Source organism: Bradyrhizobium agreste, assembly GCF_016031625.1.
Lineage (GTDB): Bacteria > Pseudomonadota > Alphaproteobacteria > Rhizobiales > Xanthobacteraceae > Bradyrhizobium > Bradyrhizobium agreste.
Genome location: NZ_JACCHP010000022.1, coordinates 1 through 57671 on the forward strand (window position 1 = coordinate 1; position 57671 = coordinate 57671).

Consider the following 57671-nt stretch of genomic DNA (forward strand, 5'->3'; position numbering starts at 1 on the left):
TGACGACAGAGTGTGGGGCGAAAGGCGCCTATTTCTTATCCCTGAAATACGGCTCGACCGGGCCGTGCACCTTGATGGTCAGCGGGTTGCCGTAACGGTCCTTGGCGTTGCCGGCGGTGACGCGGACCCAGCCTTCGCTGATGCAGTACTCCTCGACATTGGTCTTCTCGATGCCCTTGAAGCGGATGCCGACGTCGCGCGCCAGGATCTCCGCGTTGTAATAGGGGCTGTTCGGGTCGACCGACAGGCGGTCCGGAAATTCGTCGCTCATGATTGTCTCGCTCACAACAATGTTTCGATTTGATTGCGCAATCCTTCGGGCCGCGCGGTCGGCGCGTAGCGCGCGACCACGCGCCCCTTACGGTCCACCAGGAATTTGGTGAAATTCCATTTGATGGCGGCGCCGAGAAGTCCGGATTGCTGGCGTTTCAGGTACTCATACAACGGATGCGCCTTCGGCCCGTTGACGTCGATCTTCTCGAACAGGGGAAAGGTGACGTCGTACTGGGTCGAGCAGAATTCCTGGATCTCGCTTGCCTGCCCCGGCTCCTGCGCGCCGAACTGGTTGCAGGGAAAGCCGAGCACCGAGAAGCCGCGCGGGGCGAGGTCGCGATAGAGCTCCTCGAGGCCGCGATATTGCGGCGTGAAGCCGCATTTGCTCGCGGTGTTGACGATCAAGAGCACCTGCCCCTCGAAACGCCGCATCGGCACCTCCTCGCCGGCGAGCGAGTTGGCCTTGAAGTCGTAGATATCGGTCATCGCTAGCCCACGGGATCGATCGGCGACGGCGGCACGCCGCCGGCCTCGATCGCTTCGCCCGCGAGCAGGCACAGATCCTCGCGATAGCGGCCCGAGACGATGTGCACGCCGACCGGCGCCTTGCCAACGAGACCGGTGGAGACGACGAGGCCCGGCAGTCCCATGAAGGGAATCGCGATCTGCGGCAGCTGCGCTTCCCAAACGCGCTTGAAGGAGTCCTCGTCCTTGCGGTCGAGATGGTCCGGGAACGGCAATTCGCCGGAGACCGGCGTCAGCAGCACGGCATATTTTTCGAAGAACAGCATCCATTCGCGCGTCAGCGTCGCGCGCCGAGTCAGCGCCTTGGCGTAATTGGCCTGATCCATCGGCGTAACTCGATTGCGGTTGCCGCGCAGGCACGCCAGCGCGCCGGGATCGCCCTCGCGCTCGGCCATCTCAAGTTGCGCCTCATAGCCGTCGCCGAGCCAGAGCTTGATCTGCCACTCGACCGCCTCGCGCATCGGCGGCGTGTCCTCGATCACATCGACGGTCCAGCCGGCGCGCTCCAGCCGCTTGCCGGCATCGCTCACCGCGGCCTTTACCTCCGGCGCGGTGGCAAGGCCGCCCGGATTGAGGCAGAGTGCGGCGCGCTTGTCGCGGGTCGGTCCCTGCAGCGGCACCGGGGCGAACCAGGGATCGCGGATGTCGCGGGCCGACATCGCCTCGAGCGAAATCCTGAGATCGTCGACGGTGCGCGCCAGCGGGCCGGAGACCGCCATGATCTGCGGTCCGATCGGCCGCTCAGGCAGCGCGGGGTTGAAGGCGGGAATGCGGCCGAGCGTCGGGCGCAGGCCGTGCACGCCGCAGGCATAGGCGGGATAGCGGATCGAGCCGGCGATGTCGGTGCCATGGGCGATGTGGCCGATGCCGGCCGCGACCGCCGAGCCGGCGCCGCCGGAGGAGCCGCCCGGCGTCAGCGAAGCGTCGCGGGGGTTCTTGGTGTCGCCGTGGATGAGATTGGTGGTGAACCAGCGATAGGAGAAGGCCGGGCAATTGGTGCGGCCGAGCAGAATGGCGCCGGCTTTGCGGAAATTGGCGACCACCGGATTGTCCTCGCGCGCGATCAGGTCGCGCTGGAGCTTGAGGCCGTTGGTGGTGGCAAAGCCTTCCTGGTCGACATTGGCCTTGATGGTAACGGGCACGCCGGCGAGGACGCCGGGGTCCTCACCCCTGGCAATGGCGGCATCGACGGCATCGGCTTGCTCGAGCACGTCCTCCGGCCGGTGATCGATCACCGCGTTGAGCTGGGGATTGACGGCATCGAGCCGCGCGAGACCGGCCTTGGCGGCCTCCCTGGCGGACACCTTTTTGGACCTGACGAGGGTGGCGAGGTCGGCGGCCGACAGGCGCCAGAGATCTTGCATGGGTTGCTCCGTATGACCGGCGTCTTTTAGCGCCGGGAACGCGGCAAAGCCATGCGGATTTCGCGGGGCAAAATTGTCGCTCGTCATTCCGGGATGGTCCGAAGGACCAGACCCGGAATCTCGAGATTCCGGGTTCGATGCTTCGCATCGCCCCGGAATGACGAAGACAAACTGAGGATGCTAATGCCTCGTCGCGGACTGATCCGGCATATCGAGCAGCGCCTCGGTGAAGGGAAACTCCAGCACGATCTCGCCGTCGGCGTCGGTGACCTCGATGACGGCTTCCAGCAGCGCCGGCTGGGTTCCTTCCGACTTTACGACCTCGAGGATCATCTGGCGCGCAACCTCCCAGGCGCGATCCGGGTTGCGCAGGTCCTCGCCGTCAGGATCCACGATTAGTTCGTCGCCGATGCGGGTGTTGAAGAAATATCTGGGCATGCCTGATCCAATGGGGTCGTCCGATGAGAAGCCGGTCCATACTCACAACTGGTTTATCCCGACAGGGATCACGACCTATCGGCAATTTTGCGGATCTGACCCGCTCGTCTTTGCGGCCGCAATGCGCCATCTTTGCAGCGCAACAATTCCCCCCAGCCTACTACCTAGGTCGGGAAAATTTCACTGGCGAACTTTGCCGCCCGCACTAATTTATCTGCGGACGGACGCGTCCGAATTCGCGAAAATGGAGAGCCAAATGGCCTGGAAAGCCCCGAAGATCGTCGAAGTGCCCTGCGGCATGGAAATCAACATGTATGTGAGCGCCACCCGCAAGTAAGCGGCTGGTGAGATCGCGTTTTGCGCAGGTGGTTCTTTCGGCCACGATAGGTTTCCGGCAGACAGAAACCTCGTCCGAAACTGTCTCGGCCTGAGATCCACCTCGCCAATTCGCCTCCAGGAGACGGATCATGCTTCGCGTCGTCGTCCTGGGCGCCGGGGCCGGCGGCGGAGTTCCGCAGTGGAATTGCGGCTGCGAAGGCTGCCGCGCGGCTCGTGCGAATGGACATGAGCTTCATCGAACCCAGGCCTCGGTCGCCTTCAGCGGCGACGGCGAGCATTGGTTCCTGATCAACGCCTCTCCCGATCTCCGCCAGCAATTGAATGCCACGCCGCAGCTGCACCCCAGGACGGGCGCGCTGCGCCACACGCCGATTGCGGGCGTGATCTTGACCAACAGCGAAGTCGATGCCGTGGCCGGCCTCTTGTCGATGCGCGAAGGCTCGCCCTTCACGGTCTATGCGCACGAGAAGGTGCTGGCGATCCTTGCCAGCAACAGCATCTTCAACGTGCTGAACGAGAAAAACGTGCGACGCCAGCCGATCGCAACCCGCGAGCCGTTCGAGCCGCGGCTGCCGGACGGCACGCGCTCAGGGCTCGAGGTGCTGCCCTTTGCCGTGCCGGGCAAGTCGGCCTGGTATCTCGAAGGCAAGGTGCATCCGGGCGGCGAGAGCGGCGACGGCGATACGCTGGGCCTGAAGATCACCGACAAGGCCACCGGCAAGTTCTTCTATTTCATCGCCGCCTGCGCCGAAGTGACCGACGCGCTCAAGGCCGAGATCGACGGCGCTTCACTGGTGTTCTTCGACGGTACGGTCTGGCGCGACGACGAGATGATCAGGGCCGGCCTCGGCCACAAGACCGGCAAGAGCATGGGCCATGTCGCGATGTCCGGGGAGGACGGCGCCATCGCGCGGCTGGCCGACCTGAATATCGACAGGAAGCTGTTTCTGCATATCAATAACTCGAATCCGGCGCTGCTGCCCGGCTCGCCCGAGCGCAAGATCACTGAGGAGGCGGGCTGGCAGATACCCGCGGATGGAACGGAGATCGTGCTGTGAACGCCGCATCACTGACTGGAATGACCGCACTCTCGATCGGCAGGGACATCCGGCTCAACTCGGCCGAGGAGCTGGAGGCGGCGCTGCGCCACATTGGCGCCACGCGCTATCACAGCCTGCATCCGTTTCATAAGCTGCTGCATGGAGGCAAGCTGAACAAGGGCCAGGTGCAGGCCTGGGCGCTCAATCGCTACTATTACCAGAGCACGATCCCGATCAAGGACGCGGTGGTGATCTCCCGCTTTCGCGACCGCGCCACGCGCCTGGAATGGCGCCATCGCATCGAGGACCATGACGGCGATGTCGGCAGCGAAGGCGGCATCGAGCGCTGGATCAAGCTGACCGAAGGCCTCGGGCTCGACACCGCTTACGTGGAATCCACCGAAGGCATCTTGCCGGCGACGCGCTTCGCCGTCGAAGCTTATGTGCATTACTGCCGCGAAAAAAGCCCGCTGGAGGCGATCGCCTCCTCGCTGACCGAGCTGTTCGCGCCCAACCTGCATGAAGAGCGCATCGCCGGCATGCTGGAGCACTACGACTTCGTCAACCCCGACATCATGAGCTACTTCAAGCGTCGCCTGACCCAGGCGCCGCGCGATGCCAATTTCGCGCTTCAATACGTCAAGACGCACGCCACAACGCCGGAGCAGCGCGCGCAGGTCTGCAATGCGCTGATCTTCAAGACCAACGTGCTATGGGTGCAGCTGGATGCGCTGCAGCACGCCTATGTCGAGGGCCACATTCCGCCGGGCGCGTTCGTGCCCAAAGAAACTAGGAAGGCGAGCTGAAGAGGAAGAGCGATGGCCGGGCCGCGTCACATCAGCGTCAGCGAGGCGAGCCGCCCCGTGCTGCCGCGGCATGCCAAGCTCAAGTATGACGAGACCCGCAAGGTCTGGGTGATCCTGGCGCCGGAGCGCGTGCTGGCGCCGGACGAGATCGCGGTGGAGGTCTTGCAGCTCTGCAATGGCGAGCGCAATATTGGCGAGGTCGCCGATCAGCTCGCCGCCAAATATGCCGCGCCGCGCGAGGCGATCCTGGCCGACGTCATCGCCATGCTGCAGGATCTCGCCGACAAGGGCTTTCTTACCGAGATCAGGGAGAAGACGTCATGAGCGACGTGACCATCCCGCCCAGCGACAGTCTCGCGGTGCTGGAGAAGCAGCGCTCGACGGCCGAGACGTTCGGCATCCCGCTCGCGGTGCTGCTCGAGATCACGCATCGCTGTCCGCTGCAATGTCCCTATTGCTCCAACCCGGTCGAGCTCGACCGTTCGGGCAAGGAGCTGACGACGGACGAGTGGAAGAAGGTGCTGAGCGAGCTCGCCGAGATCGGCGTGCTCCAGGTGCATTTTTCCGGCGGGGAGCCGACGGCGCGGAAAGATCTCGTCGAGCTGGTCAAGCATGCCAGCGACGCCGGGCTCTATACCAATCTCATCACGTCCGCCGTACTGCTGACGCGCGAGAAGCTCAGCGATCTCGCAGATGCCGGGCTCTGCCATGTGCAGATATCCTTCCAGGGCATCGAGGAAGGTCTCGCCGATCGCGTCGCCGGCTACAAGGGCGGCCACCGCAAGAAGCTCGATGTCGCGAAATGGACGCGCGAGCTCGACCTGCCGCTCACCGTGAACGCGGTGATGCACCGGCAGAACCTGCATCAGCTGCCCGAGGTCATCCAGATGGCGCTCGATCTCGACGCCGACCGGCTCGAGGTCGCCAATGTGCAATATTACGGCTGGGCGCTGAAGAACCGCGCCGCCTTGATGCCGACCGTGGCGCAGTTAGAGGAATGCACGGCCATCGTCGAGGAGGCGCGCGAGCGGCTGAAGGGCCGGCTGACGATCGACTATGTCGTGCCTGACTACTACGCGCTGCGGCCGAAGAAATGCATGGGCGGCTGGGGCCGGCAGTTCTTCAACATCTCGCCCGCCGGCAAGGTACTGCCCTGCCATGCCGCCGAGAGCATCACCGGGCTCGATTTCGAATCCGTGCGCTCCAACCATTCGATCGCCTGGATCTGGCAGAACTCGGAGGCCTTCAACCGCTATCGCGGCACCGGCTGGATGAAGGAGCCGTGCAGGACTTGCGAGTTCCGCGAGATCGATTTCGGCGGCTGCCGCTGCCAGGCCTTCGCGCTGACCGGGGACGCCGCCAACACCGACCCGGCCTGCGCGCTGTCGCCGCTGCACGAGACGATCTTCAAGCAGGCCGAAGCCGAGGCCGAGGGCGAGACCAGCCGTTTCGTCTACCGCAACTTCGCCGGCGGCACCCTGGAATCCGAGAATGGGACCTGACGCCGACGCGGCCGCTTCCGTCAAACGCGCCGATCCCTTTGCGCCGCTGACCTCCGACCTGATCGATGTCGGCGACGGCCATGAACTCTATGTCGAGAGTGTCGGCCGCAGCGACGGCATCCCTGCGGTCTATCTGCACGGCGGCCCCGGCAGCGGCTGCCAGCCCGACCATCGCCGGCTGTTCGATCCCGACCGCTTCTGCGCCGTGCTGTTCGACCAGCGCGGCTGCGGCCGCAGCCGGCCCAAGGGATCGCGCGAGCACAACACCATTGCGCACCTGATCGGGGACATGGAAAGGATCCGCGAAATGTTCGGCTTCGAACGCTGGATGGTGGTCGGCGGCTCCTGGGGCGCGACGCTGGCGCTGGCTTACGCCGAGGCGCATCCCGAGCGCGTCTCGGGGATTGCGCTGCGCGCGACGTTTCTCGGCACGCGGGCCGAGGTCGAGACGGCCTTCACCTCGCGCCTGTCGCAATTCCATCCGGCGCTGTACGAGGATTTCCTCAGCGTGCTGCCGCCCGACGAGCGCGAGCGGCCGGTGGACGCCTATTGGCGCCGCATCCTCGATGCCGACCCTGCCGTGCATGGCCCGGCGGCGAAGGCCTGGCACGACACCGAGCGCATCTTGTCCGAGCACAAGCCCGCACGGACGCGGCTCGACCTCGCCGCGCTGAACGTCTGGCGCACGTTGCCGGCAACCCCGTTCATGGAAGCGCATTATTTCATCAACGACAGCTTCATGACCGCCGACCAGCTGCTGCAGAATGCGGGCAGACTCGCCGGCATTCCCGGCATTATCGTGCAGGGTCGCTATGATCTCTTGTGTCCTCCCGCGACATCCCAGGCCCTTGCGAAGGTCTGGCCCGGTTCCGAGCTTCGCATCGTGGAAGAAGCCGGGCATTCGCTCTATGATGGCGGCGTGAGGGACGCGGTCATGAAGTCGATCGCGGACCTCGCGTCGAAGATCGGGCGATGAGAGGACAAGAACAATGCCGCTCGCCGGAAAGGGCATGCTGCTGACGTCGATGAACATCGACGCAGCCGATGAGGCCGATTTCAACCGCTGGTACGATCGCGAGCATCTGGAAGAGCGCGTCGCGATCGACGGGTTTCTCGAAGCGCGGCGCTATGTCGCGCATGCTGCCAATCCCAAATATCTGTGCCTGTATTCGACCGCGGCGCTAGAGGTGCTCGACAGTCCCGCCTACAAGGCGCGCCTCGCGAACCCGACCGACTGGTCGCGGCAGACCATGGCGCGCTTCAAGGACATGCTGCGCGTGGTCGCGCGCATCACCGTCAGCAAGGGCACCGGACGCGGGGCTGCGCTCGGCATGGTGCGGCTGCGGCCGACGCCTGATAATGCCGCGTCCTGGCGTGATGCACTGCAAGAGAAGCTCGTGCCGGAGAGGTGCGATGGCATCATCTCGATGCATCTACTGGAAAGCGAGCCGGAATTGTCGGGCGCGACCGCGGGAATTCCGGCGGCGCGCAACGAGGGTGCGCGCGACTGGTTCGTGCTGATCGACGGCACGCATGTCAATGCGGTCTCCGCCGTCATCGCCGAGCGCTTCACCGGCCCGGCTGCGGCGCCCTTCCCGCTGCCCATCTCCGTCGGCACCTATTGCCTGATGTGGGACCTCGCGAAGAATGACCCGCCCGGCTAGCGCGGTCACGCCGTCATGGCAGCGTCCGGCGCAAATCCGCGCAGCTCCGCGATCTCCTCCAGCGCCGCGCGCTCGGTGACGAGGCTGTTGATCGGTTGCGACGGATCGGCATAGCCGAGCGAGACGCCGCAGAACACGATGAATTCTTCCGGCAGGGAAAGGTGCGCACGCACCGTCCTGTGCATTGCCGCCCATGCCGCCTGCGGACAGGCCGCAAGACCGCGTTCGTGGGCGAGCAGCAGGATCGACTGCAGGAACATCCCGACGTCGGCCCACTGCCCGTGCTCCATGCTGCGGTCGATCGACAGGATCATGCCGACAGGCGCGCCGTAAAAATCGAAGTTACGCGCAAACTGCATCAGCCGCGCCGTCTTGTTCTCGCGGGGAATGCCGATGGTGCCGTAAAGATCCTCGGCGCATTTGATGCGGCGGCGATTGTAGGGATCCTTCAGGTTGGTCGCATAGATCTTGTACTCGGAGCCTTCAGCGGCGGGATTTGCCGCAAGGCTCTGGCGCACTGCACCCCGCAGCGCGTCGAGGTCGGGACCGGCCATCACGGCAAGGCGCCAAGGCTGCATGTTGCTGCTGGAGGCGGTGCGGCGGGCGATGTCGAGAATTTCACGGATCAAGCCGGCGGGGACCGGCCGGCTCAGGAAAGCGCGCGCCGAGCGGCGCTCCAGAATGGCTTGGGTGACGGGCGTCATGTGATGCAGCCTCGAAGATGAGCGACTGCACTGGGTTATTATGTCCGTCGGCGGATGAATATGATATAGTGTCGATATCATAAATCCGCAGGACGCATGAATAGAGCCAGCTTTTCGGAGGCCGAGGCCTTTCTCGCCGTTGTCGACCGCGGCGGCTTCGGCGCAGCGGCGCGCGAGCTCGGCGTCACACAATCCACCATCAGCCGCCGAATCTCCGCGCTGGAAACGCGACTCGGCAAACGCCTGGTCGAGCGTACCACCCGTCGCATCACCCTGACCGAGGCTGGCCTCGCCTTCGCAAGCAACCTGCGCGACGTGCTGACGCGGCTTGCAGACGCTGAGGGTCGCGTGCAGTCCGAAGGCTCCGAGCCGGAAGGCGTGCTGCGTGTCACCATGCCGACAGCCTACGGCCGCACCATGGTGCTGCCGCGGGTCGCAGTGCTGGCACAACGCTATCCGCGTTTGCGCTTCGAGCTCGACCTGTCAGATCGCTATGCGGACATCCTCGAGGAGGGCTTTGACCTCGCCATCCGCAACGCTGAGCCGACGCAGACGGGCCTGGTCTCGCAACGTATCGACCGTTACACGCTGCATGTCTGCGCCGCGCCAGAATATGTGGCGAAGCACAAACCGATCGAGCGGCCTCAGGACCTCGTCGATCACAGCAGCATCGTGCTGCGCACCTATGCGCCGCGCAGCAGATGGCGGTTCGAATGGTCAGGCGATCTGATCGAGATCGAGATCTCGCCGCGCATCATCGCCAGCGACATGATGGCGGTGCGGTCCATGACACTGGAAGGCGCGGGCGTTGCCATCCTGCCCTCCTTTCTGGCGCGCGAGGACATCGCATCCGGCAAGCTCGCCGAGCTGCTCCCGGAATCGGGGCTGCCAGCCATTAACGTCTTTGCTTCGTTTCCGCATCACCGCGCCAATCTGTCCAAGATCAAGGTGCTGATTGCCGAGCTGCAGCGTGTGCCGGCGTAAGCTGCGTTGCACATTGTTGCAGCGCACCCGCATCGCGTGCGGTCATTAATGCTGTCTGCGCGTAGCTCCCATGAAAGCGGGGACTCGCGCAAATTTGCCGTTGTACTTCGGAACGGTTCTAATAAGCTAACCCAATGACGTCATTCAGAAACCAGATCGAAGCGCGTTAAGCGCTCGCCAAGCTCAACGAAAAAGGCCGCGGGGTCTTTGGGCCTGCGCGGACAGGGTAGGAATGAAACCGACCGATATCGCGGCCCCCGACTACTTTCACAAAGTGGTCGATTGCCAATGGGCCTGTCCTGCGCACACTCCGGTTCCCGAATACATCCGACTGATCGCCCAAGGCCGCTACAGCGACGCCTACATGATCAATTGGAAGTCGAACGTGTTTCCCGGAATTTTGGGACGCACGTGCGATCGTCCATGCGAGCCGGCGTGCCGGCGCGGACGGGTCGAGGAAAACCCTGTTGCGATCTGCCGCCTCAAGCGCGTCGCCGCCGACTTCAAGGACGACATCAGGCAGCGGCTGCCGAAGCCCGGTCCGAAGAACGGCAAGCGCGTCGCGCTGGTCGGCGGCGGTCCCGCTTCGCTGACGGTGGCGCGCGATCTCGCGCCGCTTGGCTATCACTGCACCGTGTTCGATGCCGATCCCGAAGCCGGCGGCATGATGCGCACGCAGATCCCGAAATTCCGCCTGCCCAATTCCGTCATCGACGAGGAGACCGGTTACATCCTGAACCTCGGCGTCGAGTTCAAAGGCGGTCACCGCATCGACAGCATGAAGGCGCTGCTCGCCGAGAAATACGACGCGATCTTCGTCGGCTCCGGCGCGCCGCGCGGCCGCGAGCTCGACATTCCCGGCCGGAAAGAGGCAGCTAGCAACATTCATATCGGCATCGAATGGCTGGCCAACGTGTCGTTCGGCCATGTCGACAAGATCGGCAAGCGCGTCATCGTGCTCGGCGGAGGCAACACCGCGATGGACTGCTGCCGCACCGCACGCCGGCTCGGCGGCGAGAAAGTCACGGTGGTCGTGCGTTCCGGCTTCGACGAGATGAAGGCCTCGCCCTGGGAGAAGGAAGACGCGATCCACGAGGACATCCCGATCCTCAACTACATGGTCCCGGTGGCATTCAGGCATGTCGCCGGCAAGCTGATCGGTGTCACCTTCCAGCACGTCAAAGCCGAATACGACGCCAAGGGCCGTCGCAATCTGGTGCCTTCGGGCGATCCCGATCAGACCATTCCCTGCGACGACGTGCTGGTCGCGGTCGGCCAGGAGAACGCCTTCCCCTGGATCGAGCAGGATTGCGGCATCGAGTTCGACAAATGGCACATGCCCAAGGTCGATCCGAAGACCTTCGCCTCGACCAACCCGAAAGTCTTCTTCGGCGGCGACGCCGCGTTCGGCCCGAAGAACATCATCTGGGCGGTCGCGCACGGCCATGACGCCGCGCTGTCGATCCACAAGATGCTCTCGGGCGAGGCGATCGACGAACGGCCGCTGCCGGAGGTGCAAATCTCCTCGCAGAAGATGGGCATCCACGAATGGAGCTACGACAACGACATCTCGCCCGACAAGCGCTACAAGGTGCCGCATCGCGACAAGGTCGTTGCGCTGAAGGACATCCGCGCCGAGGTCGAGCTCGGCTATGACGTCAAGCTCGCGCTCGGCGAAGCCCATCGCTGCCTGAACTGCGACGTGCAGACCGTGTTCTCGACCTCGCTCTGCATCGAGTGCGACGCCTGCGCCGACATCTGTCCGATGGATTGCATCACCTTCACTGATAACGGCGAGGAAAGCGATCTGCGCCAGCGCCTGAAGGCGCCTTCGCTGCATCCGGACCAGGACCTCTACGTCTCCTCGGATCTGAAGACCGGGCGCGTGATGGTAAAGGACGAGGACGTCTGCCTGCATTGCGGGCTGTGCGCCGAGCGCTGTCCCACCGGCGCCTGGGACATGCAGAAATACTTCATCGAGATGACTCACGCGGGTTCGACATGTCCGACAAAAAGCCGATCAGCAGCGTAAACGACTTCGTCGTCCGCTTCGCCAACGTCAACGGCTCGGGCTCGGCCAGCGCCAACGAGATGTTCGCGCGCGCGATCCTGCGCCACGGCGTGCCGGTGTCCCCGCGCAACATCTTCCCCTCCAACATCCAGGGCCTGCCGACCTGGTACGAGGTGCGCGTGACGGAAGCCGGCCATCTCGGCGCCCGCGGCGGCGTCGACATGATGGTGGCGATGAACCCGCAGACCTGGGACAAGGACGTCGCCGGCATCGAGCCGGGTGGCTACCTGTTCTACGATTCCACCAAGCCGATGCCGTCGACCAAATTCCGCGACGACATCACCGTGATCGGCGTGCCGCTGACCGCGATCACCAACTCGACCTATACCGATCCGCGGCAGCGCCAGCTGTTCAAGAACATCATTTATTTGGGCGCGCTCAGCGCACTGCTCGACATGGACCCCAAGCTGATCGAGCAGCTGATCGGCGAGCAGTACAAGGGCAAGGAGAAGCTGCTCTCCTCCAACGTCCATGCGCTGCATCTCGGCCGCGACTGGGCGCTGCAGAACCTGAAATGCCCGATCGGGCTTCGCGTGAAGAAATCCGACAAGGTCGGCGACCGCATCTTCATCGAGGGCAACAGCGCCGCGGCGCTCGGCGCCGTCTATGGCGGTGCCACCGTCTGCGCGTGGTATCCGATCACGCCGTCATCCTCGGTGGCGGAGGCCTTCACCGCCCATTGCAAGAAGTACCGGCACGATCCTGAAACCGGCAAGGCGAAATACGCGATCGTGCAGGGCGAGGACGAGCTCGCCTCGATCGGCATCGTCATCGGCGCCTCCTGGAACGGCGCGCGCGCCTTCACCGCGACATCCGGTCCCGGCATTTCGCTGATGACCGAGTTCATCGGCCTCTCGTACTTTGCCGAGATCCCGGCCGTGATCATGAACATCCAGCGCGCCGGCCCCTCCACGGGCATGCCGACCCGCACCCAGCAATGCGACATCATCGCCTGCGCCTATGCCTCGCATGGCGACACCAAGCATGTGCTGCTGTTCCCGGAGGACCCGGCCGAGGCGTTCGAGTTCGCGGCTGCCGCGTTCGATCTCGCCGAGCGGCTGCAGACCACGATCTTCCTGATGCTCGACCTCGACATCGGCATGAACCACCGGCTCTGCCGCCCGCTGAAGTGGGACGATGCAAGGCAATACGACCGCGGCAAGATCATGACGGCGGAGATGCTGGAGGAAGGCCGCGACTTCGGCCGCTATCTCGACGTCGACGGCGACGGCATTCCCTACCGCACCTATCCCGGCACGCATCCGACCAAGGGCTCCTACTTCACCCGCGGCACGTCGCGCGACCGCTATGCGCGCTACTCCGAGGAGGGCACCGTCTACGCCGACAACATGCAGCGCCTGGTGCGCAAGTTCGAGACTGCGCAGGACCTGGTGCCGCGGCCGCTCCAGGCCAACGCGGAGCGGCCGACCAAATATGGCGTGATCTATTTCGGCTCGACCTCGCCGGCGATGGATGAAGCGATCGGCCTGTTGGAAGCGCGCGGGCATCAGCTCGATCGCCTGCGCATCCGCGCCTTCCCGTTCCACTCCAGTGTCGCGAGCTTCCTCGCCGAGCACGACTTCGTCTACGTGGTCGAGCAGAACCGCGACAGCCAGCTGCGCCAGCTCATCGTCAACGAGAACGGCATCGATCCCGTTCGGCTCGTGCCGATCGTGCATTACGACGGCACCCCGATCACGGCCCGATTCATCGCAAAAGCCATTGGCGACCACCAGGACCACCTGAAGGTGACCCCGCTCCGCAAGGCCGTATCATGACCTACTCGTTGCTCTCTCCGTCGTCATGCCCGGACTTGATCCGGGCATCCACGCCTTTCTTTTTCTCGGCCAAGACGTGGATGGCCGGGTCAAGCCCGGCCATGACGGCCCTGGGATCGCAGGTGCTTTCATGACCTACATCGCAAAGCCGAAATTCCATCATCCCGGGCTGAAGAAGAACGCGCTCGGCTACACGCATCGCGATTACGAGGGCAAGATCTCGACGCTGTGCGCGGGCTGCGGCCACGATTCGATCACGGCCTCGATCATCGAGGCCTGCTACGAGCTCTCGATCGAGCCGCATCGGGTAGCAAAAATCTCCGGCATCGGCTGCTCGTCGAAGACGCCGGACTATTTCCTCGGCAATTCGCACGGCTTCAATTCCGTGCACGGCCGCATGCCATCCGTGCTGACGGGCGCCAATCTCGCCAACCGCGACCTGATCTATCTCGGCGTCTCGGGCGATGGCGATTCCGCCTCGATCGGTTTTGGCCAGTTCGCGCATTCGATCCGGCGCGGCGTCAACATGACCTATATCGTCGAAAACAACGGCGTCTACGGCCTGACCAAGGGTCAGTTTTCGGCCACCGCCGACCGCGGCTCGAAGAGCAAGAAGGGCGTCACCAACACCGACAATGCGATCGACCTCGTCGCCATCGCGCTGCAGCTCGGCGCAACCTTCGTCGCGCGCTCGTTCTCCGGCGACAAAAGCCAGCTGGTGCCGCTGATCGCAGCCGCGATCGGCCACAAGGGCGCCTCCTTCATCGACGTCATCAGCCCCTGCATCGCCTTCAACAACCACGCCGGCTCGACCAAGAGTTTCGACTATGTGCGCGAGCACAACGATGCCGTGAACCGGCTCGACGTGCTGGTCGGGCGCGATCCCATTGCAGTGGACTATGCGCCCGGCACGGTGCAGGTGGTCGAGCAGCACGACGGCAGCAAGATCGCGCTGCGCAAGATCGAAGCGGACTACGATCCGCACGACCGGCTGGGCGCCCAGACCTTCCTCGCAAGGCACGCCGCCAAGGGGCAGATCGTCACCGGGCTTCTGTACGTCGACCCTGATGCCGAAGACCTGCACGAGCACCTCAACACGGTCGAGACGCCGCTCAACGCGCTGGAAGCGGATGCGCTCTGCCCGGGCTCCGCGGTGCTGGACAAGATCAACGCCAGCCTGCGGTGATCATTTACTCCGCGCTGAAGCAAGCGGCTTGACGCGTATTGTGATCTTCTCCGACACGATCGGCGGTACGAACGGATAGTGCTTGGCGTCGCCGAGCACCAGCTGCAGGGTGTGAGTTCCCGGCAGAAGGTCCAGCATGGTTTCGGTCTGCCCGGCGCCGAAATGCAGGTGCGACTTGTCCTGCGGGATCGGCTCCTTGGGATCGATGGGATCGTTGACGTCGACCAGCAGATGGTGATGACCGGCGTTCTGGTAGTCATCGCCGGCATGCGTCACGCCCATGTTGCGCAAGCCGAACCGGACCCAGAATCCACCGCGAACTTTCTGGCCGTCATACGGCGTGATGAAATAGAGCTTGGCGTCCTTGGGCGCGGTCTTGCCCTGTGCGTAGGCCGCGCCCGGGAGCAATGCGATCGCGGCCGCCAGCGCGACACCGGACATGATCTTCATCAAATCTACTCCAGCACTTACGGACTGAGCGCGACACGGAATCCATGCGTGGGGTAACGAACATTGGTGTCGTAACCATCGCGGTTTGACGGCCGGACATATCTTGAATCGTTCTTCCAGGAGCCCGATCGCAGGACATGAGAGCTGCAGTCCGCGCTGCTCCACGCCGAGCCGTCGCTCGGCGCACCCTGATAGGTCCTGTGCCAGCAGTCCTCGACCCACTGATCGATGGCGCCGCCCATGTCGTAGAGCCCGAATGGATTGGGCTTGAAGCTGCCGACCTTGGCCGGCTGCTCGGCCGCAAGATCACCGCAATCCTTGCACCCGGCCATGCCCGGCCGGAGCTTGTCGCCCCACCAGTATTTGGTCTGCGTTCCGCCGCGCGCCGCATATTCCCATTCGGCTTCGCTCGGAAGCCGGTAGGGCTTCTTCGTCGCTTGCGCGAGCCAGGCGACATATTGCTGCGCATCGGTCCAGCTCACATTGCTGACCGGGGCATCGTCCTTGCCGGTGGCCGTGAATCCGCATGCCTTGGCGGCAGCGCATTCGTTCCACTCCTGCACCGTCACCGGATATTTTCCGATCGAGAACGGCTTGATCGTGACCTGGTGGACGGGTCGTTCGGTCGGATCGTCGTTGCTTCCCATCGCGAAGCTGCCGCCGCGAATGGCGACCATTTCGGGCTCGCGCACCGGTGTCGCGGACGGGCTGGGCGCCGGCGCCGGCGATGCAGGCGCCGAAGCCAATGAGGGCGATGGTTGGGGCGCCTGCGTCGCGGCTTCCCGCGGCGGAGATTGCGGGACCGGGGATGGCGCCGGAGAAGCGGCGGGAGCCGCGACCCGCTCATCCACTCTGCCCTGAGGCTGTGCCAGCAAATACCAGAGTGCGCCGGCGGCGATGGCAAGCAGCGTGATGGCCAGGGAAAAGATCAGCGCGTTCTCGCGCCGGCTTCTGGTCCGCCCGACGGCATCTGCATCCGGCAGCACGCGATAGACGCGCACGGGATCGGTGATGTTCTTGACCTTGCGGTCGCCTAGCGACTCATAACCGCACACGATCTTGTGCTTGATCTGCTCGTAGATCGCGCCGGATATATAGACCTGCCCCGGCTCCGCGATGCCCTCGATACGCGTGGCAATGTTGACGCCGTCACCATAGATGTCGTCCGGCTCCACGATGACGTCACCGAGATTGACGCCGATCCGATATTCGAGCCGGGAATGCTTGGGAATCGAGGCATTGCGACCGACGAGATTCTGCTGGATGACGATGCTGCATCGAACGGCTTCCACGGGACTGTCGAAAACGGCGATGAAACCGTCGCCGGTCGTCTTCACCAGACTTCCATGGTGCTCGATAATGCTGGGCTGGATGATGTCGCGCTCGATCCGCTTCACACGGGCGTGCGTGCCTTCCTCGTCGGCCTGCATCAACCGGCTGTAGGAGGCGATGTCACCGACAATGATCGCGGCGAGACGACGAGGCATTCCGCTGTGCGGCGGCGGCTCATCGTGATTTCCGGGTCTGAAGTTGCGAATTTCGCCCATGCGGGGGACTCCACAAACTTGCAAGGCGGCCCCAGCCTACGACAGCCAAAGGCGGTCGTCTGTGAAGGCTACCACATTGACGAACCGAGACAATGTCGCAGCACGCACCGGCGCCGGGTTCCCAGGAATCAAGTCGTCGCATCCATTGAACCTTCTTGATCGCAGTGGTGACTAAGGCCCGGCGTGGCCTCAGCCCGACCTCGCGCGACGTGCGAGGGTTGAACGCGCTCCACTTCGCCTGCGACCAATCGCCAGACCGGCCCGCGCATGGCGGGCCAATGGCCATCAGGCGCTCGGTGCGATCATGAAGCTTGCCCTTGTCCTTCCGCTTGCCCTTCCCCTTGTCCTGGCTGCATTGATCGGCACTGCCCGGGCCGAGGACGGCGATGATATTCGCGAGGCCAGCAAGGCCGAGGCAGAGACCTTCAATACGCGTATGTATGCGGGGACTCCCGGCGACAAGGCCTATGCCTGCTTCGTCCGCCGCTACGATGCCGACCATCTGGCGCGGCATCCGAAGCAGAAGGTTGCCGCGATGAAGCTGCTGATCTCCGCGGAGTTCGACAAGGAGGACAAGCAGCTCCACAACTCCTTCCGCCTCGGCTTCAAATACCGTCACCGCAGCGGCGATTTCGATTCCAGCGGCTCGTGCAATCACGCCGTGTTCACCAGGAGCGGCGACGAGGTGCGCCTCGGCTGCGGCGTCGACTGCGAGGGCGGCGGCATCGGCGTTGCGCTCTCCAGGGACGACAAGTCGGCGATCGTCCGGCTCGAACGCGTCCGCGTTTGGCAGAACAACAAGCCGGACGACGATGCCGAGCATTCGCTGACGGCCGGCGCCGACGACAAGATCTTCCGCCTCGACCGCACCGACGACAGCGAGTGCGCTTCGCTGGTGACCGACCGCAAGGAACTCGCGGCGCTGCGCCACAAGTGATATGCCTTCGGCACATTCGGGGCTTCGTCGAGGAGATCGCCATGAACCGCCGGAACATGTTGTGGAGCGCCGTCTCGGCGCTGGGTGCAGCGCTCGGCGCCTCGCGTGCACAAGCCGCGACCGACGCGCCATCGAACAAGCTCAAGGTGGTCTATCACCTCAGCGATGCCGAGAAGGTCAATTTCGTGCTCGGCAACATCCAGAACCACATCGACGGCGTCGGCGGCCCCGAGCATGTGACGCTCGCGCTGGTGATCCACGGCCCGGCGCTGAAGGCGTTTCACTGGGCCCAGGCCAGCCCCGACGTCAGCAAGCGCGTCGGCGATTTCTCCAAAGGCGGCGTCGAGCTCGCGGCCTGCGGCAACACGATGAAGGCGCAGAACGTGACGCTCGACGAGCTGCTGCCGGGGTTCGTCAGCGCGGAAAGAGGCGGCGTGGTGCGCTTGGCCGAGCTGCAATCGCAGGGGTATTTGTATTTGCGTCCTTAGGAGCTGGCCGCGCGCCAGGTGCGCTCTCTCCCCCGCCTGCGGGGGAGTGTTGGGGAGAGGGTGTCTCGGCAATGGGACAATCTCCCAGAGGAAAGAGCCCTCACCCGGCGCGCGGGACGATCTTCGCATCGCCCGCAGGCGCCGACCTCTCCCGCAAGCTGGAGAGGTTAGAGGAGCCCGCGGCTCCCTCCTCGCCCCTATTTCCATCGGACTTGACTCAACCATAACTCCGAAGTTATGAATTAATCCATAACTTCGCAGTTATGGATCGCGCATGCCCTCCACCCCCGACCTCCTGTTCAGGACCCTCGCCGATCCCACCCGGCGGGCGATCTTCGAGCGGCTGTGCCGCGAGGGGGAGCAGACGGTCGGGGCGCTGACGGCGCGATCCGGCGTGTCCCAGCCGGCGGTGTCGAAGCATCTCGGCGCCTTGAAGCAGGCGGGGCTCGTGCGTGACCGGCATGAAGGACGCCAGACCCATTACAGCGCGCAGCCCGGTGCGCTCAATCCGCTGATCGACTGGACCGGCCAGATGGCCGGGTTCTGGCAGAACAGGCTCGATGCCCTCGACGATCTCCTGAAGAGGATGGACCAATGAACCAACCCGCCGAGACGCGCTCCGTCGTCATCGAGCGCGAATTTGCCTTTCCGACCGAGCGGCTCTGGCGCGCGCTGACGCAGCCGCATCTGATCGAGGAATGGCTGATGAAGAACGACTTCAAGCCGGCCGTCGGCCATCGCTTCAACCTGCGCGGCGAATGGGGCGGCGTGCTGGACTGCGAGGTGCTCACCATCGAACCGCAGAAGACGCTGGCCTACACCTGGAATTTCTCGCACGAGGACGCCGCCTTCGATCTGAAGAGCATCGTCACCTTCACGCTGACGCCGACGAGCGCGGGCACGCATCTGCGCGTCGAGCAGGCGGGCTTCCGCCCGACGCAGAAGCAGGCGTTCGGCGGCGCGCATGCCGGCTGGAAGCAGTTCCTGGCCAAGCTGGACGAGGTGCTGGCGCGAGCCGGCTAGCTCCGCCGGCGTCCATTTCGATCAATCCAACAGGAGGTCCCAATGAGCACGCAGATGTGGATTCGGCAAATTCATCGCTGGCTGTCGATGGCTTTCACGCTCGCCGTCATCGCCAACATCGTGGCGATGACGATGCAGGTCCAGGCGATGTGGATCGGCTTCCTGGCGCTCGTGCCGCTGATTCCGCTGCTCGCGACCGGCCTCTATCTGTTCGCGCTGCCTTATCGCGGCCACAGCAAGGCGTGAACGAGGCCATGATGAAGAAGCCCGTGACGGCAACGAAGAGCAGCGCGAAGGACGCAGGCACCGCCTCGCCATCAAAGCTGATCGACGGCCGGATCAAGCAGCTCGGCGACTGGCGCGGCGAGATGCTCGCGCGCGTGCGCGGCCTGATCAGGGAAGCCGATCCTGACGTCGTCGAGGAATGGAAATGGCGCGGCGTTCCCGTGTGGGAGCATGATGGCATCATCTGCACCGGCGAGACCTACAAGGAGGTGGTGAAGCTGACCTTCGCCAAGGGCGCGGCGCTGGCGGATCCCGCTTGTCTCTTCAACTCCAGCCTGGACGGCAATGTGCGCCGCGCGATCGATATCCGCGAGGGCGAGAGGATCAATGAGAAGGCGTTCAAGGCGCTGATCCGCGCGGCAGTGGAGCTGAATGCGAGCAAGGCGAAGCCGGCCAAAAAGAAAAGCGTGATGAGCTGAAGATCGTGTAGGCGGCAGCGAAGCTCTCTCCGTTCCCTCCCCCCTTGTGGGGGAGGGTCAGGGAGGGGGGTGCCGCACGGGGATTCTTTCCTTCACGCACGCCTCGGTGCACCGTCAATAACGGGCACCTTTTGCTGGGCCACCCCTCTCCCTAGCCCTCCCCCACAAGGGGGGAGGGAACGCACCGCCGCCGATGCGCCACTCGGGGCTCCCAAGTTCAAGCGCTCGACGTGCCCTCCGCCCTCACGCCACCGCGGCGGGAATCGGGCGCGGGCTGACGACGTATTCGCGCAAAACCTTGTCGTTGGCGTCGACCTCGATCAGCGCGACGTCGTAGGTCCAGAGATCGGCGAGGTGCTGCAGCACGCGCTTGGCGTCGGTCTCGTTGAGCTGCGAGCCCTTGATGACGTGGTGATGCAGGATCAGCCGGCGGTCGCCGGAGAGATCGACGTCGACCACCTCGATATTGGCGTCGATGAAGCCGACATCGTGCTGCCGCGCCAGCTCGCGGCGAACGCGGCGGAAGCCGCGCTCGTCGTGGATGGCATCGACGCGGATGCCGGCGCGCTCCTCGGGATCGTCGTGCAGGTGGAACATGCGGAAGTGCCGCATCAATCTGGGGCTCAGGAATTGGCCAATGAAGCTTTCATCGCGGTAATTGGCCCAGACATCGCGCAGCACGCCCATGACGTCGCCCTTGCCGGCGATGTCCGGGAACCACTCGCGGTCCTCGTCTGCCGGATTGGCGACGATGCGCTCGATGTCCTGCATCACCGCGAAGCCCAGGGCATAGGGGTTGAAGCCGGAGAAGCGCGGGTCGTCGAATTCGGGCTGGAACACCACGTTGGTGTGCGACCCCAGAAACTCGAGGAAGTTGCCGTCGCTGATGCGACCCTGCTCGTGCAGCCTGGTCATGATGCGATAATGGACGTAGGTCGCCGTCCCCTCGTTCATGACCTTGGTCTGGCTCTGCGGATAGAAATATTGCGCGATGTGGCGGACGATGCGGAGCAGCTCGCGCTGCCAGGGCGCCAGCCGCGGCGCGCTCTTCTCCAGGAAATAGAGCAAATTCTCCTGCGGCAGGCCGAGCAGCTTGCGGCGGCGCTCGATGCTCAGGGTGGACCGGCTCTTGGCGGCACCCTTCGGCACCGTGCGCCAGAGATCGTTGAAGACCTCCTCCTCGTGCTGGCGGCGGCGCCCTGCCCGCTTCTCCTCGGCGCGCAGGTCGAGCTTCTTCTTGCCGGGGTAACGGTCGATGCCGTGCGACATCAGCGCGTGCGCGGCGTCGAGCGTGCGCTCGACCTCGATGCGGCCGTAGCGCTCCTCGCACTGCATAACGTAATTCTTGGCGAAGTCGAGATAGTCCAGGATGCCGTCGGCATCGGTCCACTGCTTGAACAGATAATTGTTCTTGAAGAAATGGTTGTGGCCGAAGGCGGCGTGCGCGATCACCAGCGTCTGCATCGTCGCCGTGTTCTCCTCCATCAGATAGGAGATGCAGGGCGAGGAGTTGATGACGATCTCGTAGGCGAGCCCCATCAGGCCCTTGCGGTAGGACGCCTCATGGAATGCGAAGTGCTTGCCGAACGACCAGTGCTTGTAGAACAAGGGCATGCCGACCGACGAATAGGCGTCCAGCATCTGCTCGGCGGTGATGACCTCGATCTGGTTCGGATAGACGTCGAGGCCGAGATCCTTCAACGCCACCTCCTCGCAGGCATCGGTGATGCGCTGCAAGGTGTGAAAATCCCAATCGGCGCCTTCGAACAAACGTTCCGTCATGGAGCGGCCTTCTCCTTGGCAGTGTCGCGGCGCTGGAACAGGTCGTGGAATACCGGAAAGATCTCGCTGCGCTCCGAGACCTTGCGCATCGAGAGCGGCGCGCCGCTGCTGCGCAGGCGTTCGTAGAGGCTCCAGAGCGAAGAGTCGGAGAGATCGAAGGCGCTGCCGCCGGCCTCACCGACCTCGAGATAGGCGAAGAACTGGCAGACCGGCAGGATCTTCTCGGTCAGCAGGAGCCCCGTGAGCTCGCCGTCGGAATAGGAATTGTCGCCGTCGGAAGCTTGCGCGGCGTAGATGTTCCAGTCCGACGGGTTGAAGCGCTCGCGCACGATCTCGTGCATCGCCTGCAGCGCGCTGGAGACCAGCGTGCCGCCCGAGGCCGGACCGTAGAAGAAGGTCTGCTCGTCGACCTCCTCGGCGCGATCGGTGTGGCGGATGAAGACGATCTCGACGTGCTTGTAGCGCCGCTTCAGGAAGACGTAGAGCAGCATGTAGAAGCGCTTCGCCAGATCCTTCATGTGCTCGGACATCGAGCCGGAGACGTCCATCAGACAGAACATCACCGCCTGCGCGACGGGCTTCGGCACCGTCTCGAAGCGCCGGTAGCGGATGTCGAGCGGATCGATGAAGGGGATGCGCTTCGACTTCGCCTTCAGGGTTTCGAGCCGGGCCACGAGAGCCGCACGCTCGTCCTCGTCGGTGCATGCTTCGATCGCGGCTTCCAGCTCTTCGATCTCGTCCTTGCGCGGACGCTTGAGCGCGATGCGGCGGGCGAGCGCCAGCTTCACCGTCCGGCTCACCGAGATGTTGGCGGGCGAGCCGGTCATGGTGTAGCCGGCGCGCTGGATGCCTTCGCTCTCGGTCTGCGCGATCTTGCGCTTGGCGAGATCCGGAAGCTCGAGATCGTCGAGGAACAGATCGACGAACTCGTCACGGCTCAGCACGAAGCGGAAGGCGTCCTCGCTGTCGCCTTCGCCGGGGCCGGAATCCTTCGCGCTGCCCTGGCCGGAGCGCTGGAGATAGTCGCCTTCGATGAACTTCTTGTTGCCGGGCAGGACCATGTCGCGCGTGCCGCCTTCACGGCGGAAGCGCGGCTCGTGCATGCCGTCGAGCGGGATCGTGACCTCACCACCCTCCAGGACGTCCTTGATGTCGCGTTCCTGCGAGGTCTTCTTGACGGCGCCCTGCACCAGGGATTTGGCCCGACGCAAGAACCGCTGGCGGTTCTCAAGACTCTTGCCGCCTGGATTCAGGCGCCTGTCAATAATGTGAATGGGCACTTTACCATTCGCCTCCCATCCCGCCTCAACCGGCCTGCTTCACGCGCATGTACCATTCGACGAGCCGGCGAACCTGACGCTCGGTGTAGCCGCGCTCCACCATGCGTGCGACGAACTCGCCGTGCTTCTTCTCCGTCTCGCCGTCCTTCTTCGACCCGAAGGAGATGACCGGAAGCAGGTCCTCGACCTGGGAGAATATCCGCTTTTCGATCACATCGCGAATCTTCTCGTAGGAGGTCCAGGTCGGGTTCTTGCCGCCGTTCTGGGCCCGCGCCCGTAACGAGAATTTGACGACCTCGTTGCGGAAGTCCTTGGGGTTGGCGATGCCCGCCGGCTTCTCGATTTTCGTCAGCTCCTGGTTCAAAAGCTCGCGATCGAGCAGCTGGCCGGTGTCGGGATCCTTGAAGTCCTGGTCCTCGATCCAGGCGTCGGCATAATCGACGTAGCGATCGAACAGGTTCTGGCCATAATCCGAGTAGGATTCCAGATAGGCCTTCTGGATCTCGTTGCCGATGAACTCGGCGTAGCGCGGTGCCAGCTCCGCCTTGATGAATTCGAGATAGCGTTTCTCGGTTTCCTCCGGAAGCTGCTCGCGGCGGATCGCCTGTTCCAGCGCGTACATCAGGTGCACGGCGTCGGCGGCGACCTCCTGCGGATCGTGGTTGAAGGTCGCAGCCAGGACCTTGAAGGCGAAGCGGGTGGAGGCACCGTCCATGCCCTCGTCGACGCCGGCGGCATCGCGATATTCCTGGACGCTGCGCGCCTTCGGATCGGATTCCTTCAGGCTCTCGCCGTCATAGACCCGCATCTTGGCGAACACCGTCGAATTCTCGTGCTTGCGCAGGCGCGACATCACCGAGAACCGCGCCAGCGTCTCCAGCGTCGACGGCGCGCAAGGAGCCGAGGCGAGCTCGGAGCCCTGGATCAGCTTCTCGTAGATCTTCTGCTCCTCGGTGACCCTGAGGCAGTAGGGCACCTTGATGACGCAGATGCGGTCGATGAAGGCTTCGTTGTTCTTGTTGGCCTTGAAGCTCGCCCACTCGGCTTCGTTCGAGTGCGCCAGGATGATGCCGGTGAACGGGATCGCGCCGATGTTCTCGGTGCCGATATAATTGCCTTCCTGGGTTGCGGTCAGCAACGGGTGCAGCATCTTGATCGGCGCCTTGAACATCTCGACGAATTCAAGGATGCCCTGATTGGCGCGATTGAGGCCGCCCGAGTAGCTGTAGGCATCGGGATCGTTCTGCGCGTAGGTCTCGAGCTTGCGGATATCGACCTTGCCGACCAGCGACGAGATGTCCTGGTTGTTCTCGTCACCAGGCTCGGTCTTGGAGACCGCGATCTGGCGCAGTCGCGACGGCTGGATCTTGGCGACACGGAATTGCGAGATGTCGCCACCGAAGGCCTCGAGCCGCTTGTAGCACCACGGGCTCATCAGGCCGGTGAGGCGCCGGCGCGGAATGCCATACTTCTCTTCCAGCATCGGCCCGAGATGATCGGGATCGAACAGGCTGAGCGGGCTCTCGAACACGGGCGAGAGCTCGTCGCCCGCCTTGAGCACGTAGATCGGCTGCACTTCCATCAGCGACTTCAGCCGCTCGGCGAGCGAGGACTTACCGCCGCCGACCGGACCGAGCAGGTAGAGGATCTGCTTGCGTTCTTCGAGACCTTGCGCCGCGTGGCGGAAGAAACCGACGATGCGCTCGATGGTTTCTTCCATGCCGTAGAAGCCGGCGAAGGCCGGATAGGTTCGGATGGTGCGGTTCAAAAAAATACGGCCAAGGCGTGGGTCCTTGGCCGTGTCAATCGTCTGGGGCTCACCGATCGCTGCAAGTAGTCGTTCGGCCGCGTTCGCGTATTTCATGGGATCGCTTCGACACGATTCCAGATATTCCGCCATCGACATGTCGTGCTGGCTTCTCGCCTCGAACGACCGAGCGAAAGCGTTGAATAGAGAATCGTTGTACATGATCCCTCTCCGCGTGAGTTCCGCTACAAGCTGAAACGAAAGCAGTTACCGGACCGTTCCTCAGGCCGTTTCGAATCAGCGTGAGCACATGACGATCATTGGACACCCGGGTGCCAACTCCACGCAACGCACAACGTAGGCACTCCATGAGTTACGAACAGGCACCTGCCTGTAATTTGTGCGAATCTCCGTCTATTTTGGCTCATTTCCAGAAAATGTCACTTGGTCGCCACATCCGGGCGTTCCCGGGGATGGCCCCATCCGGCAATGCAGCATAGCGATCCGGGAGCGGCGATCTTATGACACTCGTACGGCGAAGCCTTGCCGCCCCCGTTCATCTTCCTGCTGCAATGCGGTGTGTGCGCCGGCGGTCGCGTGGAAGTCGCGACAGGCGCGCAGCAATGTCTCAAAATCAGATCGCCAAGCCCTCCGCGCTGATGGCGATATGGCCATCCTGCAGGTGGCGAGCCGGCGCGGGGATGGCGGACAGCTGGCGCTGCAGGGCCGGCGACGGCGTGAGCATGATCGCCTTGCGGCCGCGGCGTTCTTCAGCCGAAATCTCCGCGATCGACTCCCAGAGAAAAAATTTCTTTGCCAATGCGAAGATCGGGGATGCCGTAGAGGGTGACGAGCGCCACCGCTCCTCGTTCGCTGGGAAGCATCCAGATCAGCCAGGCGGTCATCAGGCCAAACACGACGAGGCCGGCATAACGCGGCTGCGTGACGCAGCGGTGGATTTCGAGATCGCACGATGCGTCGATACTCACCGGTATAACCGATGGCTGGCTGTCGGCGACAGCCAGATCCTTATCGACTTGCATGTTCTTCCCCCGGCGCGGCCCTTCACGGTCGAGCCACGATGCAACCGCGCTCGAGCGAAGCCATGCGTCTTAGCAACGTCTGCAACGTCGCCACTTTTACGCAACATAGCACCCCTGCCCGCCTGGATCGCCATGATCGCGACGGAGTTACACTGGAGGGTATGACTCCCACACCCTTGATTGGTTCCCTCCCGGGTGCATGTAAGCTAGAGGATAGCGCGTCAGGACCTTCGCGAAAACCCTCGTCCGCAGGCTTGGAGATAAATAAGCATCATGAATCCCGTCAAAGAACTGGAAAAGCACGGACAGGCGGTCTGGCTCGACTTCCTGGCCCGCGGCTTCATCGCCAAGGGCGACCTGAAGCGGCTGATCGACACCGACGGCGTCAAGGGCGTCACCTCCAACCCGTCGATCTTCGAGAAGGCGATCGGCAGCTCGGACGAATATGACGCCCCGATCGGCAAGGCGCTGAAGCGCGGCGACCGCACCGTGGCCGACCTGTTCGAGGCCGTCGCGATCGAGGACATCCAGAACGCCGCCGACGTGCTGCGCCCGGTCTATGACCGCCTCAAGGGCGGCGACGGCTATGTCAGCCTGGAGGTCTCGCCCTATCTCGCCATGGACACATCAGGCACGATCGCGGAGGCGCGGCGGCTCTGGAAGGACGTCGGTCGCAAGAACCTGATGGTGAAGGTGCCGGCGACGCCGGAGGGCCTGCCGGCGATCGAGCAGCTGATCAGCGAGGGCATCAGCATCAACATCACGCTCCTGTTCTCCAAGGCCGTCTATCTCGAGGTGGCCGAGGCCTACATCGCGGGCCTCGAGACCTACGTCGCGGGCGGCGGCGATCCCTCGCACGTGGCCAGCGTCGCCAGCTTCTTCGTCAGCCGGATCGATTCGGTGGTCGACAAGCAGCTGGACGAGAAGATCGCCCGCGCCAACGATCCGTCCGAGAAGGAGCGGCTCGCCGCGCTCAAGGGCAAGGTCGCGATCGCCAACGCCAAGGTCGCCTATCAGGACTACAAGCGCCTGTTCTCTGGGGCCCGCTGGGACAAGCTCGCCGCCAAGGGCGCCAAGCCGCAGCGCATGCTGTGGGCATCGACCGGCACCAAGAACAAGGACTACAGCGACGTGCTCTATGTCGAGGAGCTGATCGGCCCCGACACCATCAACACCATGCCGCCGGCGACGCTGGACGCGTTCCGCGACCACGGCAAGCTGCGCGACAGCTTGGAAGAGAACGTCGAGGACGCGAGGCGCGTGCTGGAGGAGCTGGAGCGCTCCGGCATCTCGCTCGATGCCATCACCGAGGAGCTGGTCAAGGACGGCGTCAAGCTGTTTGCCGATGCCGCCGACAAGCTCTACGGCGCCGTCGCCCACAAGCGCGCGGTTGTGCTCGGGCCCGCACTCGACCGCCAGCAGCTCTCGCTGGGCGACGGGCTCGGCAAGGCGCTGGCCAAGACCACGGAGGAGTGGCGGGCGTCGGCCACGATCCGCAGGTTGTGGCAGCGTGACAAGTCGGTCTGGACCGGCGCGGACGAGGACAAATGGCTGGGCTGGCTCGACAGCCCGCAACAGGCCGACATTGCCGATTACGAGGACTATGCGGGCCGCGTGAAGGGCCAGAAATTCTCCGACGCCGTCGTGCTCGGCATGGGTGGCTCCAGCCTCGGCCCCGAGGTGCTGGCCGAGACCTTCGGCAAGAAGCCCGGCTTCCCCAAGCTGCACGTGCTCGACTCCACCGACCCGGCGCAGGTGCGGGCGATGGAGGCGAAGATCGACATCGCCAACACCGTCTTCATCGTCTCCAGCAAGTCCGGCGGCACGACCGAGCCGAACGCGATGAAGGACTATTTCCACGAGCAGGTCGCCAAGGCGGTCGGTGCGAAGGTGAAGACCGGCCACCGCTTCATCGCGGTGACCGATCCCGGCTCGTCGCTGGAGAAGGCGGCGAAGAGCCTTCATTACGCCCGCATCTTCCACGGCGAGCCCTCGATCGGCGGACGCTATTCGGTGCTCTCGCCGTTCGGGCTGGTGCCGGCCGCGACCGCGGGCATCGACGTCAAGAGCTTCATCAAGCATGCGCTGGCGATGGCCCGCTCCTGCGGCCCGGATGTGCCGCCGTCCGAAAACCCGGGCGTGCAGCTCGGCCTCGCCATGGGTCTCGCGGGGCTCGAAGGCCGCGACAAGGTGACGATCCTGGCGTCGAAGAAGATCGCCGATTTCGGCGCCTGGGCCGAGCAGCTGATCGCGGAATCGACCGGCAAAGAGGGTAAGGGCCTGATCCCGATCGAGGGCGAGCCGCTGGGCGATCCCTCCGTTTACGGCAACGACCGCTTCTTCATCGACATCCGCATCGAAGGCGAGGCGGACGCCGCCCATGACTCCAAGCTTGCCGCGATCGAGGCGGCCGGCCATCCCGTGGTGCGCATCGCCATGAAATCGATCGACCATCTCGGCCAGGAGTTCTTCCGCTTCGAGATGGCAACCGCCGTGGCCGGCAGCATTCTCGGCATCAACCCGTTCGACCAGCCGGACGTGGAAGCGGCCAAGATCAAGACCCGCGAGCTCACCGCCGCGTTCGAGAAGACCGGCAAGCTGCCGGCAGAAGAGCCGGTGGTCAGCACCAGGGAAGCCGATCTCTACACCGACGAGGCCAATGCCACGGCGCTGCGCGCCGCCGGCGCCAATGGCGATCTCGGCTCCTGGCTGAAGGCGCATCTGTCGCGATCCAGCGACGGAGACTACTTCGCCCTGCTCGGCTACGTCGCGCGCGACAAGGCCACGATCGACGCGCTCCAGGCCATGCGGCTCGAAGTGCGCGAGAAGCGGCATGTTGCGACTTGCGCCCAGTTCGGCCCGCGCTTCCTGCATTCGACGGGACAGGCCTACAAGGGCGGGCCCGACAGCGGCGTGTTCCTCCAGATCACCACCGACGATGCCAAGGACCTGCCTGTGCCGGGCCAGAAGGCGAGCTTCGGCGTGATCAAGGCGGCGCAGGCGCGTGGCGATTTCGACGTGCTGACGGAACGCGGCCGGCGTGCGCTGCGCGTGCACCTGAAGGGCGGGCTCAAGAAAGGCCTCGCCGCGCTCAATGCAGCGCTCAACGAGGCGCTGAACTAAAGGAAGAATGCAGATGCAACTCGGCATGATCGGCCTCGGCCGAATGGGCGGCAACATCGTTCGCCGCCTGATGCTCCACGGGCACTCGACGGTGGTCTACGACAAGGACGCCAAAGCCGTCGCCAGCCTTGCCGCGGACGGCGCGGTCGGCTCGGCGACGCTGGAAGAGTTCGTCGCCCAGCTGGAGCGGCCGCGCACGGCCTGGGTGATGCTGCCGGCGGGACGCATCACCGAGACCACGATCGAGACGATCGCCGGCGTGATGCAGGAAGGCGACGTCATCATCGACGGCGGCAACACCTTCTGGCAGGACGACGTGCGCCGCGGCAAGGCGCTGAAGGCGCGCGGCATCCATTATGTCGACGTCGGCACGTCCGGCGGCGTCTGGGGCCTGGACCGCGGTTACTGCATGATGATCGGCGGCGAGAAGCAGGTGGTCGACCGGCTCGATCCGATCTTTGCTGCGCTTGCGCCGGGCGCCGGCGACATTCCGCGCACGCCAGGGCGCGAGGGCCGCGATCCCCGCATCGAGCAAGGCTACATTCACGCCGGCCCCGTCGGCGCCGGCCACTTCGTCAAGATGATCCACAACGGCATCGAGTACGGCCTGATGCAGGCCTATGCCGAAGGTTTCGACATCCTCAAGAACGCCAATATCGACGCCTTGCCGGCGGATCATCGCTACGATTTCGATCTCGCCGACATCGCCGAAGTGTGGCGGCGCGGCAGCGTGATTCCATCCTGGCTGCTCGACCTCACCTCGACCGCGCTCGCCGACAGTCCGCAGCTCGCCGAATATTCCGGCTTCGTGGAGGATTCCGGCGAAGGCCGCTGGACCGTGAATGCCGCGATCGACGAGGCCGTGCCGGCCGAGGTCCTGACCGCGGCGCTCTACACACGTTTCCGTTCCCGCAAGGAACACACCTTCGCCGAAAAAATTCTGTCCGCGATGCGTGCAGGGTTCGGCGGGCACAAGGAGCCGGGCGCGGCGAAGCCAAAGTAACGAGTAAACCAAGCGAAGGCCGATAATTCGTGACAAAAGATCCGCAGCCAAAGCGCAAGCCGGAAAATTGCGCCTTCGTCATCTTCGGCGTCACCGGCGACCTCACCCATCGCCTGGTGATGCCCTCGCTCTACAATCTGGCGGCCGAGCATCTGTTGCCGGAAAAATTCTGCGTCGTCGGCGTAGCCCGCAGGGGCCAGTCGGATGAGGAGCTGCGCGACAGCCTGCTGAAGGGCTTGCGGCAATTCGCGACGCGCCCGGTGGACGACGACATCGCCAAGAAGCTTTTGGAATGCGTGACCTTCGTCGAGGCCGACGCAAAGGATCCGCCCTCCTTCGACCGCCTGCACCAGCATCTGGATTCGCTGGAATGCGCGCAGGACACCGGCGGCAACCGGCTGTTCTATCTGGCAACGCCGCCAGCCGCGTTCGCACCGACCGCCCGGGAGCTCGGCCGCACCGGCATGATGAAGGAGAACGGCGCCTGGCGGCGGCTCGTGATCGAAAAGCCGTTCGGCACGGACCTCGCCTCGGCCCGCGCGCTGAATGCCGAGCTGCTGAAGATCATGGACGAGCACCAGATCTACCGGATCGATCATTACCTCGGCAAGGAAACGGTGCAGAACATCCTGGTGCTGCGCTTTGCCAACGGCATGTTCGAGCCGATCTGGAATCGCAACCACATCGACCACATCCAGATCACCGTGGAAGAGAAGCTCGGTGTCGGCCACCGCGGCGGCTTCTACGACGCCACGGGCGCGCTGCGCGACATGGTGCCGAACCACCTGTTCCAGCTGATGTCGCTGGTCGCGATGGAGCCGCCCGCCCGCTTCGATGCGCACTCCGTGCGCTCCGAGAAGGCGGACGTGCTGACATCGATCCAGCAGCCCAGCCGGGAAGAGGCGCTGAGGAATTCGGTGCGCGCGCAATATCTCGCCGGCCGCATCGGCGACGACGAGATCGCGGACTATCGCAAGACCGCGGACGTCAAACCGGATAGCACCACCGAGACCTTTGTCGCGCTCAAGCTGATGATCGACAATTGGCGCTGGGCCGGCGTGCCCTTCTATTTGCGCACCGGCAAGGCGCTCGGCCACAAGCGCACCGAAGTCGCGATCAAGTTCAAGCAGGCGCCGTTGTCGATGTTCTCAGGCACGGCGGTCGACCGGCTCTCGCAGAACTTCCTCACCATCGGCATCGCACCGACCGAGACCATCGAACTCCAGTTCAACGCCAAGATTCCGGGGCCGAGCGTCACCATCGACGGCGTCGAGATGAAGTTCCGCTACGGCGACTATTTCCGCGCCGATCCCTCGACCGGCTATGAGACGCTGATCTACGACTGCATGATCGGCGACAACATTCTGTTCCAGCGCGCCGACGGCATCGAGGCCGGATGGCAGGCCGTGCAGCCCTTCCTGGACGCCTGGAAGAGCGCGGGCAGCAACGGCATCGAAACCTATGAAGCCGGCAGCGACGGCCCTGCCTGCGCCGACGAGCTGCTCCGGCGTGACGGGCGAAGCTGGCGGAAGTACTCGTGATGGCTCTGGCTGAGCAGCCGAAGCTGATCGTCGAGGCCGATGCCGAAGCTCTCGCCCGCGTCGCGGCCGAACGCGTGCTGGCGCGGATCGCGGCCAATCCCGGCCGGATCGCGATCTGCCTCACCGGCGGCTCCAGCCCGAGGAAGCTGTATCAGTTGCTCGGTAGCGAGGCCTGGCGCAGCAGGATTCCGTGGGATCGCGTGCACTGGTTCATCGGCGACGAGCGCTTCGTGCCCGAAAGCGATCCGCTGAACAACATGGCGGTCGCGCGCGCAACCTTTCTCGATCGCCATGCGCCCGCCGGCCATATCCATCCGATCCCGACCATGGCCGTAAGTCCCGATGCCGCTGCGGAAGCCTATGCGCGTGAGCTAAAGGCCTTCTATGGGAGAGACCAGATCGATCCGGCGCGTCCGCTGTTCGATCTCGTCCTGATGGGCGCGGGGCCGGACGGCCACACCGCCTCGCTGTTTCCCGGCTTTCCCGAAATCGAAGAGACCCGACGCTGGGTCGTCGGCGTCCCCAAAGCGAACGTTGCGCCGTTCGTGCCGCGGGTCTCGCTTACCCTGCCTGCGTTGGCCTCCTGCCGAGAAATGCTGTTCGAGATTGCCGGGCAGGACAAGCGGCCGATCTTGACGCGCCTCGTCAATGGCGAGAATCTGCCGGCCTTACGCGCGCGCTCGAACGGCGAGACCGTCTGGCTGGTCGACAAGGCCGCGCTTCCGGAGGAAATTCGTGGGCCGCGCTGACGCACCTTGTGCATTGATCGTGATGGGCGTGTCGGGCTCCGGCAAGAGCACGGTTGCGAAGGCGCTCGGCGAGCGGCTCGGCTGGCGCTTCGAGGACGGCGACAGCTTCCATCCGGCCAGCAATGTCGAGAAGATGCGGGCCGGACATCCCCTCACCGACGACGATCGCTGGCCATGGCTGAATGCCATCGCGGACGAGATCGCACGGGTCTGCGGACGCGGCGAGCACGTCATCATTGCCTGCTCGGCCCTGAAGCACGCATATCGCGACGTGCTGCTGCGTGGGCGCGATGACGTCCGCTTCGTATTCCTGAAAGGCACGAAAGAGCTGATCGCCGAGCGGCTCGCGCAGCGCAAGGGACATTTCATGCCGCCCGGACTGCTCGCCAGCCAGTTCGAGACGCTGGAGCCGCCGGAGGCGAGCGAGCAGGTCATCACCGTCTCGATCGACGAAACCGTCGAGGCGATCGTGGACGGCATCGTGCGGCAGCTGAAACTGGGCGGCGTCATGCCAAAGGTTCTGCCATGACGAAAATCTTACTCGTGGTCTCCGACGTCGACGGCACATTGCTGACCAAGGACAAGACGCTGACCGACCGCGCGCGGTCCGCCGTGCAGCGGCTGCACCAGGCCGGAATCGGCTTCACCATCACCTCCAGCCGCCCGGCGATCGGCATGCGCTTTTTGATCGAGCCGCTGGCGCTGTGGCTGCCGGTCGGCCCCTTCAACGGCTCCTCGATCGTCGATCCCGAGATGCGGCCGGTCGAGCAGCACCTGATTCCCGCGCGCGCGGCCCAGCGCTCCTTGCGGATCCTGCGCGACTACGGCGCCGACGTCTGGCTGTTCACCACCGACCAATGGCTGATCGACAATCCAAGCGGAAGCTACGTCGCGCACGAGCAGCACACGATCCGCGCCGACCCGACCATCGTGAGCGACTTTTCGCCGTACCTTGCGAGCGCCTGTAAGATCGTCGGCGCCAGCGCCGATGCGGCAATGCTCGCCGCGTGCGAGAAGGCGATGCAGGAGGCGCTCGGCAGTGAGGCCACCGCGGTGCGCTCGCAAACCTATTATCTCGACATCACCCCACCCGGCTTCAACAAGGGCACGTTCGTCGAGGCCATGGCCAAGCGGCTCGGCATCTCAAACGATGCGGTCGCCACCATCGGCGACATGCAGAACGATCTCGCGATGTTCCACGTCAGCGGCACCTCGATCGCCATGGGCAACGCCGCCGACAACGTCAAGGACGAGGCGACGCATGTCACTGCAAGCAACGAGCAGGACGGTTTTGCCGAGGCGATGGAGATGATCCTGACGCGGAACGGGGTGGGCTAGACGGGCTGCCAGTCGTGTCACCTCTCCCGCTTGCGGGAGAGGTCGCCGCGTCCCGGGCGATGCGAAGCATCGTCCCGCGCGGCGGGTGAGGGTTCTCGCCTCTTGGGGGTTCTCGCCCAGCGGAGACACCCCCACCCCAGCCCTCCCCCGCAAGCGGGAGAGGAGCGCACCGGCCTCGTGGAGGCAAAAGAGCCGACGGCTCTCGCTACTGCTTCGACCGCTGGATCGCCGGCTTCTCGCTCATCTGTCTTGCTGCCGACAGATTATGCGCCGTGTTGATCAGCGCGATGTGGGTCAGGGCCTGCGGGAAGTTGCCGGTCTGGCGGCGGGCCACGGGATCGTATTCCTCGGCGAGCAGCCCGACATCGTTCGCGACGCCCACCACGCGGTCGAGCAATTCCTGCGCCTTGTCGAGATTGCCGGACAGCACATGGGCATCGGCGAGCCAGAGGCTGCAGGCCAGGAACGCGCCTTCGAGCGGCGGCTGTCCCGGAGGCAATTCGCGCGGGTCGTGCCGCAGCACGAAGCCGTCCTGCATCAGGCATCTCTCGACAGCGGCGATGGTGCCGCAGATGCGCGGATCCGATGCCGGCAGGAAACCGACGGCCGGCAGCAGCAGCACGCTGGCATCGAGCAGTTTCGAGCCGTAGGATTCGACGAAGGCGCCCACCTCCGCGTCAAAGCCCCTGTTGCAGACGTCGCGATGGATCGCATCGCGCAAGGTGCGCCAGTGCAGGAGCGGCGCCTTGAAGCCGAAGGTCTCGGCGCTCTTGATGCCGCGGTCGAACGCGACCCAGGTCATGACCTTGGAGAACACGTAGTGCTTGGGCTGGCCGCGCCGCTCCCAGATGCCGTGATCGGGCCGGTCCCAGACTTCGGCCAGATGATTGAGCACGGCACATTCCAGCGCCCAGCTCTCTTCGTCCAGCTTGAGCTTGGCCATGCGCGACTGGTGGAAAGCGTCGATCAACTCGCCATAGACGTCGAGCTGGAGCTGCGCATGGGCGGCGTTGCCGACCCGCACTGGCTGCGCACCCTCGTAGCCGCCGAGCCACCCCGCTTCCCATTCCAAGAGCCGCCGCTGGCCCCAGATGCCGTACATGATCTGCATGTTCGCCGGTGAGCCGGCGGCCGCGCGCAGCAGCCAATTGTGCCAGGCCGAGGCTTCCTCGGTATAGCCCGAGTTCATCAGCGCCAGCAGCGTGAAGGTGGCATCGCGCAGCCAGCAGAAGCGGTAGTCCCAGTTCCTGCTGCCACCGAGCTTTTCCGGCAAGGACGTGGTGGGCGCCGCGACGATGCCGCCGGTCGGAGCGAAGGTCAGCGCCTTCAGCGTGATCAGCGAGCGCAGGATGAGGTCCTGGTAGTCGCCGTCGCGGGTGCAGTGGCCGCACCAATCCCGCCAGAATGTTTCGGTCTCCTGGAGCGCGAGCTCGGGATCGATCGGTGCGGGCGGCTCGATATGCGAGGGGCCGTAGGTCAGCACGAAGGGCACCGTCTCGCCGGCCTTCACCTCGAAGTCGGAGACCGTTGTCAGGTCCTCGCCGCGGGTTTCGACCGGCGTGCGCAGCACCGTCATGTCCTGGCCGGCGATGGCCATCAGGGAGTGATCGATCCGCCGCACCCAGGGAACGTCGGCGCCGAAGCCGAAGCGGATGACGAGCTCCATCCGCATCTTCACGGTGCCCTCGATGCCGCGCACCAGCCGCACGATGTCCGACGCCTTGCCGCGCGGCGGCATGAAGTCGATCAGCGCAACCGTGCCGCTCTTCGTCTCACAGCGCGTTTCGAGGATGAGGGTATTGCCGAGATAACGCCGCGAGATGCGGGTCGCGTCCTCGCACGGTGCGATCAGCCAGCGCCCGTTCTTGTTCGTGCCGAGAATGGCGGCAAAGCAGGCGTCGGAATCGAAGGCAGGCCAACACAGCCAGTCGATCGAGCCGTTGCGCCCGACCAGCGCCGCGGTCTCGCAATCGCCGATCAGCGCATAGTCCTCGATCCTCTGAGACAATGTCGTGCGAGCCTAGCAACGCCCGGCTGTTCAATTCCCGCCGGGCAATGAACGTTCCCGTGTCGCAGCCTTCAAGGCTGCGAGATCGATCCTGGAGGCGATCTTGTCGAGCGCGACCGGAAGGCGCTGCCGCCAGTTCGGATGCTCGTCGATCGTGCCGGGGATGTTGGGCTGGTCGACCACGCCCAGCAGGTCCTCCAGCGACACCGCGAGCAGCCGAGAAGGCGTGCGTGAAAGGAACGCGAGCACAGAATAGACATCGTTGGCGTTGATGCCATTCTGGCCAAGGATCTCGTCGAGTCTGCCGAGCGCATCCCAGCGCGCCTGGTCGTTCTCGCCGGGATCGAGCCCGAGCGAGCGCTTCATCTTGAGATCGCTGAAGGAGCGCCAGCCGGCATAGGTCGAGAGGTCATGCGTGTTCAGCGTCACCAGTGCATTGGGCCGGTAATGGTCGACATTGCGGAAATGGCCGGCATCGTCGCGCTCGAACATCATGACGAGATAGGACCAGATGCCGAAATCCTGCATCATCTCGCGGAAACCTTCCGGCACGGTGCCGAGGTCCTCGCCGATCACGACGCATTTATGGGCCGCGCTCTCGCGCGCCACGGCGGCCAGCAGCGCCTCGAACGGCATCTGCACATAGGCGCCGTTGTCGGGCTTGAAGCCGCGCGGCACGAGATAGAGCCGCTTCAGCCCGAGCACGTGATCGAGCCTGATCGCACCGGCATGGCGCATCGAGGCCGCGAGCATGTCGGCGAACGGGATGAAGGACTGCGCTTCCAACCCGCCGGCGTTGAAGCCGGCAAGGCCCCAGTCCTGGCCGATCGTGTTGAGCACGTCGGGCGGCGCGCCGACGGCGAGATGCCGGGAAATCGCCGTCTGCTCGTTCCAGGCATCGAAGCCGTTGGACTGCACGCCGACGGCAACGTCCAGATAGAGCCCGACGCGCATGCCGAGCTGGCCGGCGAGCTCCTTGGCCGCATGCAGCTGGCTGTCGGCCGTCCATTGCACGAATTCGACGAACTCGACCTCGCGCCTGTCCGGGCCGTTGCGCAGCTCGGCGCATTTCGTCGCGTCCGGCTGCTGCCATTCCGCCGGCCATTCCCACCAGGGTCCGGTGAAACGATGCCGCAGCACCTCGAAACAGGCAAAGCGGGACAACAGCGGCGCACGGGCGGCACGGAAGGCGTCGAACGCCTTGCGACGCGCCCCGCTCGCGCTTGTCACGAAGCTGTTAAAGGCAGCGCGCAGACCCAGCCATTTCAGCGCCGCCACGTCGGCATAAGGAACGCGATCTCCCTCGCGCAGACGGGCGGCGGTCGCGGCCGCGTCGGGCACGAGATCGGCCGAGAATTCAGGAATCGCCTCGACGTCGATATAGAGCGGGTTGAGGAAAAGCCGGCTGTTCGGCGAATAGGGGCTGCAATCGGCCGGGTGATCGTCGAACAGGACATGCAGCGGATTGAGCCCGACGCCGTCGGCCCCGAGCTGCTTGGCGAGCCGGACGAGGCCGGCGAGATCGGTGAAATCGCCAATGCCCCAATTGCGGTCGGAGCGGACGCTGTAGAGCTGCACGGCGAGCAGCCAGCCGCGGTCGAAATCGCCGCCGAAGCAGCGCTCGGGCGCCACGATCATCGGCACGTCTTCGCTCGCACCTCCGGCATCGGTGAGCGTCAGGCGGTGATACCCGAGCGCCAGGCCCGCGGGCCAGGCGATCACGGGCTCTCGCGTGTCGCCTGCCGCGATCACATTGCCATTGCCGACGATTTTCCACTGCAGGGGCGGCGCGCCAACCGACGCCAATTCCGTGCGCGGGTGTCCGAGCGCCCGCACCACGACCGGCCCGTTGACGAAGCGATAGACCCGCTTCTCCGGCAGGGCGTCGAGGATGGACTTGAGGGCCTCGGGCGCGGTGACCCGCAGCTTGCCGAGGGCATCGATGAATTCGGATTGAACGCCCTTGGTCCGGGCTTGAGCTAAAAGATCCATTCGGCACGCAGCTTGCAGGCCATTGTTTGGCCAAGGGCATCGATATTAACGAGATCGCGGAAGAGGTTAGTCAGGGGTAACTCGCAAACTGCGCTTGCCGTTCCCGAGGGAACCAATGACACACAAGCGGCTTTCTATCATGGTACCAAGCGTGGGTTCCCGACAAGGGAAACGGGCTCCTGCTTTCTTGTCAATGGCATCACCGTGAACAAGACAATTCAAACTGTCGAAAGTGCCGCGGCCGGCAGCGCTTTCCTGATCGAGGACGTTTATCCCGCGATCGACGGAGGCCGTTTCGCCGTGAAGCGGATCGCGGGCGAGCCGGTCGAGGTCTGGGCCGATATCTACCGCGATGGCGAGGCCGTGATATCAGCTGCGCTGGTCTGGCGAGGAGAGCAGGAGCGCGAATGGCGGAGCGAGCCGATGACCCATCACGGCAATGACCGCTGGTCCGGCGCGTTCACGCCCCCCGAGCCCGGCCAATATGTCTACGCGATCGAAGCCTGGACCGACGAGTTTGCCACCTGGTCGCACGCCGTCGCGCGAAAGCGGCGCACCGGGGCCGATGTCAGCCTCGATGCGATCGAGGGCGCCGGCCTTTTGACCAAGGCGCATGGCGCGCGGCAGGACGCCGCAGCGATCATCATCAGGCAGTGCGAGGACTATTTGAGGAACGGCGACATCACCTCGCTGCTCGCAACCGAGCTCGGCGAAGCCATGGCCGAGAGCCAGTCGCGGCCGGACCTGACGAGTTCGCCATTCTTCCCGCTGATCGCGGACCGCGACAAGGCCCGCTTCAGCACCTGGTATCAGATGATGCCGCGCAGCCAGGGCGCATGGCCGGGCCGGCATGGCACGCTGCGCGACTGCATCGCGCGCGTGCCCGACATCGCCTCGATGGGCTTTGACGTGCTCTACTTCACGCCGATCCACCCGATCGGAAAGACCAGCCGCAAGGGCCGCAACAACGCGCCCGTGGCCCGTGAAGGCGATCCCGGCTCGCCCTATGCGATCGGCGCGGCCGAGGGAGGCCACGATGCGCTGCATCCGGAGCTCGGCACGATCGAGGACTTCCGCGCATTGGTTGCCACCTGTCTCGAATACGGGCTCGAGCTTGCGCTGGACTTCGCGGTGCAGTGCTCGCCGGATCATCCCTGGCTGACGCAGCATCCGGAATGGTTCAAATGGCGGCCCGACCGTTCGGTGCGGACGGCGGACGGCCCCTATTCCGACATCGTCATCCCCGATTTCAATTCGGTCGATCGCGTCGGGCTGTGGAACGCGTTTCGCGATGCCATGCTGTTCTGGATCGACAAGGGCGTGACCATCTTCGCGATCGACAATCACGACACCGCGCCGCTCGCGTTCTGGGAGTGGCTGATCCGCGACATCCGCCGCCGCCATCCCGACGTGATCCTGTTCTCCAAGACCTATGCACGGCCAAAGCTGATGAAGGGCCTCGCGAAGCTCGGCTTTTCGCAGTCCTTCACGTACTTTCCCTGGCGCACGGAAAAGTGGGAGCTGGAGCAATATCTCGGCGAGCTGACGCGCCATCCCGAACGCGATTTCTACCGTCCGAACATGTTCGTCAACACGCCTGACCTGTTGCCCTATCACCTGCAGAGCGGAGAGGCCTGGGCCTTCAAGTCGCGGATCGCGCTGGCGGCGACGCTGTCAGGCAATTACGGCATCTACAGCGGATTCGAGCTGCTGGAGCATGGCGCCATTCCCGGCCGCGAAGAATATCTGGATTCCGAGAAGTACCAGATCCGGCAGCGCGACTGGGACAGCCCGGGCAACATCAAACCCTACATCGGCGCGCTCAACCGCATCCGCAACGAGAACGCGGCACTGCGGCAGACCGCGAACTTGCGCTTTCTCGCCGTGGAGGACGGCGAGACGATCGCCTTCGCCAAGGAGGCGGCCGATCCCGCCAACACAGTCGTCGTCGTGATCGCGCTCTCGCGCCAGGTCCGTGAATGCTGGCTGCCGCTCGGCGATCTCACCGTTGACGCCGGCGGACGGCGTCACCATGTGACGACACTCGAAAACCTCCTCACCGGAGAACAATCCCGCATCGAATGGGGCGGCATCAAGTTGCGTATCGATCCCGACCGCGATCCGGCACTTCTGTTCCGCTGCCTGGCGTAGGGGTTCACGCCATGAATGTTCTGTCTTCCGTCGACACCAAGAAGGCTGACGCTGCCGAGGTCGTGGATGAGCTCTGGTACAAGGACGCCATCATCTACCAGCTCCACGTCAAAGCCTTCGCCGACAGCAACAATGACGGCATCGGCGACTTCGCCGGACTGACCGAGCGCCTGCCTTACCTCCAGGAGCTCGGCGTCACCGCGCTGTGGCTGCTGCCGTTCTACCCTTCGCCCGGCCGTGACGACGGCTACGACATCGCCGATTACGGCTCGGTCAATCCCGATTTCGGGACGATGAAGGATTTCAAGCGCTTCATCCAGGAAGCGCAGAAGCGGGGCCTGCGCGTCATCACCGAGCTCGTCGTCAACCACACCTCCGACCAGCACAAATGGTTCAAGCGCGCGCGCCGCAGCCATCCGGGCTCGAGCGCGCGCAACTGGTATGTCTGGAGCGACACCGACCAGAAATACCAGGGCACCCGCATCATCTTCACCGACACGGAGAAGTCGAACTGGACCTGGGACCCGGAGGCCGGCGCGTTCTACTGGCACCGCTTCTTCTCGCACCAGCCGGACCTGAATTTCGACAATCCGCGTGTGGTCAGCGCCATCATCCAGGTGATGAAGCGCTGGCTCGATGCCGGTGTCGACGGCTTCCGGCTCGATGCCATTCCCTATCTGTGCGAGCGCGAGGGCACCTCGAACGAAAACCTGCCCGAGACCCACGCGATCATCAAGCGCCTGCGCCAGGAGCTGGATGCGTATTCCAAGGGCAAGCTGCTGCTGGCCGAGGCCAATCAATGGCCGGAGGACGTGCAGGAATATTTCGGCCGTGGCGACGAGTGCCACATGGCTTACCATTTCCCCTTGATGCCGCGCATCTACATGGCGATCGCCCAGGAAGACCGCTTCCCGATCACCGACATCCTGCGCCAAACGCCGGACATCCCGGCGAGCTGCCAATGGGCGCTGTTCCTGCGCAATCACGACGAACTGACGCTGGAGATGGTCACCGACGTCGAGCGCGACTATCTCTGGACCACCTACGCCAACGATCCCCGCGCGCGCATCAATGTCGGCATCCGCCGCCGCCTTGCGCCGCTGATGGACAACGATCGGCGCAAGATCGAGCTGATGAACTCGCTGCTGCTGTCCTTCCCCGGCACGCCGATCATCTATTACGGCGACGAGATCGGGATGGGCGACAACATCTATCTCGGCGACCGCAACGGCGTCCGCACGCCGATGCAATGGAGCCCGGACCGCAACGGCGGCTTCTCGCGCTGCGACCCGGCCCGCCTCTATGCGCCGCTGATCATGGATCCCGTCTACGGCTATGAATCCGTCAACGTCGAGGCGCAGTCGCGCAGCCTGTCCTCGCTGCTCAGCGCCACCAAGCGGCTGATCTCGGTGCGCAAATCGACGCTTGCCTTCGGCCGCGGCAGCATGACCTTCATCCGCCCGGCCAATCGCGCCGTGCTCGCCTATGTCCGGCAATATCGCGACGAGGTGATCCTCTGCGTCGCCAATCTCTCGCGCGCCGCACAGGCCACCGAGCTCGACCTGTCGGCGTGGAAAGACCGCATCCCGCAGGAGATGCTCGGCCGCACGCGCTTTCCCGCGATCGGCGAATTGCCCTACATGATCACGCTGGGGCCCTATGGCTTCTACTGGTTCCAGCTTCTGGAGCGCGACAAGTCCGAGCCGGTGGTGCCGCGCGCGGTGCCGGAATTCGAGACGCTGGTCGTGCCGGTGAACTCGAACTGGGTCTCGCTCGCGCGCGAGCGCGGCGTGTTCGAGCGCGACGTGCTGCCGGGCTTCCTGTCGCGGACGCGCTGGTATCCCGAGCACAATCCCAAGCAGATCAAGACCGTGCTGACCTCGGCGGTGCCGTTCTGCGACATCGGCGACAACAGGCCCTGGATCGCATTCTTCGAGACCAGGCAGGACGACGCCACGACACGTTACGTGATGCCGCTGCAGATCGAATGGGTGCGCTTCGACCGCGAGCGCTTCAACCCCAAGGCGCTGGCCGCCGTGCGCCAGGGCGCGCGCGAAGGCACGTTGCTGGACGTTGCGACCGACCAGATCTTCATCGGCCTGTTCCTGCGCAACCTGTCGCAGAACCTGGTGGTGGAAGAGAACAATCTGCGGCTGGAGTTCAAGGCGACCAGCCGGTTCGCCGACTACACCATCAAGGAGCCCGAGCGCATCCGCGCCATCGAGCAGTCGAACAGCACCGCACTGGTCGACAATCAGTACGTCGCCAAGATCTATCGCCGGCTCGAGAGCGGCATCAGTCCCGAGATCGAGATCGGCCACTATCTCACGGAGGTCGCGCGCTTTTCCAACACGCCGGCGCTGCTCGGCAGCGTCGAGGTCGTCGACGGCAACCAGCGCAGCGCGCTCGGCGTGCTCCACGCCTATGTCGAGAACCAGGGCGACGGCTGGACCGTGACGACGGGGTATCTCGATCGCTACGTCGATGAGCAGCGCCTGGCGCCAGCCGACGAGATGCCGCGCGAAACCCAGGAGCAGGCGCCGTATCTGCATTTCATCGCGCAGATCGGCCGGCGCCTCGCCGAGCTGCACGTCGCGCTCGCCGCGGCAACGCCCGACGACCTCGCCCCCGTGCCGATCGACGCCGCCCAGATCAGGATCTGGCTCTCCGACTTCAAGATGCGTGCCGAGCGGGTTCTCGAGCGGCTGGCCGACAGCCGCGACGGGCTGCGGGAGGCGGACCGGCCGCTGATCGACCGGCTGGTCGCGGCACGCGGCAGCCTGTTCGGCGGCCTGAATGCGCTCTTGCCATCCGACATCGGCGGGTTGAACATCCGTCATCATGGCGACTTCCGGCTCGGGCAAACTCTGATCGTGAAGGACGATATCTTCATCATCGACTTCGACGGCGATCCGCGCGTGCCGCTGGCCAACAAGCGCCGCAGGGCGCCAGCCGCGCGCGACGTCGCCGGCCTGATCCATTCGATCGACCTTTCCGTCAACGCGGCGCTGAGCCGCGCGCTCACGGGCGCTTCCGACGAGCAGGACCGGCTCGCGGCCGCCCTCGACGAATGGCGCGAGCGCGCCACCGCGACCTTCCTGTCCGCCTACCGCGAAGCCATGACCGACCGAAGGCTGTGGCCGGACGATCGGTCCTGCGCGGAAGGCCTGTTGAGATTTTTCCTGCTGGATCGAGCGTTCCACGACGTAGAGTACGAGCTGTCCCACCGGCCTGAGGGGCTGCATGCGCCGCTGACCGGACTGCTTCGCATTCTGTCAAGTGCCGAGAGCGAAGCCCATGCGTAAACTGCCTGCCGAAGCCTACGCGATCATCGAAGGCCGCCACTCCGACCCCTTCCACTATCTCGGGCTGCATCCCGAGGGCGGCAAAAGCGTCGTGCGGGCATTTCTGCCCGAAGCCAGCAATGTCGAGGCGGTCGGCGACCATGGCGAGGTCGCTGCGCTCGACCGCGTCCACGATGCCGGCCTGTTCATTGGCGCCCTGCCCAACGGCTCGAAGCACTACCAGCTGCGCGCGAAGTTCGGCAACAATGTCGTCGAGTTCGAGGATGCCTACCGTTTTCCGCCGATCCTGACCGATTTCGACCTCTATTTGCTCGGCGAAGGCACCCATCAGCGCCTCTACGACAAGCTCGGCGCGCATCCGATGCGGCTCGAGGGCGTCAACGGCATCGGCTTCGTGGTGCTGGCGCCGAATGCGCGGCGCGTCTCCGTGGTCGGCGACTTCAACTTCTGGGACGGCCGGCGCCATCCGATGCGGGTGCGCGGCAACGGCTATTGGGAATTGTTCATCCCGCATGCGAAGGCCGGCGATCACTACAAGTTCGAAATCGCCGGACCACACGGTCATCTGCTGCCGCTGAAATCCGATCCGCTGGCATTTGCCAGCGAGCTGCGGCCGAAGACGGCTTCGATCGTGTTCGACGAGGCGCGTCTGCCGCGGCCGCGCCCGGCGCCCGAAGGCATCAACGCATTGTCGGCGCCGATGTCGATCTACGAGGTCCATCTCGGCTCGTGGCGGCGCAAGGGCCACAATGAATGGCTGACCTATCGCGAGCTGGCCGAGCAGCTGCCGGCCTATGCCCGCGACATGGGCTTCACCCATCTCGAATTCCTGCCCGTGAGCGAGCATCCCTTCGACGGCTCCTGGGGCTATCAGCCGACCGGCCTCTATGCGCCGACCAGCCGCTTCGGCAGCCCTGAGGATTTTGCCGCCCTGATCGATGCCTGCCACCGCGAAGGCATCGGCGTGCTGCTCGACTGGGTGCCGGGTCACTTCCCCGACGATCCGCACGGGCTCGGCCATTTCGACGGCACCGCGCTCTACGAGCACGCCAATCCGCTCCAGGGCCGCCACCTCGACTGGGGCACGCTGATCTACAATTACGGCCGCACCGAAGTGACGAACTTCCTGGTGTCGAATGCGCTGTTCTGGATGGAGCGTTATGCGATCGACGGCCTGCGCGTCGATGCGGTCGCGTCCATGCTCTATCTCGACTACAGCCGGCCGCCCGGTGCCTGGATCCCGAACCAATATGGCGGCCGCGAGAACATCGAGGCGATCAACTTCCTGCGCCGCTTCAACACGGAAGTGTTCGCCCGTTTCCCGCAGGCGACCACAGCGGCCGAGGAGTCCACCGCCTGGCCCCAGGTATCGCGCCCGGTCGAGTTCGGCGGTCTCGGCTTCGGCTACAAGTGGAACATGGGCTGGATGCACGACACGCTGAGCTACATCAGCAAGGATCCGATCTACCGCAAGCACCACCACGGCGAGATCCTGTTCGGCCTGCACTACGCGTTCTCGGAGAACTTCATCCTGCCGCTGTCGCATGACGAGGTCGTGCACGGCAAGCGCTCGATCCTCGGCCGCATGCCTGGCGACGAGTGGCAGCGCTTCGCGAATTTGCGCGCCTATTACAGCTTCATGTTCGGCCATCCCGGCAAGAAGCTGTTGTTCATGGGCGCCGAGATCGCGCAGAGCCGCGAATGGAATCACGACCAGTCGCTCGACTGGCACCTGCTCGAATACAAGGTCCATTCCGGGGTCCAGGCCTTGATCCGCGACCTCAACCGGCTCTATCGCGCGGTGCCGGCGCTGCACCAGATGGATTGCGAGCAGGCCGGCTTCGAATGGCTGATCACGGATGATGCCAACCGCAACGTATTCGCCTGGATGCGCAAGGGATTCGACGAGAACGCGCGGTGTGTCGTCATCGTCAACTTCTCGCCGAACGTCTACCAGAACTATCGCGTTCGTGTGCCCTTCGGCGGCAAGTGGAAGGAAGTGCTCAACTCCGATTCCGCCCATTACGGCGGCAGCAATGTCGGCAACATCGGCGAAGTCCAGGCCGAGCGCGGCGAGCTCCGCCTCACCATTCCGCCGCTCGCGGCGATCTTCCTCGTTCCGGAAAGCTGATCGATGCGCCTGACTGCCGGATCGCCTGCACGGCTCGGCGCAAGCTGGGACGGACGCGGCACCAATTTCGCGCTGTTCTCCGCCAATGCGCAGAAGGTCGAGCTCTGCCTGTTCGACGCGCAAGGCCGCCGCGAGCTCGAGCGCATCGAACTGCCCGAGAAGACCGAGGACGTCTGGCACGGCTATCTCAACGACGTCTCGCCGGGCCAGCTCTACGGTTTTCGCGTGCACGGCCCCTACGAGCCCGAGCACGGCCATCGCTTCAATGCCAACAAGCTGCTGCTCGACCCCTATGCCAAGCGGCTCGCCGGGCGCCTGGTCTGGAGCGATGCGCATTTCGCCTATCGCACCGGAAGCCCGCGCGAGGACCTATCCTTCGATCGGCGCGACAATGCGCGCGGCATGCCCAAAGCCGTGGTCGTCGACGAGACCTTCAACTGGGGCCGCCGCGAAATCCGGCCCAATATCTCCTGGGAAGACACCATCATCTATGAGGCCCACGTCAAGGGCCTTACCCAGAAGCGCGAGGACGTGCCGCCGAATCTGCGCGGCACCTATGGCGGCCTGTCCTCGCCCGCGATGATCGAGCATCTCAAGAAGCTCGGCGTCACCACGGTCGAGCTGTTGCCGATCCACAGCTTCGTCGACGACCGCATCCTGGTGGAGAAGAAGCTCGCCAATTACTGGGGCTACAACACGCTGTCCTTCTTCGCGCCGGAACCGCGTTACGCCCAGGACAACGCGCTCGATTCGTTCCGCACCACGGTGGCGCGGCTGCACGATGCCGGCATCGAGGTGATGCTCGACGTCGTCTACAACCACACCGCCGAGGGCAATCATCTCGGTCCGACGCTGTGCTATCGCGGCATCGACAACGCCTCCTATTACTGGCTCAACCGCGAGAACCCCCGCTATTACGACGACTTCACCGGCTGCGGCTCCTCGGTGAACCTCACCCATCCGCGCGTGCTGCAGATGGTGATGGATTCCCTGCGCTACTGGGTCGAGGTCTGCCACGTCGACGGCTTCCGCTTCGATCTCGCCACCACGCTGGCGCGCGGGCCGAACGGCTTCGATCGCGGCAGCTCGTTCCTGACCGCGGTGCGGCAGGATCCGGTGCTGGCAACCGTCAAGCTCGTCGCCGAGCCGTGGGACCTCGGCCTCGGCGGTTACCAGGTCGGCGCCTTCCCTTCGCAATGGTCGGAATGGAACGACCGCTATCGCAGCGCCATGCGCCGCTATTGGAGCGGCGAAGGCAGCCTGATCGGCGACATCTCGAGCCGCATGACCGCGTCGTCCGATCTGTTCAATCACGACGGACGGCGGCCGCGCGCCAGCATCAACCACATCACCGTCCACGACGGCTTCACGCTCGCCGACCTCTTCAGCTACAACGAGAAGCACAACGAGGCCAACGGCGAGGACAATCGCGACGGCTCCAACGACAATCACAGCAACAATTGCGGTGTCGAGGGTCCGACCGACGATCCGAGCATCATCAGCCTGCGCCGCCAGCTGCGCAAGAACGTGCTGGCCTGCCTGATGCTGGCGCAGGGCGTTCCGCTGATCCTCGCCGGCGACGAGGTCGGCAACTCGCAATCCGGCAACAACAACGCCTATTGCCAGGACAACGAGGTCGGCTGGGTCGGCTGGGACAATCTCGGCAAGGACGGCGACGACATGATCGACTTCGTCGCCCATCTCGCCGACATCCGCCGCCGTTTCTCGCAGCTGCGCAGCCATCGCTGGCTCGACGGCCGGCCCAAGGACGGCGTCTCCTACGGCGCGCTATGGCTGACGCCTGAAGGCAACGAGATGACGGAGAGCGACTGGACATTCCCGGATGGGCGATTTCTCTCCTATGTGATGGGCCCGATGGAACCGGGTGGGGCCGCGATCTTTATCGTACTGAACGCCGCTCCCGAAGAGATCGCATTCAAATTGCCCAAAATGACCGAATACAAAAGCTGGCAGCAGATCCTGAACACGACCGATGCCAAGCTGAATACGATCGACTTCCTGCCCGGGAGCGACAGCAAGGCGCCGCCGCGTTCCGTGCTCGCCTTCGCAGGCGCGCTATGAGGCCATCCTTCGGGGCGAAGCCGACCAAGGACGGCGTGTCGTTCCGGCTGTGGGCGCCGGGCGCGCGGCGCGTCGATCTGCTGCTCGACCGCAGGCACGCGATGCAGCGCCGGCAGGGCGGCTGGTACGTCGCCGAGATTGCCGGCCTCACCGCCGGCAGCAAATACAAGTTCAGGATCGACGACGACATCGACGTGCCGGATCCCGCTTCGGCCTTCCAGCCCGACGACGTGTTCGGCCCGAGCGAAGTGATCGATCACGATGCCTTCGTCTGGCGCGCGCGCGATTGGCGCGGCCGTCCCTGGGAAGAGACGGTGCTGATCGAAACCCACGTCGGCACCTTCACTTCCGAGGGCACCTACCGCGCCATGATCGACAAGCTCGATCATCTCGCCGCGACCGGCATCACTGCGCTGGAATTGATGCCGCTCGCCGATTTCGCAGGACGTCGCGGCTGGGGCTATGACGGCGTGCTGTGGTATGCACCGGACAGCGCCTATGGCCGGCCCGAAGACCTGAAGACGCTGATCGACGAGGCGCATCTGCGCGGGCTGATGGTGTTCCTCGACGTCGTCTACAATCATTTCGGCCCGGAAGGAAACTACCTCGGCCGCTACGCGCCGACCTTCTTCACCGATGCGCACACGCCGTGGGGCAGTGCGATCGATTATCGCGTGCCGCAGGTGCGAGCTTTCGCGGTCGAGAACGCGCTGTGCTGGCTCGGCGACTACCGCGTCGACGGGCTCAGGCTGGACGCCGCCAATCACATCATGGCGATCTCCGGCGAGCAGTCCATGCTGCAGGACCTCAGCGTCGCCGCCGGCGAGTTCGCCAAGGCCACGGGACGCCACATCCATCTCGTGCTGGAAAACGGCGACAACCGCGCCAGCCTGCTCGATGCCGCGCAGGAGCCGCCGAACGGCAAATATCGCGGGCAGTGGAACGACGATTATCATCACGTCTGGCACGTGATGCTGACCGGCGAACATTCCGGTTACTATGGCGACTACCAGACACCGCGCATGGATCTGGCGCGCGCGCTCGCCTCCGGCTTCGTCTATCAGGGCGAGATCTCGGAATTCTGGGGCAAGAAGCCGCGCGGCGAGCCGAGCGGGCAACTGCCGCCGGCGACCTTCGTCAATTTCCTGCAGAACCACGACCAGATCGGCAATCGCCCGCTGGGCGAGCGGCTGGAAAGTCTGGCATCGCCAAAGCAGATTGAGGCCGCGCTGGCGGTCACCCTGCTCGCGCCGATGGTGCCGATGCTGTTTCAGGGCGAGGAATGGGGCTCGACGGTCCCCTTCCCGTTCTTCTGCGATTTCCAGGGCGGACTCGCCGACGCCGTGCGCAACGGCCGGAAGCGGGAATATGCCTGGGCTTACGAGAAATACGGGGACGAGGTGCCCGATCCGCTCGATCCGGCAACGCTGGAATCGGCCGTGCTCGACTGGACCGGCCGCACGCCGCAACAGGATGCGCGGCTCGCGCTGGTGCGGGAGTTGCTCGGCGTCCGTCGCAAGCAGATCGTGCCGCGGCTGAAGGGCGCAAGCTTCGGTGATGCCGAGGCGGCCGACAACGGCCTCCTCACCGCACATTGGCGCATGGGCGACGGCACGACGTTGCGCCTTGTCGCCAATCTGTCGGATCACGAGATCACCTCCAGCGTCAGCGCGGGCACGCCGATCTGGGCCGGCGGAGCCGGCGAGCGGCTCGCGCCCTGGTCGGTGGCCTGGCGCCTCGGAGGTTAGAATGCCTCCCGCCGTTCCGCTCGCGACCTACCGGCTCCAGCTCACCGCGGATTTCGACTTCGACAAGGCCGCCGCGGTCGTTCCTTATCTCAAGGCGCTGGGCATCACGCATCTCTACGCCTCGCCGGTGATGAAGGCCCGCAAAGGCTCGACGCATGGCTACGACACGGTCGATCACGGCCAGTTCAATCCCGAGCTCGGCGGCGAGGCCGGCTTTACCCGGCTGAGCGATGCGCTCCAGCAGCACGATCTCGGGCTCATCATCGATTTCGTCCCCAACCATGTCGGCGTGCATTTTGCCGACAATCCCTGGTGGCTCGACGTGCTGGAATGGGGCCAAGCCTCGCCGCACGCCGCCTCCTTCGACATCGACTGGGACCAGCTGGCCTACCGCGCCCGCGGCGGCGTGCTGCTGCCGATCCTCGGCTCGTCCTACGGCGAGGCGCTGGAGCGCGGCGACATCGAGCTGCGATACGACGGGGACGAAGGAAGCTTCGCGGCGTGGTATTTCGAGCACCGCCTGCCCATCGTGCCGGAGCGCTATGGCGAGGTGCTGCGGATGGTCGTCAAGGAAGCGGACGCGGCGGAAACGGAGCCCGGCAAGCGCCTGCTGTCGCTCGCGACCCGCTACACGGGGTTGCGGCGCCCCAATCGCAAGGAAGCTCCCGGCTTCAAGGCCGAGCTCAAGGAGATCGCAGGCGCCGCCGACATCATCAATCGCGGCCTGGCTGCCTATCGCGCCGGCAAGGACCGCCCGGCACAGACGCTGACGCTGCATCATCTCCTGGAGCGCCAGCACTACAAGCTCGGGCACTGGCGACTTGCTTCCAGCGACATCAATTATCGCCGCTTCTTCGACGTCAACGGCCTCGCCGGCCTGCGCGTCGAGGACGCGAGCACATTTGCCGCCACGCACCGGCTGGTGAAGCAGCTCATCGCCGACGGCAAATTGCAGGGCATCCGGCTCGATCACATCGACGGCCTGCGCGACCCTGCCCAATATTGCCAGCGGCTGCGCCGGCTGGTGCGCGACGCCCAAAGCAACACCGCCCAAGGCAACACCAAGCCGTTCTATACCGTGATCGAAAAAATTCTGTGCGAGCACGAGCGCCTGCCGCATTTCGCAGGCGTGCAGGGCACCACCGGCTACGAGTGGATGAACGTCATCACCCACGTGCTGATCGAGCCCAAGGGGCTGGAGGCACTGGACGAGACCTGGCGGCAGATCAGCAACCGGCCGCCGCGGCTTGTGCCTTACGTCAAGGACGCCAAGCGGCGCGTGCTGGAGACGTTGCTCACCAGCGAGTTCACCGTGCTGACGCGCCTGCTTGCGCGCATCGCCAACGGCCATTATTCGACGCGCGACTTCTCGGCCGACAGCCTGCGGCAGGCGCTCGAGCTCTATGTGCTGCATTTTCCGGTCTATCGCACCTACCTGACACACAGCGGCCCGACTGCATCGGACCGCAAGCTGATCGACGACACCATCGCGCGCGCCCGCCGCGACTGGTTCGCCGCCGACGAAGGCATCTTCGACTTCCTGCGCGATGCCCTGACCATGGATCTGCTCAAGCCCGGCCGTCCGCCGCACAGCGCCCCGCGCGTGCGCCGCTTCGCGCTGAAGGTGCAGCAATTCACCGGCCCGATGATGGCGAAGTCGCTGGAGGATACCGCGTTCTATCAATTCCACCGGCTGCTGGCGCTGAACGAGGTCGGCGGCGACCCCGCCAGCACCGGCCTCACCATTCCCGCCTTCCACCAGGCCATGCAGGCCCGCGCCAGGGAATGGCCGCAAGGCATGACGGCAACCGCCACCCACGACACCAAGCGCGGGGAGGACGCGCGCACGCGCATCGCGGCGCTCAGCGAGATTCCCGGAGAATGGACCAGCGCGGTGGCACGCTGGAAAGTGCTGAATGCACCGCATCTCACGCTCCACGGCAATTTCCGCGCGCCGTCGGCAACGTTCGAATACATGCTCTACCAGACCCTGCTCGGCGTCTGGCCGATTGAGGCGCCGGCCGATGCCGCCTTCGTCGAGCGCATCCAGGCCTATGCCCTCAAGGCCGCGCGCGAAGGCAAGGAGGAGACGAGCTGGCTCAACCCGCATGAATCCTATGAGAACGGCATCCACGACTTCATCGCGAAGATCCTCGACCCGGATCGGTCCGCGGAATTCCTTCAGGCGTTGCAGACGCTGGCGCGACGCGTCGCGCTGCTCGGCACGTTGAACTCGCTGAGCCAGCTCACGCTCAAGGCGACGCTGCCGGGCGTGCCGGACTTCTATCAAGGCACCGAATTCTGGGACCTGTCGCTGGTCGATCCCGACAACCGCCGCCCGGTCGACTTCGCCGCGCGCCGCGCGGCGCTGACATTATTGGAAGCGCCGGACTGGAGCGGCCTGATCGAGAGCTGGCCGGACGGCAAGCTCAAGCTGGCCTGGACCCGTCATCTGCTCGAGCTGCGCAACGAGCTGCCCGACGTCTTCGCGCAGGGCGATTACCAGCCGCTGGAGGTACGGGGCGCCCATGCCGACCACATCATCGCCTTTGCGCGTCGTCATGGCCGCGCAGCCGCGATCGTCGTGGTCGGGCGCCATTTCGCGCCGTTCACCCAAGCCGGCCGGGAATGGCCTGCACTGGAAGCTATTGACGCCACCGTCGACATCACGGGCTACACCATGCCGGGCCTTGCGGGCAACGACTTGCCGCCCGCGCAGGCCTTCCGCGACTGTCCTGCCTCGGTCATCGCGGCCCGAACCGCGAATGCCGTCAGGGCGCCGCGCCAACGCGTGCGCGCCTGAAGTTACTTGCCCCCGTCCTTGGTCAGCAGCAATTGGCCGCGCTTCCTGATCGTGGCCTGCGCCATCTCGGCAAAGCGCTGCAACAGCCAGGGCAGCACCACCTCGACCCGGACCTGATCGTCGCCGACATAGACCTGCCCGGTCGCAACCTGGCCAAGCGCGCGGATGCGGAAGGCCAGAGTGTCGCCGCTCCAGCGTTCCTCCTCGACCTGGATCACGGGAATGCTCGCCGCGGCGCGGCCGAGCCCCGTCTTGAGCCGGCGCGCCGCCTCCTCGCGGCCAAGACGATGCGGGATTGAAACGACGAGCGGCGCTGACATGGTCCGGCCCCGTGGTTGGCTGTTCCTCACATAATCATGCCAGCGAAACGGATAAAGGTTCCATACGGATGGGCCCTGTGACGTCCGCCCGTGCCGGAACTAACAAACCTGCGGCAAGTTGCCCCCGCACACGGGACAGGTGCAAACGACCCTTTCAGGAAAGGGCTGGAGGAGATTCGCATGTCAATCGGCACGATCATTCTGATCATCTTGATCATCGCCCTGCTCGGCGGCTTCAGCGGCATCGGCGGCGGGCCGTTCTACGGCACCGGCTATTACGGCGGCGGCGGCCTCGGGCTCCTCATCGTCATTCTGCTGATCCTGCTGCTGATGGGTAGGATCTAGTCAGGCGGTCAATCCGGGGCGCGCGTGAGTGCGAACCCGGAATCTCGCGCCGCATAACCTCTGGATTCCGGGCCTGCGCTATCGCGCAGCCCGGAATGACGTTTTGGCAAGTGCCTACTTCACCTTCCCCGCCAGCTTCTTCATCGCCGCCTTGATCGATGCGGCGGCATCGTCGTAACCCTCCCACGCCTTCGATCGCGCCAGCAGGGCCGGCACGGTGCGCAGCGTATAGCGCTTGGGATCGAGATCGCTCTTCACCTGCGCCCAGGTCAGCGGCATCGACACTGTGGCCCCGGCGCGCGCCCGCGGCGACAGCGGGGCCACCGCCGTCGACATGCGGTCGTTGCGCAGATAATCCAGGAAGATCTTTCCCCTGCGCAGCTTCTTCGACATGTTGAGCAGATAGCGTTCGGGATCGTCGTCGGCCATCCACTGGCAGACGCCTTGCGCAAAGGCCTTGGCCTCCTTCCAGCTCACCTTGTCGCGCGCGCCATGGAGCAGCGGCACCACGACATGAAGGCCCTTGCCGCCCGTGGTCTTGCAGAAGCCGTCCATGCCGATATCAGCGAGCCGCTGCCGCATCTCCTTGGCCGCCTCGACGACATCGGCGAATTCCACGTCGGGCGCGGGATCGAGATCGAACACCAGCCGGCCCGGTGTGTCATAGGCATAGGGCGCGCAATTCCAGGGATGCAGCTCGACGCCGCCGATCTGCGCCACCGCGGCGAGCCCTTCGATCCGGTCGATTTGAAGATAGGGCTTGCGGTCGCCGGAGACCCGGGCGAGCTCAAGAAGGTTCGACGTTCCCTGCATCGCATGGCGCTGGAAGAAGCACTCGCCCTTGATGCCGTCGGGCGCGCGGATCAGCGAGCACGGCCGGCCCTTGAGATGCACGATCATCCATTCGCCGACGGCTTCGAGGTAGCGGGCAAGGTCCAGCTTGGTGACAACGCCACCATCACCGTCATCGGGCCAGAGCTCCTTGTCCGGCTTGGAGATGACGACACCCATGACCTCGGCATTTTGAGCGGCCTGCTTCGATCGCCCGCCCGCCTTCGTGCGCGCCGCCTTGGTCCGGGGCTCGGCGAGCTCGGTGTCGACGGGCGTCTCGGCCTCGACCTCCTCGGCCGGCTTGTCCTGCCGCAAGCCCTTGAACGCCGCCTGGCGAATATTGCCGTCGGTGGTGAAGCCCGCGAACTCGATCTCGGCGACGAGCTCCGGCTTCAGCCAGTGCACGTCCCGCGTCTTCTTCGGCGCATTCTTGCCGCCGAACGGGCTTTGCTTGGCCTCGATCGCCTTCAGCGCAGGCATGATGCGCTTGACCTTGTCTGCGCCAAAGCCGGTGCCGACCATGCCGACGAAGGCAAGGTGATCGCCGCGCTGCACGCCTGCCATCAGCGAGCGGAATTTGCCGTTGGTGGTCTTGTAGCCGCCGATCACCACCTCGTGGCCGGCGCGGCATTTCGACTTGACCCAGCTCTCGGTGCGGCCCGAACGATACGGCGCGTTCAGCTTCTTCGACACCACACCTTCGAGCTCGAGCTTGCAGGCCGATTGCAGCACGGCATCGCCGCCGCTCTCGAAATGCTCGACATAGCGGATCTGGGCCGATTTCCGCTTGCGCTGGTCCAGCAGCTCCTTCAGCCGGGCCTTGCGTTCGCTGAGCGGCAGGCGGCGGTAATCCTTGTTCTCGGCGAACAGCAGATCGAAGGCGAAGAAGATCAGGTCGTCTGTCTTGCCATCGGACAGCGCCGCTTGCAGCGAGGAGAAGTTCGGCGCGCCGTTATGGTCCAGCGCGACGATCTCGCCGTCGATCATCAGGTCCGGCAGCGCGGCGGCTTCCTCGGCGATGGAGGCGAACTTGCTCGTCCAGTCGAGACCCTTGCGCGTCTTCAGCGTCGCCTCGCCGTCCTCGACCCGGAGCTGGACGCGATAGCCATCGAACTTGATCTCGTGGCACCAGCCTTCATCCGCCGGCGGCCGCTCGACCAGCGTGCAGAGCTGCGGCGCGACGAAATCCGGCATCTCCGACACCGTCTTGGCGTTCGTCGCGGTCTTTTTCGCCGCCTTGCCGGCTTTCAACGCGGTGCGCGGCGCCGGCTTCACCGTGCGCCCTTTCGTCTCCTCGGCGCGATTGGACTGCCAGACTGCGTCGGCCTTGCCCTTCGTGCCTTTGGCCAGCATGAACGGCTTCGGCGCGCGGCCCTTGCCCGCGGCGATCTGCTCCATCGTGCGGCCCGAGGCGACCGACTTGTCCTGCTCGAGAATGTCGTTGTCCGCGCCTTCGCGAGCATCTTCGTCGCGATGCTTGATCAGGAGCCAGTTGGTCCGCTTCTCGCCGCCGCGGTTGCGCATCCGGACCAGGACCCAGCTTCCCTGCAGCTTGTCGCCATGGAGCGTGAACTTCAGGTCGCCCTTCTTGAAGCCGGCTTCCGGATCGTCCGATTCCCAGGTGCCGCGATCCCACAGCATCACGGTGCCGCCGCCGTACTGGCCTTCGGGGATCGTGCCTTCGAAATCGCCATAATCGAGCGGATGGTCCTCGACCTCGACCGCCAGCCGCTTGTCATGGGGATCGAGCGAAGGCCCCTTCGTCACCGCCCAGGACTTGAACACGCCGTCGAATTCGAGCCTGAGATCGTAGTGCAACCGGGTCGCATCATGCTTCTGGATCACGAAGCGCCGCTGCTTCGATGGCGCCACGGCGGTCCTGCCCGATGGCTCCGGCGTCTTCTCGAAGTCCCGCTTCTGTCGGTAGGTGGAGAGTTTCTGCAGCACGACCGGTCCCGCTTCTCGTTCGGCACTTGAAGCCTATCACGGCGAAAGTCCCGCCCGGAACCAAAACCCCATGGGACGGTTGGGGTTCCAAAACGCCTTGAAAACGCTGGAGAATGGAATGGCCCCGCGCGCCTATTGGAAGGGAACGTTGAAGCTGTCGCTGGTCAGTTGCCCGGTCGTGCTTTATCCGGCGACCACCGCAGCCGAGAAGACGCGGTTTCACCTGATCAACCGCGAGACCGGGAACCGGCTCAAGCAGCAGATGATCGATTCGGAGACCGGTGACGTCGTCGAGAGCGACCAGAAGGGCCGCGGCTACGAGCTGCGCAAGGGCAAGTATGTCGAGATCGAGCCGGAGGAGCTCGAGGCGGTCCAGATCGAGAGCAACCATACCATCGACATCGAGAGCTTCGTGCCGCGCGATGAGATCGATCAGCGCTATCTCAACCATCCCTATTACATCGCCCCCGACGGCAAGGCGGCGGTCGATGCGTTCGCGGTGATCCGCGACGCCATGAAGGACGAGGAGCGCGTCGCGCTTGCCAAGATCGTACTGACCAACCGCGAGCACGTCATGGCGATCGAGCCGCTCGGCAAGGGCCTGCTCGGCACCACGCTGCGCTTCCCTTACGAGCTGCGCGAGGAGGACCAGTTCTTCGATGACATCAAGAGCCCGAAGATTACCAAGGACATGGTCGAGCTCGCCGGCCACATCCTGCAAACCAAGGCGGCGCATTTCGACCCCAGCAAGTTCAAGGACGAATACGAGGACGCGTTGAAGGCCCTGGTGAAGCGCAAGGCGAGCGGCAAGAAGATCGAGCTGCCGGAGCCCGAGGAGCGACCGAGCAACGTCATCAGCCTGATGGACGCACTGAAGCAGAGCCTGAAGGGACGCGGCGGGAAGAAGACGGCGGCGAAGTCCCACGCACGACGCGCGACCGGGCGGCACCGCGCGACGAGGAAAACACATCGGTCAACGGCACGGCACAGGAAGGCAGGTTAGGTTTTCTCCTCCATTGCGAGCGAAGCGATGCAATCCAGAATCTTTCGGAAGAGGGACTCTGGACTTCGTCTCTGTGCTCGAAATGACGCGGATACAGGCTCAGAGTCAGCTCCTCACCTCCGCCTCGATCAGTCGCGCCAGCTCCGATGCGGTAACCTCGATCGGGCGGCCGCTGCGGCCAGCCCCTCCGCCCGCGGCCTGGCAAACCCGTCGGCGACCAGCTTGTCACGCAGGATCGACAGCCGCGCCGCATAGGCCTTGCGGCCGGCCTCCGACACGGCCCGCTCGCGCGCAGCCGGCTGCATCCGGCCTGGCTCAGCCGGACCGCCACGCTGGGCGAGATGTGCGAGCCCGAAGAGGCGCAGGCAGCCGGCTTTCTCGACCACGTGGTTGCGCCGGAGATGGTCGACACCACGATCGAGACGATCATCACCGGCCTGCGCGCCATCCACAAGCCGTCGCATGCCATTGCAAAGCGGCGCCTGCGCCAGGGTGCCATGGACGCCATGCGAGCAGCGATCGATCGCGAGCTGACCATGGCTGCCTACGAGGCAAGCAACCGAACGCGCAGCGCGGTCGCGATGCCCGGTTGAGGCCGGCTATCCCGCGGAAAAGGCCTGGCTCATCTGGCGCAGTTTCACGGAACCGTGTAGAGCGGTTTCATGAGCACCAGCAACGTCAACGTCGTCGCCCACCCCCTGGTCCAGCACAAGCTCTCCCTGATGCGGGAGAAGGATCGCTCGACCAAGAGCTTTCGCGAGATCCTGAACGAGATCGGGATGCTGCTCTGCTACGAGGTGACGCGCGATCTGCCGCTGGAGCTGGTCGAGATCGAGACGCCGATCGCGCCGATGCGGGCGCCCAAGATCGCCGGCAAGAAGCTCACGCTGGCGCCGATCCTGCGCGCCGGCGTCGGCTTCCTCGACGGCATGCTCGCCTTGATGCCTTCCGCGCGCATCGCCCATATCGGGCTCTACCGCGACCCCGAGACGCTGCAGGCCGTGGAATATTACTTCAAGGCGCCGCAAGACCTGTCCGACCGCACCGTGATCCTGATGGATCCGATGCTGGCGACCGGCAACTCGGCCTGCGCCGGCGCCTCGCTGCTCAAGGCGCGCGGCGCCCGCGATATCCGCTTCGTCTGCCTCCTGGCCGCGCCCGAAGGCATCGCCCAGTTCCAGAGCGAGCATTCCGACGTGCCGATCTGGACCGCCGCGATCGACGAGCGGCTCAACGACCACGGCTATATCGTGCCTGGACTGGGCGACGCCGGCGACCGGATGTTCGGCACCAAGTAGACAGGCTTGCGCGACCGGGTTAGTCCGATAGCCATGAGCGCCAACGACGTTTCGCTGCAATCGCTGCTCCGGATTAAGAACGCCGCCGATCCTGTCCTGGTATTTGACGGCAAGGCCGTCTCTCGCGCGGAATTCTCGGCGAAGATCGAGCAGACCGCCGCCTGGCTCGCGGCGCAAGGCATCGGCAAGGGCGACGTCGTCGCGGTCTGGCTGGTCAACCGGGTCGAATGGCTCGCACTGCTGTTCGCCGCCGCACGGCTCGGCACGGTCGTCGCCGC

General features: G+C 64.7%; 50 protein-coding genes (1 of these 50 running past the window's edge). 34 read left to right on the top strand and 16 right to left on the bottom strand.

The features are described from left to right. Positions 1–28 precede the first annotated feature (28 nt). The 4 genes from HZZ13_RS28165 to HZZ13_RS28180 all read right to left on the bottom strand — a co-directional run bounded on the left by HZZ13_RS28165 (position 29) and on the right by HZZ13_RS28180 (position 2600). Positions 29–271 (bottom strand): DUF3297 family protein, encoded by a 243-nt coding sequence (locus HZZ13_RS28165; RefSeq protein WP_197962788.1) that lies wholly within the window; start codon positions 269–271, stop codon positions 29–31. Between the two features lie 11 nt (positions 272–282). Beyond that, positions 283–759, bottom strand: a complete 477-nt coding sequence (locus tag HZZ13_RS28170; RefSeq protein ID WP_197962789.1) for a glutathione peroxidase — start codon at positions 757–759, stop codon at positions 283–285. Positions 760–761: 2 nt separating this feature from the next. Further along, positions 762–2162 (bottom strand): amidase family protein, encoded by a 1401-nt coding sequence (locus HZZ13_RS28175; RefSeq protein ID WP_197962790.1) that lies wholly within the window; start codon positions 2160–2162, stop codon positions 762–764. Positions 2163–2342: 180 nt separating this feature from the next. Continuing rightward, positions 2343–2600, bottom strand: a complete 258-nt coding sequence (locus tag HZZ13_RS28180) for a DUF6894 family protein (protein WP_036007354.1) — start codon at positions 2598–2600, stop codon at positions 2343–2345. 256 nt (positions 2601–2856) lie between these two features. Between HZZ13_RS28180 and pqqA the strand changes: the two genes are divergently transcribed. From pqqA to HZZ13_RS28215, 7 genes are all read left to right on the top strand, one after another. Further along, on the top strand, positions 2857–2937 hold the full coding sequence (gene pqqA, locus HZZ13_RS28185) for a pyrroloquinoline quinone precursor peptide PqqA (protein WP_007595659.1): 81 nt from the start codon (positions 2857–2859) through the stop codon (positions 2935–2937). 130 nt (positions 2938–3067) lie between these two features. Beyond that, complete coding sequence (pqqB, locus tag HZZ13_RS28190) at positions 3068–3997, top strand: pyrroloquinoline quinone biosynthesis protein PqqB (protein ID WP_197962791.1); 930 nt, start codon at positions 3068–3070, stop codon at positions 3995–3997. Positions 3998–4017: 20 nt separating this feature from the next. Next, positions 4018–4785 carry a pyrroloquinoline-quinone synthase PqqC gene (gene pqqC / locus HZZ13_RS28195; protein ID WP_210349511.1) on the top strand — a complete coding sequence of 256 codons (768 nt, stop codon included), beginning with the start codon at positions 4018–4020 and terminating at the stop codon, positions 4783–4785. Positions 4786–4797: 12 nt separating this feature from the next. Continuing rightward, on the top strand, positions 4798–5109 hold the full coding sequence (gene pqqD, locus HZZ13_RS28200) for a pyrroloquinoline quinone biosynthesis peptide chaperone PqqD (RefSeq protein WP_197962793.1): 312 nt from the start codon (positions 4798–4800) through the stop codon (positions 5107–5109). Next, positions 5106–6287 carry a pyrroloquinoline quinone biosynthesis protein PqqE gene (gene pqqE, locus HZZ13_RS28205; protein ID WP_197962794.1) on the top strand — a complete coding sequence of 394 codons (1182 nt, stop codon included), beginning with the start codon at positions 5106–5108 and terminating at the stop codon, positions 6285–6287. Before pqqD ends, pqqE begins: the two co-directional genes overlap by 4 nt. Further along, positions 6277–7263 carry a prolyl aminopeptidase gene (gene pip, locus HZZ13_RS28210; RefSeq protein WP_197962795.1) on the top strand — a complete coding sequence of 329 codons (987 nt, stop codon included), beginning with the start codon at positions 6277–6279 and terminating at the stop codon, positions 7261–7263. The genes pqqE and pip overlap by 11 nt, the downstream gene beginning before the upstream one ends. A 13-nt stretch (positions 7264–7276) precedes the next feature. Then, entirely contained in the window at positions 7277–7951 is a 675-nt protein-coding gene (locus tag HZZ13_RS28215) for a DUF4286 family protein (RefSeq protein ID WP_197962796.1), read from the top strand. Between the two features lie 5 nt (positions 7952–7956). Here HZZ13_RS28215 and HZZ13_RS28220 read toward each other — a convergent pair whose 3' ends face one another. Next, complete coding sequence (locus tag HZZ13_RS28220) at positions 7957–8655, bottom strand: nitroreductase (RefSeq protein WP_197962797.1); 699 nt, start codon at positions 8653–8655, stop codon at positions 7957–7959. 96 nt (positions 8656–8751) lie between these two features. Here HZZ13_RS28220 and HZZ13_RS28225 point away from each other — a divergent pair, with 96 nt between their 5' ends. From HZZ13_RS28225 to HZZ13_RS28240, 4 genes are all read left to right on the top strand, one after another. After that, positions 8752–9639 (top strand): LysR family transcriptional regulator, encoded by an 888-nt coding sequence (locus tag HZZ13_RS28225; protein ID WP_197962798.1) that lies wholly within the window; start codon positions 8752–8754, stop codon positions 9637–9639. A gap of 232 nt (positions 9640–9871) precedes the next feature. Beyond that, positions 9872–11671, top strand: a complete 1800-nt coding sequence (locus tag HZZ13_RS28230) for an FAD-dependent oxidoreductase (RefSeq protein WP_197962799.1) — start codon at positions 9872–9874, stop codon at positions 11669–11671. Next, entirely contained in the window at positions 11641–13488 is a 1848-nt protein-coding gene (locus HZZ13_RS28235) for a 2-oxoacid:acceptor oxidoreductase subunit alpha (protein WP_197962800.1), read from the top strand. The genes HZZ13_RS28230 and HZZ13_RS28235 overlap by 31 nt, the downstream gene beginning before the upstream one ends. Positions 13489–13618: 130 nt before the next feature. Beyond that, a complete protein-coding gene (locus tag HZZ13_RS28240) occupies positions 13619–14674 on the top strand; it encodes a 2-oxoacid:ferredoxin oxidoreductase subunit beta (protein WP_197962801.1) in 1056 nt (351 codons plus the stop codon). Here the strand turns inward: HZZ13_RS28240 and HZZ13_RS28245 are convergent, their stop codons facing one another. Beyond that, positions 14675–15124, bottom strand: a complete 450-nt coding sequence (locus HZZ13_RS28245) for a DUF4399 domain-containing protein (protein ID WP_197962802.1) — start codon at positions 15122–15124, stop codon at positions 14675–14677. A gap of 17 nt (positions 15125–15141) precedes the next feature. Continuing rightward, positions 15142–16671, bottom strand: a complete 1530-nt coding sequence (locus tag HZZ13_RS28250; RefSeq protein ID WP_197962803.1) for an SUMF1/EgtB/PvdO family nonheme iron enzyme — start codon at positions 16669–16671, stop codon at positions 15142–15144. Positions 16672–16975: 304 nt separating this feature from the next. On the opposite strand from HZZ13_RS28250, the gene HZZ13_RS28255 reads away from it, so the two are divergent. The 6 genes from HZZ13_RS28255 (at position 16976) to HZZ13_RS28280 (ending at position 19823) form a co-directional block, all read left to right on the top strand. Continuing rightward, the gene (locus HZZ13_RS28255) at positions 16976–17608 is read left to right on the top strand and encodes a hypothetical protein (RefSeq protein ID WP_197962804.1); all 633 of its coding nucleotides are present in this window, start codon (positions 16976–16978) and stop codon (positions 17606–17608) included. Between the two features lie 41 nt (positions 17609–17649). Beyond that, the gene (locus tag HZZ13_RS28260; RefSeq protein ID WP_197962805.1) at positions 17650–18096 is read left to right on the top strand and encodes a DsrE family protein; all 447 of its coding nucleotides are present in this window, start codon (positions 17650–17652) and stop codon (positions 18094–18096) included. A gap of 274 nt (positions 18097–18370) precedes the next feature. After that, positions 18371–18694, top strand: coding sequence for an ArsR/SmtB family transcription factor (locus tag HZZ13_RS28265; RefSeq protein WP_197962806.1), 324 nt, complete (start codon positions 18371–18373; stop codon positions 18692–18694). After that, the gene (locus HZZ13_RS28270) at positions 18691–19119 is read left to right on the top strand and encodes an SRPBCC family protein (protein ID WP_197962807.1); all 429 of its coding nucleotides are present in this window, start codon (positions 18691–18693) and stop codon (positions 19117–19119) included. The genes HZZ13_RS28265 and HZZ13_RS28270 overlap by 4 nt, the downstream gene beginning before the upstream one ends. Before the next feature lie 42 nt (positions 19120–19161). After that, entirely contained in the window at positions 19162–19365 is a 204-nt protein-coding gene (locus tag HZZ13_RS28275) for a hypothetical protein (protein WP_197962808.1), read from the top strand. A gap of 11 nt (positions 19366–19376) precedes the next feature. Further along, a complete protein-coding gene (locus tag HZZ13_RS28280) occupies positions 19377–19823 on the top strand; it encodes a DUF1801 domain-containing protein (RefSeq protein WP_197962861.1) in 447 nt (148 codons plus the stop codon). Between the two features lie 243 nt (positions 19824–20066). Here HZZ13_RS28280 and HZZ13_RS28285 read toward each other — a convergent pair whose 3' ends face one another. The 4 genes from HZZ13_RS28285 to HZZ13_RS37430 all read right to left on the bottom strand — a co-directional run bounded on the left by HZZ13_RS28285 (position 20067) and on the right by HZZ13_RS37430 (position 25675). Further along, a complete protein-coding gene (locus HZZ13_RS28285) occupies positions 20067–21605 on the bottom strand; it encodes a SpoVR family protein (protein WP_197962809.1) in 1539 nt (512 codons plus the stop codon). After that, a complete protein-coding gene (locus HZZ13_RS28290) occupies positions 21602–22879 on the bottom strand; it encodes a YeaH/YhbH family protein (RefSeq protein WP_197962862.1) in 1278 nt (425 codons plus the stop codon). Before HZZ13_RS28290 ends, HZZ13_RS28285 begins: the two co-directional genes overlap by 4 nt. A 31-nt stretch (positions 22880–22910) precedes the next feature. Continuing rightward, positions 22911–24854, bottom strand: a complete 1944-nt coding sequence (locus HZZ13_RS28295) for a PrkA family serine protein kinase (protein WP_197962810.1) — start codon at positions 24852–24854, stop codon at positions 22911–22913. A 548-nt stretch (positions 24855–25402) separates the two neighbouring features. Continuing rightward, positions 25403–25675, bottom strand: coding sequence for a hypothetical protein (locus HZZ13_RS37430; RefSeq protein WP_311972759.1), 273 nt, complete (start codon positions 25673–25675; stop codon positions 25403–25405). Positions 25676–25948: 273 nt separating this feature from the next. Here HZZ13_RS37430 and HZZ13_RS28305 point away from each other — a divergent pair, with 273 nt between their 5' ends. The 6 genes from HZZ13_RS28305 to HZZ13_RS28330 are packed head-to-tail and all read left to right on the top strand — an operon-like array spanning position 25949 to position 33429. Beyond that, positions 25949–28798 (top strand): bifunctional transaldolase/phosoglucose isomerase, encoded by a 2850-nt coding sequence (locus tag HZZ13_RS28305; protein WP_197962811.1) that lies wholly within the window; start codon positions 25949–25951, stop codon positions 28796–28798. A 13-nt stretch (positions 28799–28811) separates the two neighbouring features. Then, a complete protein-coding gene (gene gnd / locus HZZ13_RS28310) occupies positions 28812–29801 on the top strand; it encodes a phosphogluconate dehydrogenase (NAD(+)-dependent, decarboxylating) (RefSeq protein ID WP_197962812.1) in 990 nt (329 codons plus the stop codon). Between the two features lie 29 nt (positions 29802–29830). Beyond that, on the top strand, positions 29831–31342 hold the full coding sequence (gene zwf, locus HZZ13_RS28315) for a glucose-6-phosphate dehydrogenase (RefSeq protein WP_197962813.1): 1512 nt from the start codon (positions 29831–29833) through the stop codon (positions 31340–31342). Further along, a complete protein-coding gene (pgl, locus tag HZZ13_RS28320; RefSeq protein WP_197962863.1) occupies positions 31342–32091 on the top strand; it encodes a 6-phosphogluconolactonase in 750 nt (249 codons plus the stop codon). The genes zwf and pgl overlap by 1 nt, the downstream gene beginning before the upstream one ends. A 22-nt stretch (positions 32092–32113) precedes the next feature. Beyond that, positions 32114–32620 (top strand): gluconokinase, encoded by a 507-nt coding sequence (locus HZZ13_RS28325; RefSeq protein WP_210349513.1) that lies wholly within the window; start codon positions 32114–32116, stop codon positions 32618–32620. Next, the gene (locus HZZ13_RS28330) at positions 32617–33429 is read left to right on the top strand and encodes an HAD family hydrolase (protein ID WP_197962815.1); all 813 of its coding nucleotides are present in this window, start codon (positions 32617–32619) and stop codon (positions 33427–33429) included. Before HZZ13_RS28325 ends, HZZ13_RS28330 begins: the two co-directional genes overlap by 4 nt. 205 nt (positions 33430–33634) lie before the next feature. On the opposite strand, the gene HZZ13_RS28335 is transcribed toward HZZ13_RS28330, so the two are convergent. Then, complete coding sequence (locus HZZ13_RS28335) at positions 33635–35437, bottom strand: glycoside hydrolase family 15 protein (protein ID WP_197962816.1); 1803 nt, start codon at positions 35435–35437, stop codon at positions 33635–33637. 30 nt (positions 35438–35467) lie between these two features. After that, positions 35468–37429, bottom strand: coding sequence for a 4-alpha-glucanotransferase (gene malQ, locus HZZ13_RS28340; protein WP_197962817.1), 1962 nt, complete (start codon positions 37427–37429; stop codon positions 35468–35470). A gap of 204 nt (positions 37430–37633) precedes the next feature. Between malQ and HZZ13_RS28345 the strand changes: the two genes are divergently transcribed. From HZZ13_RS28345 to treY, 6 genes are read left to right on the top strand one after another with little or no spacing between them, the layout of a single operon-like run. Next, positions 37634–39580, top strand: a complete 1947-nt coding sequence (locus HZZ13_RS28345) for a maltotransferase domain-containing protein (RefSeq protein WP_197962818.1) — start codon at positions 37634–37636, stop codon at positions 39578–39580. Between the two features lie 11 nt (positions 39581–39591). After that, on the top strand, positions 39592–42885 hold the full coding sequence (gene treS, locus HZZ13_RS28350; RefSeq protein ID WP_197962819.1) for a maltose alpha-D-glucosyltransferase: 3294 nt from the start codon (positions 39592–39594) through the stop codon (positions 42883–42885). Beyond that, positions 42878–45016, top strand: a complete 2139-nt coding sequence (glgB, locus tag HZZ13_RS28355; RefSeq protein ID WP_197962820.1) for a 1,4-alpha-glucan branching protein GlgB — start codon at positions 42878–42880, stop codon at positions 45014–45016. The genes treS and glgB overlap by 8 nt, the downstream gene beginning before the upstream one ends. A 3-nt stretch (positions 45017–45019) precedes the next feature. Next, the gene (gene glgX / locus HZZ13_RS28360) at positions 45020–47098 is read left to right on the top strand and encodes a glycogen debranching protein GlgX (protein ID WP_197962821.1); all 2079 of its coding nucleotides are present in this window, start codon (positions 45020–45022) and stop codon (positions 47096–47098) included. Beyond that, complete coding sequence (gene treZ / locus HZZ13_RS28365; RefSeq protein WP_197962822.1) at positions 47095–48846, top strand: malto-oligosyltrehalose trehalohydrolase; 1752 nt, start codon at positions 47095–47097, stop codon at positions 48844–48846. The genes glgX and treZ overlap by 4 nt, the downstream gene beginning before the upstream one ends. 1 nt (position 48847) lies before the next feature. Then, a complete protein-coding gene (gene treY / locus HZZ13_RS28370; RefSeq protein ID WP_197962823.1) occupies positions 48848–51649 on the top strand; it encodes a malto-oligosyltrehalose synthase in 2802 nt (933 codons plus the stop codon). Between the two features lie 2 nt (positions 51650–51651). Here the strand turns inward: treY and HZZ13_RS28375 are convergent, their stop codons facing one another. Next, positions 51652–51969, bottom strand: a complete 318-nt coding sequence (locus HZZ13_RS28375; RefSeq protein ID WP_197962824.1) for a polyhydroxyalkanoic acid system family protein — start codon at positions 51967–51969, stop codon at positions 51652–51654. A 180-nt stretch (positions 51970–52149) separates the two neighbouring features. Between HZZ13_RS28375 and HZZ13_RS28380 the strand changes: the two genes are divergently transcribed. Further along, positions 52150–52314, top strand: a complete 165-nt coding sequence (locus HZZ13_RS28380) for a DUF3309 family protein (protein ID WP_197962825.1) — start codon at positions 52150–52152, stop codon at positions 52312–52314. 114 nt (positions 52315–52428) lie between these two features. Here HZZ13_RS28380 and ligD read toward each other — a convergent pair whose 3' ends face one another. Next, entirely contained in the window at positions 52429–55092 is a 2664-nt protein-coding gene (ligD, locus tag HZZ13_RS28385; RefSeq protein WP_197962826.1) for a DNA ligase D, read from the bottom strand. 118 nt (positions 55093–55210) lie between these two features. Between ligD and ku the strand changes: the two genes are divergently transcribed. After that, positions 55211–56095: a non-homologous end joining protein Ku gene (gene ku / locus HZZ13_RS28390; RefSeq protein WP_197962827.1), complete on the top strand. Its 885-nt coding sequence runs from the start codon at positions 55211–55213 to the stop codon at positions 56093–56095. A 128-nt stretch (positions 56096–56223) separates the two neighbouring features. Here the strand turns inward: ku and HZZ13_RS28395 are convergent, their stop codons facing one another. Then, the gene (locus HZZ13_RS28395; RefSeq protein WP_246504576.1) at positions 56224–56400 is read right to left on the bottom strand and encodes a hypothetical protein; all 177 of its coding nucleotides are present in this window, start codon (positions 56398–56400) and stop codon (positions 56224–56226) included. Positions 56401–56436: 36 nt separating this feature from the next. Here HZZ13_RS28395 and HZZ13_RS28400 point away from each other — a divergent pair, with 36 nt between their 5' ends. The 3 genes from HZZ13_RS28400 to HZZ13_RS28410 all read left to right on the top strand — a co-directional run. Further along, positions 56437–56688: a Clp protease/crotonase-like domain-containing protein gene (locus HZZ13_RS28400; protein WP_246504577.1), complete on the top strand. Its 252-nt coding sequence runs from the start codon at positions 56437–56439 to the stop codon at positions 56686–56688. Positions 56689–56757: 69 nt separating this feature from the next. Then, positions 56758–57393, top strand: a complete 636-nt coding sequence (upp, locus tag HZZ13_RS28405; protein WP_197962828.1) for a uracil phosphoribosyltransferase — start codon at positions 56758–56760, stop codon at positions 57391–57393. Between the two features lie 33 nt (positions 57394–57426). Continuing rightward, positions 57427–57671, top strand: partial view of an AMP-binding protein gene (locus tag HZZ13_RS28410; protein WP_197962829.1) — the beginning only. It continues 1330 nt past the right edge of the window; the window shows 245 of its 1575 coding nt (coding positions 1–245); its start codon is at positions 57427–57429; the stop codon falls past the right edge of the window.

Excerpts from the sequence above, each read along its gene's own strand:
- HZZ13_RS28375 (WP_197962824.1), bottom strand. The coding sequence starts at position 51,969 with ATGTCAGCGCCGCTCGTCGTTTCAATCCCGCATCGTCTTGGCCGCGAG.
- HZZ13_RS28240 (WP_197962801.1), top strand. The coding sequence starts at position 13,619 with ATGACCTACATCGCAAAGCCGAAATTCCATCATCCCGGGCTGAAGAAG.
- HZZ13_RS28250 (WP_197962803.1), bottom strand. The coding sequence starts at position 16,671 with ATGGGCGAAATTCGCAACTTCAGACCCGGAAATCACGATGAGCCGCCG.
- HZZ13_RS28170 (WP_197962789.1), bottom strand. The coding sequence starts at position 759 with ATGACCGATATCTACGACTTCAAGGCCAACTCGCTCGCCGGCGAGGAG.
- gnd (WP_197962812.1), top strand. The coding sequence starts at position 28,812 with ATGCAACTCGGCATGATCGGCCTCGGCCGAATGGGCGGCAACATCGTT.
- HZZ13_RS28225 (WP_197962798.1), top strand. The coding sequence starts at position 8,752 with ATGAATAGAGCCAGCTTTTCGGAGGCCGAGGCCTTTCTCGCCGTTGTC.
- pgl (WP_197962863.1), top strand. The coding sequence starts at position 31,342 with ATGGCTCTGGCTGAGCAGCCGAAGCTGATCGTCGAGGCCGATGCCGAA.
- HZZ13_RS28395 (WP_246504576.1), bottom strand. The coding sequence starts at position 56,400 with ATGCAGCCGGCTGCGCGCGAGCGGGCCGTGTCGGAGGCCGGCCGCAAG.
- treS (WP_197962819.1), top strand. The coding sequence starts at position 39,592 with ATGAATGTTCTGTCTTCCGTCGACACCAAGAAGGCTGACGCTGCCGAG.
- malQ (WP_197962817.1), bottom strand. The coding sequence starts at position 37,429 with ATGGATCTTTTAGCTCAAGCCCGGACCAAGGGCGTTCAATCCGAATTC.
- pip (WP_197962795.1), top strand. The coding sequence starts at position 6,277 with ATGGGACCTGACGCCGACGCGGCCGCTTCCGTCAAACGCGCCGATCCC.
- HZZ13_RS28285 (WP_197962809.1), bottom strand. The coding sequence starts at position 21,605 with ATGACGGAACGTTTGTTCGAAGGCGCCGATTGGGATTTTCACACCTTG.
- upp (WP_197962828.1), top strand. The coding sequence starts at position 56,758 with ATGAGCACCAGCAACGTCAACGTCGTCGCCCACCCCCTGGTCCAGCAC.
- HZZ13_RS28305 (WP_197962811.1), top strand. The coding sequence starts at position 25,949 with ATGAATCCCGTCAAAGAACTGGAAAAGCACGGACAGGCGGTCTGGCTC.
- HZZ13_RS28295 (WP_197962810.1), bottom strand. The coding sequence starts at position 24,854 with ATGTACAACGATTCTCTATTCAACGCTTTCGCTCGGTCGTTCGAGGCG.
- HZZ13_RS28270 (WP_197962807.1), top strand. The coding sequence starts at position 18,691 with ATGAACCAACCCGCCGAGACGCGCTCCGTCGTCATCGAGCGCGAATTT.
- glgB (WP_197962820.1), top strand. The coding sequence starts at position 42,878 with ATGCGTAAACTGCCTGCCGAAGCCTACGCGATCATCGAAGGCCGCCAC.
- treZ (WP_197962822.1), top strand. The coding sequence starts at position 47,095 with ATGAGGCCATCCTTCGGGGCGAAGCCGACCAAGGACGGCGTGTCGTTC.
- glgX (WP_197962821.1), top strand. The coding sequence starts at position 45,020 with ATGCGCCTGACTGCCGGATCGCCTGCACGGCTCGGCGCAAGCTGGGAC.
- HZZ13_RS28275 (WP_197962808.1), top strand. The coding sequence starts at position 19,162 with ATGAGCACGCAGATGTGGATTCGGCAAATTCATCGCTGGCTGTCGATG.
- HZZ13_RS37430 (WP_311972759.1), bottom strand. The coding sequence starts at position 25,675 with ATGCAAGTCGATAAGGATCTGGCTGTCGCCGACAGCCAGCCATCGGTT.
- treY (WP_197962823.1), top strand. The coding sequence starts at position 48,848 with ATGCCTCCCGCCGTTCCGCTCGCGACCTACCGGCTCCAGCTCACCGCG.
- pqqC (WP_210349511.1), top strand. The coding sequence starts at position 4,018 with ATGACCGCACTCTCGATCGGCAGGGACATCCGGCTCAACTCGGCCGAG.
- HZZ13_RS28325 (WP_210349513.1), top strand. The coding sequence starts at position 32,114 with ATGGGCGTGTCGGGCTCCGGCAAGAGCACGGTTGCGAAGGCGCTCGGC.
- HZZ13_RS28380 (WP_197962825.1), top strand. The coding sequence starts at position 52,150 with ATGTCAATCGGCACGATCATTCTGATCATCTTGATCATCGCCCTGCTC.
- HZZ13_RS28175 (WP_197962790.1), bottom strand. The coding sequence starts at position 2,162 with ATGCAAGATCTCTGGCGCCTGTCGGCCGCCGACCTCGCCACCCTCGTC.
- HZZ13_RS28165 (WP_197962788.1), bottom strand. The coding sequence starts at position 271 with ATGAGCGACGAATTTCCGGACCGCCTGTCGGTCGACCCGAACAGCCCC.
- HZZ13_RS28400 (WP_246504577.1), top strand. The coding sequence starts at position 56,437 with ATGTGCGAGCCCGAAGAGGCGCAGGCAGCCGGCTTTCTCGACCACGTG.
- pqqA (WP_007595659.1), top strand. The coding sequence starts at position 2,857 with ATGGCCTGGAAAGCCCCGAAGATCGTCGAAGTGCCCTGCGGCATGGAA.
- pqqB (WP_197962791.1), top strand. The coding sequence starts at position 3,068 with ATGCTTCGCGTCGTCGTCCTGGGCGCCGGGGCCGGCGGCGGAGTTCCG.
- ku (WP_197962827.1), top strand. The coding sequence starts at position 55,211 with ATGGCCCCGCGCGCCTATTGGAAGGGAACGTTGAAGCTGTCGCTGGTC.
- HZZ13_RS28180 (WP_036007354.1), bottom strand. The coding sequence starts at position 2,600 with ATGCCCAGATATTTCTTCAACACCCGCATCGGCGACGAACTAATCGTG.
- HZZ13_RS28255 (WP_197962804.1), top strand. The coding sequence starts at position 16,976 with ATGAAGCTTGCCCTTGTCCTTCCGCTTGCCCTTCCCCTTGTCCTGGCT.
- HZZ13_RS28280 (WP_197962861.1), top strand. The coding sequence starts at position 19,377 with ATGAAGAAGCCCGTGACGGCAACGAAGAGCAGCGCGAAGGACGCAGGC.
- HZZ13_RS28245 (WP_197962802.1), bottom strand. The coding sequence starts at position 15,124 with ATGAAGATCATGTCCGGTGTCGCGCTGGCGGCCGCGATCGCATTGCTC.
- HZZ13_RS28265 (WP_197962806.1), top strand. The coding sequence starts at position 18,371 with ATGCCCTCCACCCCCGACCTCCTGTTCAGGACCCTCGCCGATCCCACC.
- HZZ13_RS28230 (WP_197962799.1), top strand. The coding sequence starts at position 9,872 with ATGAAACCGACCGATATCGCGGCCCCCGACTACTTTCACAAAGTGGTC.
- HZZ13_RS28260 (WP_197962805.1), top strand. The coding sequence starts at position 17,650 with ATGAACCGCCGGAACATGTTGTGGAGCGCCGTCTCGGCGCTGGGTGCA.
- pqqD (WP_197962793.1), top strand. The coding sequence starts at position 4,798 with ATGGCCGGGCCGCGTCACATCAGCGTCAGCGAGGCGAGCCGCCCCGTG.
- HZZ13_RS28235 (WP_197962800.1), top strand. The coding sequence starts at position 11,641 with ATGTCCGACAAAAAGCCGATCAGCAGCGTAAACGACTTCGTCGTCCGC.
- pqqE (WP_197962794.1), top strand. The coding sequence starts at position 5,106 with ATGAGCGACGTGACCATCCCGCCCAGCGACAGTCTCGCGGTGCTGGAG.
- HZZ13_RS28330 (WP_197962815.1), top strand. The coding sequence starts at position 32,617 with ATGACGAAAATCTTACTCGTGGTCTCCGACGTCGACGGCACATTGCTG.
- HZZ13_RS28215 (WP_197962796.1), top strand. The coding sequence starts at position 7,277 with ATGCCGCTCGCCGGAAAGGGCATGCTGCTGACGTCGATGAACATCGAC.
- HZZ13_RS28220 (WP_197962797.1), bottom strand. The coding sequence starts at position 8,655 with ATGACGCCCGTCACCCAAGCCATTCTGGAGCGCCGCTCGGCGCGCGCT.